General features: G+C 71.7%; 50 protein-coding genes and 5 tRNA genes (1 of these 55 running past the window's edge). 17 read left to right on the top strand and 38 right to left on the bottom strand.

Annotated features, from left to right (window positions below; all coding sequences use genetic code 11):
• Positions 1–401 carry the 3' portion of a CAP domain-containing protein gene (locus ABZ990_RS03775; RefSeq protein ID WP_361224725.1) on the top strand. The gene continues 595 nt to the left of window position 1, outside the view, so only the last 401 of its 996 coding nucleotides appear in the window; its start codon lies off the left edge, out of view; it ends in the stop codon at positions 399–401.
• Between the two features lie 95 nt (positions 402–496).
• On the opposite strand, the gene mutM is transcribed toward ABZ990_RS03775, so the two are convergent.
• From mutM to ABZ990_RS03820, 9 genes are all read right to left on the bottom strand, one after another.
• On the bottom strand, positions 497–1,366 hold the full coding sequence (mutM, locus tag ABZ990_RS03780; protein ID WP_361224728.1) for a bifunctional DNA-formamidopyrimidine glycosylase/DNA-(apurinic or apyrimidinic site) lyase: 870 nt from the start codon (positions 1,364–1,366) through the stop codon (positions 497–499).
• Positions 1,367–1,716: 350 nt separating this feature from the next.
• On the bottom strand, positions 1,717–2,529 hold the full coding sequence (rnc, locus tag ABZ990_RS03785) for a ribonuclease III (protein ID WP_361224731.1): 813 nt from the start codon (positions 2,527–2,529) through the stop codon (positions 1,717–1,719).
• A gap of 19 nt (positions 2,530–2,548) precedes the next feature.
• Entirely contained in the window at positions 2,549–2,722 is a 174-nt protein-coding gene (gene rpmF / locus ABZ990_RS03790) for a 50S ribosomal protein L32 (protein ID WP_030195083.1), read from the bottom strand.
• Positions 2,723–2,724: 2 nt separating this feature from the next.
• On the bottom strand, positions 2,725–3,330 hold the full coding sequence (locus ABZ990_RS03795) for a DUF177 domain-containing protein (RefSeq protein WP_361224734.1): 606 nt from the start codon (positions 3,328–3,330) through the stop codon (positions 2,725–2,727).
• Positions 3,331–3,501: 171 nt separating this feature from the next.
• Complete coding sequence (locus ABZ990_RS03800) at positions 3,502–4,653, bottom strand: ATP synthase F0 subunit B (RefSeq protein ID WP_361224737.1); 1,152 nt, start codon at positions 4,651–4,653, stop codon at positions 3,502–3,504.
• A gap of 108 nt (positions 4,654–4,761) precedes the next feature.
• A complete protein-coding gene (coaD, locus tag ABZ990_RS03805) occupies positions 4,762–5,241 on the bottom strand; it encodes a pantetheine-phosphate adenylyltransferase (RefSeq protein WP_361225086.1) in 480 nt (159 codons plus the stop codon).
• Positions 5,242–5,267: 26 nt separating this feature from the next.
• Positions 5,268–5,849, bottom strand: a complete 582-nt coding sequence (gene rsmD, locus ABZ990_RS03810) for a 16S rRNA (guanine(966)-N(2))-methyltransferase RsmD (RefSeq protein WP_361224740.1) — start codon at positions 5,847–5,849, stop codon at positions 5,268–5,270.
• Positions 5,850–6,016: 167 nt separating this feature from the next.
• Positions 6,017–8,278, bottom strand: coding sequence for an ATP-dependent DNA helicase RecG (gene recG / locus ABZ990_RS03815; RefSeq protein WP_361224742.1), 2,262 nt, complete (start codon positions 8,276–8,278; stop codon positions 6,017–6,019).
• 52 nt (positions 8,279–8,330) lie between these two features.
• Positions 8,331–9,968 (bottom strand): DAK2 domain-containing protein, encoded by a 1,638-nt coding sequence (locus tag ABZ990_RS03820; protein ID WP_361224745.1) that lies wholly within the window; start codon positions 9,966–9,968, stop codon positions 8,331–8,333.
• Between the two features lie 237 nt (positions 9,969–10,205).
• Between ABZ990_RS03820 and rpmB the strand changes: the two genes are divergently transcribed.
• Positions 10,206–10,391, top strand: coding sequence for a 50S ribosomal protein L28 (gene rpmB / locus ABZ990_RS03825; protein WP_003957616.1), 186 nt, complete (start codon positions 10,206–10,208; stop codon positions 10,389–10,391).
• A 217-nt stretch (positions 10,392–10,608) separates the two neighbouring features.
• Here the strand turns inward: rpmB and thiD are convergent, their stop codons facing one another.
• Entirely contained in the window at positions 10,609–11,415 is an 807-nt protein-coding gene (gene thiD, locus ABZ990_RS03830; protein ID WP_361224748.1) for a bifunctional hydroxymethylpyrimidine kinase/phosphomethylpyrimidine kinase, read from the bottom strand.
• 83 nt (positions 11,416–11,498) lie between these two features.
• Entirely contained in the window at positions 11,499–12,461 is a 963-nt protein-coding gene (locus ABZ990_RS03835; RefSeq protein ID WP_361224751.1) for a thiamine-phosphate kinase, read from the bottom strand.
• Between the two features lie 233 nt (positions 12,462–12,694).
• Between ABZ990_RS03835 and ABZ990_RS03840 the strand changes: the two genes are divergently transcribed.
• Together ABZ990_RS03840 and ABZ990_RS03845 are read left to right on the top strand one after the other, a co-directional pair.
• Positions 12,695–12,928, top strand: coding sequence for an Lrp/AsnC ligand binding domain-containing protein (locus ABZ990_RS03840; protein ID WP_361224754.1), 234 nt, complete (start codon positions 12,695–12,697; stop codon positions 12,926–12,928).
• Positions 12,929–12,951: 23 nt separating this feature from the next.
• Positions 12,952–13,440 (top strand): DUF3515 domain-containing protein, encoded by a 489-nt coding sequence (locus ABZ990_RS03845; protein ID WP_361225088.1) that lies wholly within the window; start codon positions 12,952–12,954, stop codon positions 13,438–13,440.
• A 140-nt stretch (positions 13,441–13,580) separates the two neighbouring features.
• Here the strand turns inward: ABZ990_RS03845 and ABZ990_RS03850 are convergent, their stop codons facing one another.
• From ABZ990_RS03850 to ABZ990_RS03860, 3 genes are all read right to left on the bottom strand, one after another.
• Positions 13,581–14,720: a D-alanine--D-alanine ligase family protein gene (locus ABZ990_RS03850; protein ID WP_361224757.1), complete on the bottom strand. Its 1,140-nt coding sequence runs from the start codon at positions 14,718–14,720 to the stop codon at positions 13,581–13,583.
• Between the two features lie 228 nt (positions 14,721–14,948).
• On the bottom strand, positions 14,949–15,950 hold the full coding sequence (locus ABZ990_RS03855; RefSeq protein ID WP_361224760.1) for an NAD(P)H-dependent glycerol-3-phosphate dehydrogenase: 1,002 nt from the start codon (positions 15,948–15,950) through the stop codon (positions 14,949–14,951).
• Positions 15,947–16,699, bottom strand: coding sequence for a lysophospholipid acyltransferase family protein (locus ABZ990_RS03860; RefSeq protein WP_361224762.1), 753 nt, complete (start codon positions 16,697–16,699; stop codon positions 15,947–15,949). Before ABZ990_RS03860 ends, ABZ990_RS03855 begins: the two co-directional genes overlap by 4 nt.
• A gap of 398 nt (positions 16,700–17,097) precedes the next feature.
• Between ABZ990_RS03860 and cofC the strand changes: the two genes are divergently transcribed.
• Both cofC and ABZ990_RS03870 read left to right on the top strand, forming a co-directional pair.
• Entirely contained in the window at positions 17,098–17,715 is a 618-nt protein-coding gene (cofC, locus tag ABZ990_RS03865) for a 2-phospho-L-lactate guanylyltransferase (protein ID WP_361225090.1), read from the top strand.
• A 10-nt stretch (positions 17,716–17,725) separates the two neighbouring features.
• Positions 17,726–17,929 carry a hypothetical protein gene (locus ABZ990_RS03870; protein ID WP_361224765.1) on the top strand — a complete coding sequence of 68 codons (204 nt, stop codon included), beginning with the start codon at positions 17,726–17,728 and terminating at the stop codon, positions 17,927–17,929.
• A gap of 244 nt (positions 17,930–18,173) precedes the next feature.
• On the opposite strand, the gene ABZ990_RS03875 is transcribed toward ABZ990_RS03870, so the two are convergent.
• From ABZ990_RS03875 to leuC, 4 genes are all read right to left on the bottom strand, one after another.
• Positions 18,174–18,860, bottom strand: coding sequence for an HU family DNA-binding protein (locus ABZ990_RS03875; RefSeq protein ID WP_361224768.1), 687 nt, complete (start codon positions 18,858–18,860; stop codon positions 18,174–18,176).
• A 143-nt stretch (positions 18,861–19,003) separates the two neighbouring features.
• Positions 19,004–19,231, bottom strand: coding sequence for a hypothetical protein (locus tag ABZ990_RS03880; protein WP_361224771.1), 228 nt, complete (start codon positions 19,229–19,231; stop codon positions 19,004–19,006).
• A 104-nt stretch (positions 19,232–19,335) separates the two neighbouring features.
• Positions 19,336–19,929 carry a 3-isopropylmalate dehydratase small subunit gene (gene leuD / locus ABZ990_RS03885; RefSeq protein WP_361224774.1) on the bottom strand — a complete coding sequence of 198 codons (594 nt, stop codon included), beginning with the start codon at positions 19,927–19,929 and terminating at the stop codon, positions 19,336–19,338.
• A gap of 6 nt (positions 19,930–19,935) precedes the next feature.
• Entirely contained in the window at positions 19,936–21,360 is a 1,425-nt protein-coding gene (gene leuC, locus ABZ990_RS03890) for a 3-isopropylmalate dehydratase large subunit (protein WP_361224777.1), read from the bottom strand.
• A 140-nt stretch (positions 21,361–21,500) separates the two neighbouring features.
• Between leuC and ndgR the strand changes: the two genes are divergently transcribed.
• Positions 21,501–22,217, top strand: a complete 717-nt coding sequence (ndgR, locus tag ABZ990_RS03895) for an IclR family transcriptional regulator NdgR (RefSeq protein ID WP_128977462.1) — start codon at positions 21,501–21,503, stop codon at positions 22,215–22,217.
• A gap of 544 nt (positions 22,218–22,761) precedes the next feature.
• Here the strand turns inward: ndgR and ABZ990_RS03900 are convergent.
• From ABZ990_RS03900 to ABZ990_RS03940, 9 genes are all read right to left on the bottom strand, one after another.
• Positions 22,762–22,834, bottom strand: a tRNA-Glu gene (locus ABZ990_RS03900).
• Between the two features lie 44 nt (positions 22,835–22,878).
• A tRNA-Gln gene (locus ABZ990_RS03905) sits at positions 22,879–22,950 on the bottom strand.
• A gap of 19 nt (positions 22,951–22,969) precedes the next feature.
• Positions 22,970–23,045 (bottom strand) — tRNA-Glu (locus ABZ990_RS03910).
• Positions 23,046–23,106: 61 nt separating this feature from the next.
• Positions 23,107–23,179: transfer RNA gene (locus ABZ990_RS03915), tRNA-Glu, on the bottom strand.
• A 41-nt stretch (positions 23,180–23,220) separates the two neighbouring features.
• Positions 23,221–23,292, bottom strand: a tRNA-Gln gene (locus ABZ990_RS03920).
• A gap of 93 nt (positions 23,293–23,385) precedes the next feature.
• Complete coding sequence (locus tag ABZ990_RS03925; RefSeq protein ID WP_361224780.1) at positions 23,386–24,108, bottom strand: HAD family hydrolase; 723 nt, start codon at positions 24,106–24,108, stop codon at positions 23,386–23,388.
• 146 nt (positions 24,109–24,254) lie between these two features.
• Positions 24,255–25,730, bottom strand: a complete 1,476-nt coding sequence (gene gltX, locus ABZ990_RS03930) for a glutamate--tRNA ligase (protein WP_361224783.1) — start codon at positions 25,728–25,730, stop codon at positions 24,255–24,257.
• A complete protein-coding gene (locus ABZ990_RS03935) occupies positions 25,723–26,508 on the bottom strand; it encodes a fumarylacetoacetate hydrolase family protein (protein ID WP_361224786.1) in 786 nt (261 codons plus the stop codon). The genes gltX and ABZ990_RS03935 overlap by 8 nt, the downstream gene beginning before the upstream one ends.
• Before the next feature lie 137 nt (positions 26,509–26,645).
• Positions 26,646–26,849, bottom strand: coding sequence for a hypothetical protein (locus ABZ990_RS03940; protein ID WP_361224788.1), 204 nt, complete (start codon positions 26,847–26,849; stop codon positions 26,646–26,648).
• A 586-nt stretch (positions 26,850–27,435) separates the two neighbouring features.
• Between ABZ990_RS03940 and ABZ990_RS03945 the strand changes: the two genes are divergently transcribed.
• From ABZ990_RS03945 to ABZ990_RS03980, 8 genes are all read left to right on the top strand, one after another.
• Positions 27,436–31,692 carry a nitrate- and nitrite sensing domain-containing protein gene (locus tag ABZ990_RS03945; RefSeq protein ID WP_361224791.1) on the top strand — a complete coding sequence of 1,419 codons (4,257 nt, stop codon included), beginning with the start codon at positions 27,436–27,438 and terminating at the stop codon, positions 31,690–31,692.
• A gap of 9 nt (positions 31,693–31,701) precedes the next feature.
• A complete protein-coding gene (locus ABZ990_RS03950) occupies positions 31,702–32,115 on the top strand; it encodes a roadblock/LC7 domain-containing protein (RefSeq protein WP_030496942.1) in 414 nt (137 codons plus the stop codon).
• A gap of 144 nt (positions 32,116–32,259) precedes the next feature.
• Positions 32,260–32,667 (top strand): DUF742 domain-containing protein, encoded by a 408-nt coding sequence (locus tag ABZ990_RS03955; protein ID WP_361224793.1) that lies wholly within the window; start codon positions 32,260–32,262, stop codon positions 32,665–32,667.
• The gene (locus tag ABZ990_RS03960; protein WP_361224796.1) at positions 32,648–33,241 is read left to right on the top strand and encodes an ATP/GTP-binding protein; all 594 of its coding nucleotides are present in this window, start codon (positions 32,648–32,650) and stop codon (positions 33,239–33,241) included. Before ABZ990_RS03955 ends, ABZ990_RS03960 begins: the two co-directional genes overlap by 20 nt.
• Positions 33,242–33,589: 348 nt before the next feature.
• Positions 33,590–36,904 (top strand): nitrate- and nitrite sensing domain-containing protein, encoded by a 3,315-nt coding sequence (locus tag ABZ990_RS03965; protein ID WP_361224799.1) that lies wholly within the window; start codon positions 33,590–33,592, stop codon positions 36,902–36,904.
• A 10-nt stretch (positions 36,905–36,914) separates the two neighbouring features.
• Entirely contained in the window at positions 36,915–37,328 is a 414-nt protein-coding gene (locus ABZ990_RS03970) for a roadblock/LC7 domain-containing protein (protein ID WP_359880845.1), read from the top strand.
• 93 nt (positions 37,329–37,421) lie between these two features.
• Complete coding sequence (locus ABZ990_RS03975; RefSeq protein ID WP_361224802.1) at positions 37,422–38,006, top strand: DUF742 domain-containing protein; 585 nt, start codon at positions 37,422–37,424, stop codon at positions 38,004–38,006.
• A complete protein-coding gene (locus ABZ990_RS03980; RefSeq protein ID WP_069978110.1) occupies positions 37,987–38,568 on the top strand; it encodes an ATP/GTP-binding protein in 582 nt (193 codons plus the stop codon). Before ABZ990_RS03975 ends, ABZ990_RS03980 begins: the two co-directional genes overlap by 20 nt.
• Before the next feature lie 270 nt (positions 38,569–38,838).
• On the opposite strand, the gene ABZ990_RS03985 is transcribed toward ABZ990_RS03980, so the two are convergent.
• The 4 genes from ABZ990_RS03985 to ABZ990_RS04000 form a co-directional block, all read right to left on the bottom strand.
• Positions 38,839–39,045, bottom strand: a complete 207-nt coding sequence (locus tag ABZ990_RS03985; protein WP_361224805.1) for an acyl-CoA carboxylase epsilon subunit — start codon at positions 39,043–39,045, stop codon at positions 38,839–38,841.
• Positions 39,046–39,061: 16 nt separating this feature from the next.
• A complete protein-coding gene (locus ABZ990_RS03990) occupies positions 39,062–40,645 on the bottom strand; it encodes an acyl-CoA carboxylase subunit beta (protein WP_361224808.1) in 1,584 nt (527 codons plus the stop codon).
• Between the two features lie 143 nt (positions 40,646–40,788).
• On the bottom strand, positions 40,789–43,278 hold the full coding sequence (locus ABZ990_RS03995; protein ID WP_361224811.1) for a polysaccharide lyase 8 family protein: 2,490 nt from the start codon (positions 43,276–43,278) through the stop codon (positions 40,789–40,791).
• A gap of 224 nt (positions 43,279–43,502) precedes the next feature.
• Positions 43,503–44,012, bottom strand: a complete 510-nt coding sequence (locus ABZ990_RS04000; RefSeq protein WP_361224813.1) for a hypothetical protein — start codon at positions 44,010–44,012, stop codon at positions 43,503–43,505.
• Positions 44,013–44,252: 240 nt separating this feature from the next.
• Here ABZ990_RS04000 and ABZ990_RS04005 point away from each other — a divergent pair, with 240 nt between their 5' ends.
• Positions 44,253–44,867 carry a YceI family protein gene (locus tag ABZ990_RS04005; RefSeq protein WP_361224816.1) on the top strand — a complete coding sequence of 205 codons (615 nt, stop codon included), beginning with the start codon at positions 44,253–44,255 and terminating at the stop codon, positions 44,865–44,867.
• Positions 44,868–45,136: 269 nt separating this feature from the next.
• Here the strand turns inward: ABZ990_RS04005 and ABZ990_RS04010 are convergent, their stop codons facing one another.
• The 3 genes from ABZ990_RS04010 to ABZ990_RS04020 all read right to left on the bottom strand — a co-directional run bounded on the left by ABZ990_RS04010 (position 45,137) and on the right by ABZ990_RS04020 (position 48,498).
• Positions 45,137–46,411, bottom strand: a complete 1,275-nt coding sequence (locus ABZ990_RS04010) for an MFS transporter (RefSeq protein WP_361224819.1) — start codon at positions 46,409–46,411, stop codon at positions 45,137–45,139.
• Between the two features lie 135 nt (positions 46,412–46,546).
• Complete coding sequence (locus ABZ990_RS04015) at positions 46,547–47,026, bottom strand: Rrf2 family transcriptional regulator (protein WP_361224822.1); 480 nt, start codon at positions 47,024–47,026, stop codon at positions 46,547–46,549.
• A gap of 317 nt (positions 47,027–47,343) precedes the next feature.
• The gene (locus ABZ990_RS04020; RefSeq protein ID WP_361224825.1) at positions 47,344–48,498 is read right to left on the bottom strand and encodes a serine hydrolase domain-containing protein; all 1,155 of its coding nucleotides are present in this window, start codon (positions 48,496–48,498) and stop codon (positions 47,344–47,346) included.
• A 194-nt stretch (positions 48,499–48,692) separates the two neighbouring features.
• Here ABZ990_RS04020 and ABZ990_RS04025 point away from each other — a divergent pair, with 194 nt between their 5' ends.
• Positions 48,693–49,916, top strand: a complete 1,224-nt coding sequence (locus tag ABZ990_RS04025) for a DNA polymerase III subunit beta (RefSeq protein WP_361224828.1) — start codon at positions 48,693–48,695, stop codon at positions 49,914–49,916.
• 1,199 nt (positions 49,917–51,115) lie between these two features.
• On the opposite strand, the gene ABZ990_RS04030 is transcribed toward ABZ990_RS04025, so the two are convergent.
• The 4 genes from ABZ990_RS04030 to ABZ990_RS04045 all read right to left on the bottom strand — a co-directional run bounded on the left by ABZ990_RS04030 (position 51,116) and on the right by ABZ990_RS04045 (position 56,643).
• Positions 51,116–52,489 (bottom strand): hypothetical protein, encoded by a 1,374-nt coding sequence (locus ABZ990_RS04030; RefSeq protein ID WP_361224831.1) that lies wholly within the window; start codon positions 52,487–52,489, stop codon positions 51,116–51,118.
• A gap of 249 nt (positions 52,490–52,738) precedes the next feature.
• Positions 52,739–54,373, bottom strand: coding sequence for a citramalate synthase (gene cimA / locus ABZ990_RS04035; protein ID WP_361224834.1), 1,635 nt, complete (start codon positions 54,371–54,373; stop codon positions 52,739–52,741).
• 287 nt (positions 54,374–54,660) lie between these two features.
• Positions 54,661–56,019: an MFS transporter gene (locus ABZ990_RS04040; RefSeq protein ID WP_361224836.1), complete on the bottom strand. Its 1,359-nt coding sequence runs from the start codon at positions 56,017–56,019 to the stop codon at positions 54,661–54,663.
• Positions 56,020–56,100: 81 nt separating this feature from the next.
• Positions 56,101–56,643 (bottom strand): TetR/AcrR family transcriptional regulator, encoded by a 543-nt coding sequence (locus ABZ990_RS04045; protein ID WP_361225093.1) that lies wholly within the window; start codon positions 56,641–56,643, stop codon positions 56,101–56,103.
• Positions 56,644–56,799 lie beyond the last annotated feature (156 nt).

Genomic DNA, 56,799 nt, shown 5'->3' on the forward strand with positions numbered 1-56,799 from the left:
CCGCGCGTCCGCTCGCCGCCCGCGAGGCGGCCGCCGAGGCCGAGGTGATCCGGCTGGTGAACCTCGAACGGGCCAAGGTGGGCTGCTCCGCCGTCCGCGCGGACGCGGACCTCGCCTCGCTGGCCGGTGCGCTCAGCGCCGACATGGCGGCCCGTAACTTCTTCGACCACACCGACCCCGACGGCGCCACCCCGTGGGCCCGCGCCGCGAAGGCCGGTGTCACGGGCCTCGGCGCCGAGAACATCGCCCGCGGCCAGGTGGACGCCGCCGCCGTGATGGCGTCCTGGATGGCCAGCGACGGTCACCGCGCGAACATCCTGAACTGTATGTACACCTCGCTGGGCGTCGGCGTGCACTTCGGTTCGGCCGGCCCCTGGTGGACCCAGGACTTCGGAGTCTGAGGACTTCACGACGTCACGCGTGACGTACGCGAAGGACCCCGCCACCCACCCGGGTGACGGGGTCCTTCGCGTACGTCAGGGGCCGGCAGCCCCCGTCAGGCTCCGGTGCGCGGCGGGCGCTGGCAGCGCGGGCAGTAGTAGCTGGACCGGTTCATCCACGGGCGGCGGCGCATCGGCGTACCGCAGCGGTGGCAGGGCTCGCCCTCCCGCCCGTACGCGTCGAGCGAGCGGTCGAAGTAGCCGGACTCCCCGTTCACATTGACGTACAGGGCGTCGAAGCTGGTGCCGCCGGCGGCGAGCGCCGCGTTCATGACGTCCCGGACGTGGCCGAGGAGTTCCGCCGAGCGCGGGCGGGTCATCGTCGCGGTCGCCCGGTCGTAGTGGAGCTTGCTGCGCCACAGCGCCTCGTCGGCGTAGATGTTGCCGACGCCGCTGATCAGGGACTGGTCGAGCAGGGCCCGCTTGACCGTCGTACGGCGCAGGCGCAGGGCGCGCTGGAAGGCCTCGTCGTCGAACTCCGGGTCGAGCGGGTCGCGCGCGATGTGGGCGATGACGTCGGGGAGGCCGTCCTCGCTGTCCGGGGCGGTGTCGTGGAGCGAGAGTCCGCCGAAGGTGCGCTGGTCGACGAAGCGCAGCTCGGTGCCGGCGGAGTCGTCGAACCGTACGCGTATCCGCAGGTGCTTCTCGTCCGCCGCGTCCTCGGGCTGGACCAGGAGCTGACCGCTCATGCCCAGGTGTCCGAGCACGGAGGCGTCGCCGGAGGCGAGCGGCAGCCACAGGTACTTGCCGCGCCGGTGGGCCACGCCGAAGCGCTCTCCCCGGAGCCGGGCCGCGAAGTCGGTCCCGCCCGCGAGGTGGCGCCGGACGGCCCTCGGGTGCAGGACCTCCACGTCGGCGACGGTACGGCCGGCGACCCAGCGTTCCAGTCCGCGCCGGACGACCTCGACCTCGGGCAGCTCGGGCAACGGGACTCCTCTGGCTCGTCTGGATGCGTCTGCGGTACGTGGGAGGGGGTGGCGCGCAGGGCACTCGCGTCTGCGGCCCGCGCCCCCGGCGCCCCGGCGTCGCCGTACGCCACGCCGCAGGCGATGCGCACCGCGCGCTTCACGCACGCGTACGTACTGCTCGCACGTACTGCTCGCAGCCTACCGCCGCCCCCGGACACCCCGGCCGGATCCCGAAGAACCCGAGAACTGGGCACCGGACCCCCACACCCCCCGCACCCCCGCACCCCCACACACGACGATGCCCCCGCCCCGGCCGGAGCCAGGAGCGGGGGCATCGCCTCATACGGGGTGAGGAAGGAAACGACGGGTCAGGCGGAGGCCCGGCCCTTCGGGGAAGAGGTGTCGGCGGCCTCTCCCGCGTCGCTCGTGCCGGTCGCGGTCGACTCGGCGGCGGTCTTGGCCGCCGCCTCGCGCTCGTCCGCGGCCGCGCGAATCGCGCGCCAGGCGGATTCCGCCGCCTGCTGCTCCGCTTCCTTCTTGCTGCGGCCGGTGCCGGTGCCGTACGAGACACCACCGACGCGGGCGGCAGCCGTGAAGATCTTCTCGTGGTCCGGACCCTCCTCGGTGACGAGGTACTCCGGAACCCCCAGACCCTCGGCCGCGGTGAGTTCCTGGAGACTGGTCTTCCAGTCCAGGCCGGCACCGAGGTTCGAGGACTTCTCGATCAGCGGGTCGAAGAGCCGGTGCACCAGCTCGGACGCCGCGTCGAGACCCTGGTCGAGATAGACCGCGCCGATCACCGCTTCGAGCGTGTCGGCGAGAATGGACGCCTTGTCCCGGCCGCCCGTGCCCTCTTCGCCCCGGCCGAGCCGGATGAAGGAGCCGAGGTCGAGGCCGCGGCTCACCTCCGCCAGTGCCCGCGAGTTGACCACCGCGGCCCGGAGCTTGGCCAGCTGGCCTTCCGGGAGATCGGGGTGGCCCCGGTACAGCGTGTCCGTGACCACCAGGCCGAGCACGGAGTCCCCGAGGAACTCCAGACGCTCGTTGGTGGGCAGACCGCCGTTCTCGTAGGCGTACGAGCGGTGGGTGAGCGCACGCACCAGAAGGGCGGACTCGAGCTGATACCCGAGCCGCCCTTCCAGAAGCGTGTGGGACGAGGCTGAGTTGACGTGGTCAGACATCGTGCCTCTCACCAGCCTCTCAGACCGAGAGGACCTGGCGCTTGTTGTAGGTGCCGCAGCTCGGGCACGCGATGTGCTGCTGCTTCGGCTCCTGGCAACGCTCGCACGAAACCAGGGGGGTGACCGCAGCCTTCCACTGCGACCGGCGGTGGCGCGTGTTGCTGCGCGACATCTTCCGCTTCGGAACAGCCACGGCTACTTCTCCTGCTTCTCGTCGACACCGGATGCGGCGTCGCTCATGTTGTCCTTCTCATCGGTTCCCAGCGAACCGGCGAGTCCCTGCAGCGCCGCCCAGCGAATGTCGGCGACGTCGTGGTGGTGGCCCGGGTTCTCGTTCAGGTCGGCTCCACATTCGGAGCACAGACCCGCACAGTCCTCCTGGCACACCGGCTGCATCGGCAGTGCGAGCACCGCCGCATCGCGCAGCACGGGTTCGAGGTCGAACAGGCCGTCCTCGAGGGGGATCATGTCCTCGTCTTCCTCGGCTTCGTCGTCCGCGGCCGCCTTGGAGCGGCCCCGGTCGTCGGAGTCGGGGTACGAGAACATTTCCTGGAAGTCCGCGTCGAGGTCGAACTCGACGGGCTCCAGACACCTTACGCACTCCCCCTCGGCGGTCGCACGGGCGGTGCCTGTGACAAGCACCCCTTCCATGACCGACTCGAGACGGAGCTCGATTTCCACCGGCGCGCCCTCGGGCACTCCGATGACCCCTTCGACACCCAGATCACTGGGGGCTTCGATCGTGCGGGACACCCGCAGCATGGCGCCAGGACGCCGCCCCAGCTCGTGTGTGTCGAACACGAGGGGATTGCGGTGGTCGAGGCGCGTGCTCAGGGTCTTCCTGCTTTCGGATCATTCACAAACGTGAAGGGGACTGCCAGACGCGCTGCCAGACGTGGGCAGCACGGATCGCGGAATACGCGCGACCGAACAGCCAGAATACTGGACGCTTCGCTCAGGGCCCAATCCGGGTCAGCGACCCTGGTCGTGACCTTGGTCGTAACCCTGCTCGTAACGGCGCAGCTGCTCCAAGTCGATCATGCTCGTGTCGAAGAAGCTGGTCTCGTCGAGCGAGCCCCCGGCCGGCTGCCCCTGCTGTCCGTGCTGTCCGTGCCCGGCCCCCTCGCCCTGACCCTGGCCCTGGCCCTGGCCCTGGCCCTGGCCCTGGCCCTGGCCCTGGCCGTGCGCGCCCTGCGGGTCGGTGGCCTGCGGCTGGTACCCGTACGGGTCGGCGGTCTGCTGGTACGCGTACGGGTCGCCCTGCTGCGGCTGGTACCCGTAGGGATCCTGCTGGTACCCGTACGGGTCCTGCGCGGGCATCTCCGGCGGGTACCCGTACGGGTCGGGCCGGTTCTGCGGGACGGCCTGCTGCGCCGGGATCCGGGCGGGCTCGGGGGTGGCCAGCTCCGCGAGACCGGCCAGGTAGTCGGCGTCGCTGGTGTGCAGCGGGTTACCGGCCGCGTCCTGGGCGGCCATGTGCTCGCCGAGGTCGTCGCTGGCGATCCGGCCCTGGAGCTTCTGGCGGCCCCGGCCGACGGCCGCCAGGGTGGTGGACAGCACGGCCTCGAAGGCGCCCAGCTTGGCGTCCACGTAGCCGTCGGCGCGCTGGATCAAGGTCTGCGGGTCGGCGCTGTACTCGGGGGCGTCCGCGTCGGCGTAACCGTCCGCGTCGAGCCCGGGTCCGCGGCCGAGCAGCTTCTCGCGGCCCCGGTCGACGGCGGCGATGGTCTTGTTGAGGACGACCTCGAAGTTGGCCAGCTTGGAGTCGACGTAGTCGTCGGCCTCGGCGCGGACCTCCTCGGCCTCGCGGCGGGCGTCGTCGAGGATCCGGTCGGCCTCGTCCTGGGACTGCCGGGCGACCTGGGAGTCGGAGACGATCGAACCGCGCTCGGCGTGGGCGGCCTCGATGATCCGCTCGGCCTCGCGGCGGGCGTCCTCGACCACCTGCTCGCGCCCGCCGAGCACTTCCCGCGCCTGGGCGAGGGAGCCCGGCAGGGCCTCGCGGACCTCTTCGAGCAGCGCCAGCAGATCGCCCCGGTTGACCACGCACGATGCCGACATGGGCATGGAGCGGGCGTTTCGGACCGTCGCGACGATGTCGTCGAGCTTCTTCTGCACGTCCACCGGGACTCGCCATTCTCTACAGCTGATTGGAGACGGACGGTCCGACTGTAAGCCCCGCCGGAAGGTGCCCCGCACCGGGTGCGGGAGCGGGGGCCCGGTGGTCTTCGGTCAGCGCTCCCGCAGGCGCTCGGCGAGCCGGCCGAGGACCGCCGGGGGCACCAGGTGGGAGACGTCGCCGCCCCAGGCCGCGACCTCCTTGACCAGGGAGGACGACAGGAAGCTGTAGGTGGGGTTGGTGGGCACGAACAGGGTCTCGACGCCGGAGAGCCCGTTGTTCATCTGCGCCATCTGGAGCTCGTAGTCGAAGTCGCTGACGGCCCGCAGCCCCTTCACGATGGCGGGGATGTCGCGCTGCTTGCAGAAGTCGACGAGCAGGCCGTGGAAGGACTCCACGACGACGTTGCCGAGGTCCGCGGTGACCTCACGGATCAGTTCGATCCGCTCGTCGACCGTGAACAGGCCCTGCTTCGACTGGTTGATCATCACCGCGACGTGCACCACGTCGTACAGCTTGGAGGCGCGGGCGATGATGTCGAGGTGTCCGTTGGTGATGGGGTCGAAGGACCCCGGACATACGGCGCGGCGCAACGTGGATTCCTCGCTCTTCAATCCGGTCATCGTGCGTCTTCGCACGGGGAGGCGGCGCGACCGTACCAAAACGTTCCCTCGCCGTAACGACGGGCCCGCAGTGCTACGAAGCCGTCCGGCCAGCCGAACTCCCCGCCCCGGGTGCTGCGCTCCACGGTGACGAGCGCGTCTTCCGCGATCCAGCCCCCGGAACGGAGTGTGACCAGGATCTCGCGCAGCGCTTCGTCCGTGACCGCGTACGGCGGGTCGAGGAAGACCAGGTCGTACGGCTCGGCCGGGGCCGGTCCGGTGACGATCTGCTCGGCCTTGCCGGTGCGCAGTTCGGCGCCGGGCAGGCCGAGGGAGCGGATGTTCTCGGCTACGGTGCGGGCGGCGCGCGGGTCGGCCTCGACGAGCAGGGCGTGGGACGCGCCCCGGGAGAGGGCCTCCAGTCCGACGGCGCCGGAGCCCGCGTACAGGTCGGCGACGCGGGCGCCGTCGAGGCCGTGGAAGGACTCCCAGGTGGAGAAGAGGCCCTCGCGCGCGCGGTCGGAGGTGGGCCGGGTGCCGGTGCCGGGCGGCACGGCGAGCCGTCGTCCGCCGGCGCTGCCGGCGATCACGCGGGTCATCTGAGGTCCTCGTTCTTCGGGGTCTGTCTGCCATCGGGCTGTGCGCCTCGCGCGCGGTCCGCGCGCCGTCCGCACCGCCCGAAACCTCGGGCGGTGCGTTACAGGTTATGACCTCGCGGGCCGCCGCGGTCCGGTCGTACGCCGACCGTACGCCGGTCCTACGCCGGTCAGCCCTTCTCCAGGTACTCCTCCCGGTCCTTGTCGAGGAGCGCGTCGAGGGCGGTGCGCAGTTCGGGGTGGGCGGTGAGGTCGGGGTCGGCGAGGACGAGGGCGGTGGCCTCCTCGCGGGCGGCGGTGATGACCTGCTCGTCGTCGATGACGGCGAGCATCCGCAGCGAGGAGCGGACGCCGGACTGGGCCTGGCCGAGGACGTCGCCCTCGCGGCGCTGTTCGAGGTCGATACGGGAGAGCTCGAAGCCGTCGAGGGTGGCGGCGACGGCGCCGAGGCGCTGCCGGGCGGGGCTCGCCTCGGGCATCTCGGTGACGAGCAGACAGAGGCCGGGGGCGGAGCCTCGGCCGACGCGGCCGCGGAGCTGGTGGAGCTGGGAGACGCCGAAGCGGTCGGCGTCCATGATCACCATGGCGGTGGCGTTCGGGACGTTGACGCCGACCTCGATGACGGTGGTGGCGACCAGGACGTCCACGTCGCCGGCGGCGAAGCGGCGCATGACCTCGTCCTTGTCGTCGGGGTGCATCCGGCCGTGCAGCACCTCGACGCGGAGTCCGGCGAGCGGGCCCGCGCGCAGCTGTTCGGCGACGTCGAGGACGGCGAGCGGCGGGCGCTTCTCGGCCTCGTCCTCGGGGCTCGCCTTCTTCTTGGCCCCGTCCTTGGACCCGCCCTTGGCGCCGCCCTTGGCCTTGCCGCTGCCGTTGCCGTCCTCCTCGTCGCCGATCCTCGGGCAGACCACGTACGCCTGATGCCCTGCCTCGGTCTCCTCGCGGACCCGTTCCCAGGCGCGGGCGAGGAAGTGCGGCTTGTCGGCGGCGGGGACGACATGGCTGGCGATGGGCGAGCGGCCGGCGGGCAGCTGGTCGAGGACGGAGGTCTCCAGGTCGCCGAAGACGGTCATGGCGACGGTCCGGGGGATGGGGGTGGCGGTCATGACGAGCAGGTGCGGGGGCTGCTTGCCCTTGCCGCGCAGCGCGTCGCGCTGTTCCACGCCGAAGCGGTGCTGTTCGTCGACGACGACCAGGCCGAGGTCGTGGAACTGGACCTTGTCCTCGATCAGGGCGTGGGTGCCGATGACGAGGCCGGCCTCGCCGGTGACCAGGTCGAGCAGGGCCTGGCGGCGGGCGGCGGTGCCCATGGAGCCGGTGAGCAGCACGACCTTGGTGCCGTGGTCGGCGCCGCCGAGCATGCCGCCCTCGGCGAGTTCGCCCATCATCTCGGTGATCGAGCGGTGGTGCTGCTGGGCGAGGACTTCGGTGGGGGCGAGCATCGCGGCCTGTCCCCCGGCGTCGACGACGGCGAGCATGGCGCGCAGTGCGACCAGGGTCTTGCCGGAGCCGACCTCGCCCTGGAGGAGGCGGTGCATGGGGTGGTCGGTGGCGAGGTCGTCGAAGATCTCCGCCGAGACCTTGCGCTGGCCGTCGGTGAGGGTGAAGGGCAGCTTGGCGTCGAAGGCGGTGAGCAGGCCGTCGGCGGCGGGGCGGCGGGCGACGGCCGGGAGCTGGGTGTCGGCGTGCCGGCGGCGGGCGAGGGCGACCTGGAGGACGAACGCCTCGTCCCACTTGAGGCGGTCGCGGGCGTCGGCGATGTCGGCCTTGGTGCGCGGGCGGTGGATCTTGACGAGGGCGTCGGGCAGGTCGGTGAGCCCTCGGCCGTCGCGCAGGGTGGGTGGCAGCGGGTCGGTGAGGCCCTCCCAGCCGGTGGCCGCCATGGAGTCGAGGGCGATGCCGACGGACTGCTCGATGGTCCAGGACTCCAGCTGTTTGCAGGCCGGGTAGAGCGGCAGCAGTTCGTTCGCGAACGACCGGACGGTGTCGGTGCCGCTGTCGGCGTCGAGGAGTTTGTACTCGGGGTGGGCGAGCTGGAGGCGGCGGTTGAAGACGCCGACCTTGCCGGCGAACATCGCGCGGCGGCCGGGCAGGAGTTCCTTCTGGTGGAAGTGGACGGTGCGGCCGAAGAACACCAGCTGCATCCGGCCGCTGCCGTCGGTGATGGTGACTTCCAGCCGCTGGGCCTTGCCGCCCCCGCCCCGGTTGAAGGTGTGCACGCGCGCGTCCGCGACCTGGGCGACCACGGTGACGTGTTCGTCCAGGGGCAGATCGGCGAGCGTGGTGAGCTCGCCGCGCTCCGCGTACCGCCGCGGGTAGTGGTGCAGCAGGTCGCCGACCGTGTGCAGGTCCAGATGCTCGGCCATCGCCTTCGCGGTGGCGGCGCCGAGCAGCTTCTTCAGGGATTCGTCGAGGGCGGGCACGTACTCCATTGCACACCACGGCGGTGACAGTCGTCAGGCGGCGCCCGGGCCGGGGCGGCGGCTATTCCACTCCGATGAGCAGCGGCGGCGCGCCCTCGCCCGCCTGGTAGACGACGGTGTCGACGGCCAAGTAGGCGGTACGGACGTGCTGTTCGAGGCCGGCGGCGAGGGCGGCGGGGGTGTCGGCGCCGACGACCAGGGTGACGAGTTCGCCGCCGGCCGACAGCATGCGGTCCAGGACGGTGCGGGCGGTGTCGGTGAGGTCGTGGCCGATGACGGCGACGTCGCCCTCGATGAGGCCGAGGATGTCGCCGGCCTGGCAGACGCCGGCCGAGGTGAAGGACTGGCGTTCGGCGACGGCGAGTTCGGCGTAGCGGGTGGCGCCGGCTGCGGCGGTCATGGCGACGACGTCCTCTTCGAAGTCGCGGTCCGGTTCGTGGACGGCGAGGGCGGCGATGCCCTGGACGGCGGCGCGGGTGGGGATGAGGGCGACCCGGATGCCTTCCGCGCGGGCCCGGACGGCGGCGCGGGCGGCGGCTTCGCGCAGTTCGGTGTCGTTGGGCAGCAGGACGACCTCGTGGGCGTGCGCCCGGCGGATCGCCTCGGCGAGGGCGTCGTCGGCGGGCGGCTCGCCGGGGCGGGCGAGCAGGGTCGTCGCGCCGGCCTCGGCGCACAGGCCGGCGAGGCCCTCGCCGGGGACGACGGCGACGATCGCGCGGCCGGCCGGTTCGGCGGCGGGGAGTGGGGCGACGGGGGACGGTGCGGTGGCGGTCGCGGTCGCGGGCCGGGTGCCGAAGTGGGTGATCCGGATGCGGTGCGGGCGGCCCGCCTCCACGCCCGCCTCGACGGCCGCGCCGGCGTCGTCGACATGGACGTGCACGTTCCACAGCCCGTCGCCGCCGACGACGACCAGGGACTCCCCGAGCGCGTCGAGGCGCGCCTTGAGCCGCTCCACGGCGCTGTCGCCGGCGTCGAGGAGGTAGATGACCTCGAAGGCGGGTCCGTCGCCGGCGGCGCAGCCCTCGGCGACCGGGATCGTGACCGGGGCCGGGACCGGCGGGTGGGCGGGGGTCTCGGGGCGGCTCGGGGCCTGCCCGGTGAGGGTCTCGACGAGCGCTCCGAGGACCGTGACCAGACCGCGTCCGCCGGCGTCCACGACCCCGGCGTCGCGCAGTGCGGCCAGTTGTCCGGGGGTGGCGTCCAGGGCCGCGCGTGCCCCCTCGTAGGCGCGGGTGGCCACCTCCGCGAGGTGCCCTCCCCCGTCGCAGGCGTCGGCAGCGGCGCGGGCGACGGTGAGGACGGTGCCCTCGACGGGGTGGGCGACGGCCGCGTGGGCGGCGTCGGAGGCGGCGGCCAGGGCGCGGGCGAGGTGGTCGCCGTCGCCGCCGTCGGCGAGTACGGCGGCCATGCCGCGTACCAGCTGGGAGAGGATCGTGCCGGAGTTGCCCCGGGCGCCGAGGAGCGCGCCGTGCGCCATGGCCCGTATGACCTCGGCCACATCACCACCGGCCGGGACGGCGTCCACGGCGCGGGCCGCGGACTCGACCGTCAGGTACAGATTGGTGCCGGTGTCGCCGTCCGCCACGGGGTACACGTTGATGGCGTCGATGTCCGCGCGCTCCCGGCCGAGCGCCGCCAGGGCCCCCGCACACCAGGATCGGACCGCGTCGGCGTCGAGGGTCTGCGGGACTCCGGGCAACGCGTGGTCCTCCTGTGTTCTGCGGTGGGGGTTCACCGCAGAGTAGTCCGGTGCTCACCCGGGGCCGGGGGCGGGGGCCGGGCCGGACATGGTAGTTTCGTTCCACGGAAGCAGTCGTTGTATGCTGCTTCGGTTGCCCGGCATCGTCCGGGCCATTCCCCGGCAAGCCACTTCAGATCACTGATCCGATTCCGGTGCGCCGGTTTCACTGTAAATCTGAAGTCTTTGGAGTGACCCGTGGCTGCCAACTGCGACGTCTGCGGCAAGGGGCCGGGCTTCGGCAACAACATTTCGCACTCGCACCGCCGTACGTCTCGTCGCTGGAACCCGAACATCCAGCGTGTGCGTGCCGTGGTCGGTCGGACGCCGAAGCGGCTCAACGTCTGCACCTCGTGCATCAAGGCCGGCAAGGTCTCGCGCTAACCGCGACGTTCGTGTCGTAGCGCAGCCCCTGCGGTTGCCTTGAAAGGCCGGTTCACCTTGGTGAACCGGCCTTTTGCCTTGCCCGGAAACGGTCCGGGCCTCTTCTCTTGACTTCTGCGGCTGCTCTACTGCCGCTTCTACTGCCGCTTCTACTGCCGCTTCTACTGCCGCTTCTACTGCTGCTGCTTCTACTGCTTCTCCTGCTTGCGCTTCTTCGCTACGTCCCCTGGGGGCGCAGCCGCCAGCCGTGGTCGACCGGGCCGATGCCCGCCCCCAGCGGGAAGCCGGCGGCGATGGCGCCCGTCACATACCGCTTCGCCGCCCGTGCCGCGTCCGGCACCGTGAGCCCCTGGGCGAGGCCGCAGGCGAGCGCCGAGGCGAGGGTGCAGCCGGTGCCGTGGGTGTGCCGGTTGCCGTGCCTGGGGGCACGCAGCCAGTGTTCCTCGGTGCCGTCGGTGAGCAGATCGGCGGCCTGGCCGCCGTGGGCGGCGAGATGGCCGCCCTTGATCAGGGCCCAGCGCGGCCCGTACGCGAGGATCGCGCCGGCCGCGCGCCGCATGCCGTCCTCGTTTTCCACGTTCACACCCGTGAGCTGCGCCACTTCGTCCAGGTTGGGGGTGACGACGGTGGCGGCCGGCAGCAGGTGGGCGCGGACGGCGTCGAGGGCGGTGGCGGCCAGCAGCGGGTCGCCGTGCTTGGAGACGCCGACGGGGTCGACCACGGACGGGGCGGCGGTGGTCGTGAGCAGGCCGGCGACGGTCTCGACCAGTCGCGCGCTCGCCAGCATGCCGGTCTTGACCGCCTGGACGCCGATGTCGTCGGCGACGGCGCGGAACTGGGCCCGTACCGCCGCTTCGGGCAGTTCCCAGGCGCCCTGGACGCCGGTGGAGTTCTGCGCGGTGACGGCCGTGACGACGCTCATGCCGTGGACGCCGAGCGCGAGCATGGTCTTCAGGTCGGCCTGGATGCCCGCGCCGCCGCCGGAGTCGGATCCGGCGACGGTGAGCACGCGCGGCGGAGCCACGACACCGGAGCCCGAACCGTGATCGCCGCCGGACCCTGCCCCTGACCCGGGTCCGGGGCCGTCTCCGGAGCCGAGGCCCCGGGTCACTCCGTACCGCCGAAGTGGTCCCAGCCCCCCGTGCTGTGCCAGGGCGCGCCGTCGACGGTGACATGCGGCAGGGCGGAGGGCCCCAGGACCTCGCCGATGACCTTCCAGCGCGCGGGCAGTTTCACGTCGGGCGGGAAGGTGGCGACGATCGCGTGGTCCTCTCCCCCGGTGAGCACCCACTGGAGCGGGTCGACGCCGACGGCCTGGCCGATGTCGTGCATCTGGGTCGGGATGTCGATCCGGCCGGAGCGCAGATCGATCCGGACCTTGCTGGCCTCGGCGATGTGCCCGAGGTCGGCGATCAGGCCGTCGCTGACGTCGCACATGGCGGTGGCGCCGAGCCCGGCGGCGGCGGGGCCCGCGTGGTACGGCGGTTCGGGGCGGCGGTGGGCCTCCACGAAGGCGCGCGGCGAGCGGAAGCCCCGGGACAGGACCGCGTATCCGGCGGCGGACCAGCCGAGCCAGCCGGTGTAGGCGACGACGTCGCCGGGCCGGGCGCCGCCGCGGGTGACCGGGTCGTGGTCGCGCAGATCGCCGAGGGCGGTGATGGAGACGGTGATCGTGTCACCGCGCACGACGTCGCCGCCGACCACGGCGGCGCCCGCGACCTGACATTCGTCGCGCAGTCCGTCCATGAGTTCGGCGGGCCAGGTGACGGGGAGTTCGGGGGGTACGACCAGGCCGAGCAGCAGCGCGGTGGGCACGGCGCCCATGGCGGCGATGTCGGCGAGGTTCTGCGCCGCGGCCTTGCGGCCCACGTCGTACGCCGTCGACCAGTCGCGGCGGAAGTGGCGCCCTTCGAGCAGGATGTCCGTGCTGGCGACCACTCTCCGGTCGGGGGCGGCGACCACGGCGGCGTCGTCGCCGGGTCCGATCCGCACCGCGGGGGTGGTGGTGAGCCGGGAGGTGAGTTCCCTGATGAGTCCGAACTCGCCCAGCTCTCCGACTGTGCCCTTCACCGCGATTCACCTCGTGTCGTCGTGCCGGCCGCCGGGTCGCCGTGGCGCGTATCGCCATGCGGGTCGCGGGCCGTCACCGTGTTGGATACCTTCAAGTAGACCGTCAACTTGTCATGTGTGTACGCCACACCGAGGACGCCTCCGGAACCGGAGGTCTCCCCGCTCTCCGCGACGACGCGGTACCGTGGCGTCTCTTTCTCCCACAAGATCCTCAAGGCCGCCGTGGAGGTTCCGTGGTACAGGCGTACATCCTTATTCAGACCGAAGTGGGCAAGGCTCAGTCGGTCGCCGAGGTCATCGGGAAGATGTCGGGGGTGATGCAGGCGGAGGACGTGACCGGACCGTACGACGTGATCGTCCGCGCGCAGGCCGACACCGTCGACGAACTGGGTCGCATGGTGGTCGCCAAGGTCCAGCAAGTGGACGGCATCACGCGCACCCTCACCTGCCCCGTCGTGCATATCTAGCCCCCGTCTACCCTTGGCCGGTGATGTCTTCTCACCGGCCTTTCGGCCTGCCCGGCCGCGCCGCCGCTTCCCTGGCGGGCGCCACCGTCCTGCTGCTCGCGGTCGCGGGCTGTTCCGCGCCTGAGCCGTCGGTCCCGGTTCCCGGGCCGTCGGCGGCCGAGGCCGCCGTCTGCCGCGCCCTGGCGAAGGAGCTGCCCGCCACCGTGGCGGGCCTGGGCCGGACCGGGACCGATCCGAAGTCCGAGCTGACCGCCGCGTGGGGGGACGGGGCGATCGTACTGCGCTGCGGAGTCGTCCGGCCCGAAAAGATGGACGATCCGCAGGCGCGGGCCGTCGACGCGGACGGCGTGAACTGGATGTACGAGGCGCGCGAGGGCGACGGTCCCCGGTTCACCACGACGTATCGCAAGGCGTACGTGGAAATGTCGCTGGACAAGCGGTACGCGAACGACGTGGGGCCGCTCACGGATCTCGCCGCCCCGGTGCGGAAGGCCGTGCCGCCCAGTCTGTGAGACGACCGGACGGCCTCGGCCTTCGGAGCGAGCCTTCGGAACCTTCGAACTCTCCGGACTCTTCGGATCCCTCGGGACTTCCGGGGACTTCCGGGGACTTCCGGGGACTTCCGGGGACTTCCGGGATCGCCGAAAGGGTTCTAGCGCAGACCGGTGGAACGGTTCAGCGCGGCCTCGACCAGACGGCTGACGAGCTCCGGGTAGCTGACGCCGCTCTCCTGCCACATGCGCGGGTACATGGAGATGGGCGTGAAGCCGGGCATGGTGTTGATCTCGTTGATGACGAAGTCGCCCTCCTCCGTGAGGAAGAAGTCGGCGCGCACCAGGCCCTCGCAGGAGACGGCCTCGTAGGCCTCGACGGCGAGCCGCTGGACCTCGGCGATGGCCTTGTCGCCGATCGGCGCGGGCACGATGCCGGAGGCCGAGTCGATGTACTTGGCCTCGAAGTCGTAGAACTCGTGGTCGGTGACCGGCGGGATCTCGGCGGGCAGGCTCGCGCGCGGGCCGTCCTCGAACTCCAGGACGCCGCACTCGATCTCGCGGCCCCGGACCAGCGCCTCGACGATGATCTTCGGGTCGTGGCGGCGGGCCTCCTCGATCGCCTCGTCGAGGCCGGAGAGGTCGTCGACCTTGGTGATGCCGACGGACGAACCGCCGCGGGCCGGCTTCACGAAGAGCGGCCAGCCGTGGTCGGCGGCGAACTCCACGATCTTCTTGCGGGCGGCGTTCGGGTTCTGGTCCCACTCGCGCGGGCGGACCACGGTGTACGGGCCGACGCGCAGGCCGAAGGAGGTGAAGACGCGCTTCATGTACTCCTTGTCCTGGCCGACGGCGGAGGCGAGGACGCCCGCGCCGACGTACGGGATGCCGGACAGTTCGAGGAGGCCCTGGAGGGTGCCGTCCTCGCCGTAGGGGCCGTGCAGCACGGGGAAGACGACGTCGACCTCGCCGAGGGCCTTCGGCAGGGAGCCGGGCTCGTGCAGGACGGCCTCGCGGCTGGCCGGGTCGACGGGCAGGACCACGCCGCCGGTCGCGGACTCGGCGAGCGCGTCGACGTCCGGCAGGGTGCGGCCCTCGATGGCCATCCGCTCGGGAGCGTCGGCGGTCAGCGCCCAGCGCCCCTCCTGCGTGATGCCGATGGGCAGCACGTCGTAGGTGTCCCGGTCGATGGCGCGCAGGACGGCGCCGGCGGTGAGGACGGAGATGGCGTGCTCGGAGCTGCGTCCGCCGAAGACGACGGCGACGCGCGGCTTGCGGGGGCTCTGGGTGTTCTCGCTCATATCGCGTTGAGCGTACCTTGCGGTTTCCGAACTCCTGAGCGCCCCGCTGGCCGTCGCGCGCGGATGGCGGAGCGGGCCGGGCCCGGCGGGTGCGCCCGGTCGGGCCCGGTGGGCGTACCTGGTCGGGCCGGGTAGGCGCACCTGATCGGGCCCGGTTCGCCGGACAGCCGCCGGCCCCTGACCCTGGCGGCGTTCGACCTAGCGTCGTTCGACCTAGCGTCGTTCGGCCTAGCGTCGTTCGGGCTTGGCGCTGCGCGACATCAGTTCCTGGAGCGCCACGGCCGGCGGCTTGCCCTCGTGGACGATCGACACGACCGTCTCGGTGATGGGCATGTCGACGCCGTGCCGGCGGCCCAGATCGAGCACGGACTCGCAGGACTTGACGCCCTCCGCGGTCTGCTTGGTGGCCGCGATGGTCTCCTTCAGGCTCATCCCCCGGCCGAGGTTGGTGCCGAAGGTGTTGTTCCGGGAGAGCGGCGAGGAGCAGGTGGCCACGAGGTCGCCGAGGCCCGCGAGTCCGGAGAAGGTGAGCGGGTCGGCGCCCATGGCGAGGCCGAGGCGGGTGGTCTCGGCGAGGCCGCGGGTGATCAGGGTGGCCTTGGAGTTGTCGCCGAGGCCCATGCCGTTGGCGATGCCGACGGCGAGCCCGATGACGTTCTTGACCGCGCCGCCGAGTTCGCAGCCGACGACGTCGGTGTTGGTGTACGGGCGGAAGTACGGGGTCATGCAGGCGGCCTGGAGCCGCTGGGCGACCGATTCGTCGGCGCAGGCGGCGACGGCCGCGGCGGGCTGCCGGGCGGCGACCTCCAGGGCCAGGTTGGGTCCGGTGAGGACGGCGACGCGCTCCTCCGGGACACCGGCGACCTCCCGGATGACCTCGCTCATCCGCTTCGCGGTGCCGAGTTCGATGCCCTTCATCAGGGAGACGAGGACCGTGTCGGGGGCGAGCAGCGGCTTCCAGGCGGCGAGGTTCTCGCGCAGTGTCTGGGAGGGCACGACGAGGACGGTGAAGTCCGCGTCGCGGGCGGCCTCGGCCGCGTCGGCGGTGGCCGTGATGCCCTGGGGGAGGGTGATCCCGGGCAGGTAGTCGGGGTTGGTCCCGGTGGTGTTGATGGCCTCGGCGAGCGCGGGGCGGCGGCCCCACAGGCCGACCTCGCAGCCCGCGTCGGCGAGCACCATCGCGAACGCGGTGCCCCAGGATCCGTTGCCGAAGACTGCTGCCTTGGTCACTTCTTGCCTTCCTCCGCGGCCTTGCGGCGCTGTTCCTGCCGGGCCTTCTTGTGGTCGTACGGCTCGGCCGGGGCCTGCTCGCCGCGGACTTCCTCCAGGATCCGGGTGATCGCCGCCATGATCTCCTCGGTGACCTGGCGCAGTACCTCGGGGGTCGGCTCCATGTCGTGGAAGCGCGACAGGTCGACCGGCGGACCGGCCTGCACGATCAGGGTCTTGCGGGGGAACAGCTTGAGCTTGTTCTCCTTGGCGTACGGCGGCATCGCGAGGTTGGCGCCCCACTGGGCGACCGGGATGACGGGCGCCTTGGTGAGCAGCGCGACCCGGGCGGCGCCGGTCTTGCCGGCCATGGGCCACATCTCGGGGTCGCGGGTCAGGGTGCCCTCGGGGTAGAACGCGACGCATTCGCCGCGCTCGATGGCGTCCACGGCGGAGCGGAACGCGTCCATGGCGTCGGTGGTCTCGCGGTAGACCGGGATCTGCCCGGTGCCGCGCAGGATGGCGCCGACGAACGAGCCCTTGAAGAGGCCGGCCTTGGCCAGGAAGCGGGGCACACGGCCGGTGTTGTACTGGTAGTGCGCGTAGGAGAGCGGATCCAGGTACGAGTTGTGGTTCACCGCGGTGATGAAGCCGCCGTCGGCCGGGATGTGCTCCGTTCCCCGCCAGTCCCGCTTGAAGAACACCACCAGGGGGGGTTTGGCGATGACCGCCGCCAGGCGGTACCAGAAGCCGATTCTGCGGCGGGACACTCGGACACCTTTCTCCGGACGGATGCGCAAGGGGGCGAAGGGCCCTCCCCCGTGCTGGCCTAGGACACCGTACGCCTCGGGGCCTTGGCGTTTCGCGAGCGGGACAGAATACATAAGGGGTTGTGATGAAGACCTACGCGGACCGGGCGAACGGGCACGTGGACGGGCCCGGCGGCGGGTCCGGCGGCGGGCCCAACAGCGAGTCCGGTGGCGAGTCCGGCAGCGACCTCGCCGGCTGCGACGACGATCACACCGGACGTACGGCCGGCCCCCGAAACGACCGCCCCGGCGCCTTTCCCGGCGGCTCCCCTGGCAGTTCCCCCGGCGGTTTCCCCGGTGCCGGCACGGAGGTACGGGCGGACACGGACACGGAGACGGAGACGGACGCCGAATGGTCCCTGGTCGTCCCGCTGAAGCCGCTGGTACGGGCCAAGAGCCGGTTGGCCGCAGCCGTGGGGGGCGCGCTGCGCGGGCGGTTGGCGCTGGCCTTCGCCGAGGACACGGTGGCGGCGGTGCTGGCCTGTGCCGGGGTACGAGATGTGGTGGTCGTCACGGACGATCCGGACGCTTCGGCGGCTTTGGCGGCGCTGGGCGCGCGGATCGTGCCCGATCCGCCGGGCGGCGGGCTCAACGCGGCGCTGGCGCACGGGGCCCGTGCGGTGCGGGCGCGGCGGCCTGCGGCGCGGGTGGCGGCTCTGAACGCGGACCTTCCGGCGCTGCGCCCGGCCGAGCTGGCCCGGGTGCTCACAGTCGCGCGGCAATTTCCGCGGGCATTTCTCGCGGACGCCGCCGAAATCGGGACGACTTTCCTCTCGGCGAGTCCGGGTACGGAATTGGAACCGGCTTTCGGGGGTGCTTCACGGGAGCGGCATTTTTCGTCGGGGGCGGTGGAAATCCGGCTCGCGGGGGTGGATTCCGTACGCCGGGACGTGGACACCGGCGAAGACCTGGCGGCGGCCCTGGCGCTGGGGGTGGGGCCGCGGACGGCGGCCCGGTGGCCGCGGGCGGCCGGATAGGCTGCCCGGCATGCAGGCGACCGCGTACACATACGACCCCGAGACCCGCAGCGGCAGTGTGCTGCTCGACGACGGCACCCCGGTGGAGTTCGGGGCGGAGGCGTTCGCGGCGGGCGGACTGCGGTTGCTGCGTCCGGGGCAGCGGGTGCGGATCGAGACGGCGGGCGAGGGCCCGGCGGCGCGGATCACGCTGGTGACGCTTCAGACGTTCTAGATGTTCCAGACGTCCCGGAGGGTGACACGGGGCGGCCCGGGGTGGCCCGGGGGCCTCGTACCCGTACGAGGGCCGCGCCCTGCCGGTCGTACGGGCCCACGGGGCCATAGAAGCCTCGTACGGGCCTCGTACAGGCGTCCTACGCCCTACGCGCCCTGGGCTCGTCCCCTGGGCCCGGACACACCGCGGGCCGGGCTCCCTGTACAAGGAGCCCGGCCCGGCGTGTGAGCGCTCGCCGTCGCGCTTACTTCTTCGCGGCGGTCTTCTTCGCGGTGGTCTTGCGCGCCGTCGTCTTCTTGGCGGGCGCCTTCTTCGCGGTGGCCTTCTTCGCCGGCGCCGTCTTCTTGGCCGTGGTGGCCTTCTTGGCGGCGGGCGTGGCCTTCTTGGCCGTGGTGGCCTTCTTGGTGGCCGTGGTGGCCTTCTTCGCCGCGGCGGTGGTGGTCTTCTTCGCCGCCGTGGTCGTCGCCTTCTTGGCGGCGGCCGTGGTCTTCTTGACCGCGGTCGTCTTCTTGGCGGCCGTGGTCTTCTTCGCGGCGGCCTTCTTGGCCGTGGTGGCCTTCTTCGCGGCGGCCTTCTTGACGGTGGCGGAGGCGCCACCGGTCAGGCTGCCCTTCGGGGCCTTCTTGACGGAGACCTCGCCGCCCTTGGGGAGCTTCTTCGAGCCGGCGACCAGGTCCTTGAAGCCCTGACCCGCGCGGAAGCGCGGCACGGAGGTCTTCTTGACCCGGACGCGCTCACCCGTCTGCGGGTTGCGGGCGTAGCGGGCGGGACGGTCGACCTTCTCGAACGACCCGAACCCGGTGACCGACACACGGTCCCCGGCGACCACGGCGCGCACGATGGCGTCGAGCACGTGGTCGACGGCTTCGGCGGCCTGCTGGCGACCGCCCAACTTGTCGGCAATCGCTTCTACGAGCTGCGCCTTGTTCACGTCTTCCCCTTCGGAGACTTTGCCCGAACGAAAGTGTTCAAGCTTTTTCGCACGTTAGGCATGTATATACCGCAAATCAAACACGAAACGGTCTAATCACCCTAGTGCCGCAACGCGGAAGTTCCGTTGCGGAGTTCCGGGTGTCAGTCGCCTTCAGGGAATCGGCCCTCGTCGAGGTCCTTCATCAACCGGTCCAGACGCGTTGCCGCGTCCGCGAGATCGTGCTTCGCCGCGGCCGTGACGACCAGCAGCTTCCGGGACAGCGCCATCCTTACGCCCTCCGGGACTTGCAGTGCGCGCACTCTTGTGTGCGCAACCTTCAATCGGGCGGCGACTGCCTCGTAGAGCTCGAGTTGGCTGTCGCGTTCCATGCACCGATTGTGCCATCTGGGGCGAGTTGTCGCCCTACTGGGGCCCAACAAGCGACTGCGCCCCCCACCGGGCGGTGGAGGGCGCAGTACCGGAAAAGCGCTGCTCAGACCGTAATTGTACGGGGTTTGAAGGCCGGCCTCGCAGCCTCGTAGGCGGCGATGTCCGCTTCGTTCTGAAGGGTGAGGCCGATGTCGTCCAGACCGTTCAGGAGCCGCCAGCGGGCGTTCTCGTCGAGCTCGAAGTCGGCGTCGACCCCGGCGGCGAGGACCTTGCGGGCCTGGAGGTCGACGGTGATCTCGGCGGTCGGGTCGGCCTCCGTCAACTCCCACAGGGCGTCGACGACGTCCTGCGGCAGGACGACGGTCAGCAGGCCGTTCTTCAGCGAGTTGCCGCGGAAGATGTCGGCGAACCGGGAGGAGATCACGGTCTTGAAGCCGTAGTTCTGCAGCGCCCAGACCGCGTGCTCACGGGAGGAGCCGGTGCCGAAGTCGGGTCCGGCCACCAGGACGGTGGCGCCCTGCCGCTCCGGGCGGTTCATGACGAACTCCGGGTCCTTGCGCCAGGCCTCGAACAGGCCGTCCTCGAAGCCGTCGCGGGTGACCTTCTTCAGCCAGTGCGCCGGGATGATCTGGTCGGTGTCGACGTTGCCGCGGCGCAGCGGGACGGCGCGGCCGGTGTGCGTGGTGAAAGCTTCCATGACTCCTCAGACCCCCGCGGGAGTGGCGACGTCGGACAGATCGGCCGGGGAGGCCAGCCGGCCGAGGACGGCGGTGGCGGCGGCGACCTGGGGGGAGACCAGGTGGGTACGGCCGCCCTTGCCCTGCCGGCCCTCGAAGTTGCGGTTGGAGGTGGACGCGGAACGCTCACCGGGGGCCAGTTGGTCGGGGTTCATGCCGAGGCACATCGAGCAGCCCGCGTGCCGCCATTCGGCGCCGGCCTCCTTGAAGACCTTGTCCAGGCCCTCTTCGACGGCCTGCAGGGCGACCCGGACCGAGCCGGGAACGACCAGCATGCGGACACTCTCGGCGACCTTCCGGCCCCGCAGCAGGTCGGCGACGGCCCGCAGGTCCTCGATGCGGCCGTTGGTGCAGGAGCCTACGAAGACGGTGTCGACGGCGATCGAGCGCAGCGGCTGTCCGGCGGTCAACCCCATGTATTCCAGGGCCTTTTCGGCGGCGAGGCGCTCCGATGCGTCTTCGTACGAAGCCGGGTCGGGGACCTGTGCGGAAAGCGGTGCGCCCTGGCCGGGGTTGGTGCCCCAGGTGACGAACGGCGCCAGTTGCGCGGCGTCGATGACGACCTCGGCGTCGAAGACGGCGTCCTCGTCGGTGCGCAGCGTCTTCCAGTACGCGACGGCGGCGTCCCAGTCCTCGCCCTCGGGGGCGTGGGCACGGCCCTTGAGATAGGCGAAGGTGGTCTCGTCGGGGGCGATCATGCCCGCGCGGGCGCCGGCCTCGATGGACATGTTGCAGATGGTCATCCGGGCTTCCATCGAGAGCTTCTCGATGGCGCTGCCGCGGTACTCCAGGATGTAGCCCTGGCCGCCGCCGGTGCCGATCTTCGCGATGATCGCCAGGATCAGGTCCTTGGCCGTGACGTCCGCGGGCAGTTCGCCGTCGATCGTGATGGCCATGGTCTTCGGGCGGGCCAGCGGCAGCGTCTGGGTGGCGAGGACGTGCTCGACCTGGCTGGTGCCGATACCGAACGCCAGCGCGCCGAAGGCGCCGTGGGTCGAGGTGTGCGAGTCGCCGCAGACCACCGTGGTGCCGGGCTGGGTCAGCCCCAGCTGCGGTCCCACCACATGGACGACGCCCTGCTCGACATCGCCGAGCGGGTGCAGCCGGACGCCGAACTCGGCGCAGTTCTTGCGCAGGGTCTCCAACTGGACGCGGGAGACCGGGTCGGCGATCGGCTTGTCGATGTCGAGGGTGGGGGTGTTGTGGTCCTCGGTGGCCAGGGTCAGGTCGAGCCTGCGCACCCGCCTGCCGCTGAGCCGCAGCCCGTCGAACGCCTGGGGGCTGGTCACCTCGTGCAGCAGGTGAAGATCGATGAAGAGGAGATCGGGCTCGCCTTCGGCGCGCCGGACGACATGGTCGTCCCAGACCTTCTCCGCGAGTGTCCTGCCCATCGCTTTCCCTCCGGCCGGCGGTCACGCCGGCAGCACTAGAGACCTGTTGCGCGGTCCGTCGTGCGGCCGCTTCACCAGAGTGACGCGTTCGCGGGAAAATTGAACTTGCGTTTCACAGAGTGAGACGAGAGTATCGTTTCATGGACAACTCTAGCGGCGTAGGCGTTCTCGACAAGGCAGCCCTTGTCCTGAGCGCTCTGGAGTCCGGTCCGGCCACCCTCGCAGGTCTGGTCGCGGCGACGGGACTCGCACGACCCACGGCACACCGACTGGCCGTGGCACTCGAACACCACCGGATGGTGGCCCGCGACATGCAGGGCCGGTTCATCCTCGGCCCGCGGCTCGCGGAACTGGCCGCGGCGGCCGGCGAGGACCGGCTGCTCGCGACCGCCGGACCGGTACTGACGCATCTGCGCGACGTCACCGGCGAAAGCGCCCAGCTCTACCGGCGCCAAGGCGACATGCGGATCTGTGTGGCGGCCGCCGAGCGGCTGTCCGGCCTGCGGGACACCGTCCCCGTCGGCTCCACACTGACGATGAAGGCCGGCTCGTCCGCGCAGATCCTGATGGCCTGGGAAGAGCCCGAGCGGCTGCACCGCGGCCTCCAGGGAGCCCGCTTCACGGCGACGGCCCTGTCGGGCGTACGGCGCCGCGGCTGGGCCCAGTCGATCGGCGAGCGCGAACCGGGCGTCGCGTCCGTCTCCGCGCCCGTACGCGGCCCCTCGAACCGCGTGGTGGCCGCCGTATCGGTCTCCGGCCCGATCGAACGCCTCACCCGCCACCCCGGCCGCATGCACGCCCAGGCGGTCATCGACGCCGCCGCACGCCTGACGGAGGCACTGCGCCGCAACGGCTGAAGTTCGGTCGCGCGTCTGCCCCTCTGTTCCTTCGCTCCCCTGCTTCTTCGAACCTCGTACGTACCGGCTCACCGCTCCAACGCCGCAGCGGTGGGCCGGACTTGTTTTTTTGGGGGGCTCGCGAGGGGGTGAGGTTTGTACGTGAGCGCGGGGGCTGGGGGTGGGCCCGCACGGGCGCGAGACGTGCGGGGGCGGGGCTTGTACGTGAAGCGCGGCGGCTGGTGTGCGGCCCGCATGTGCGCGAGGCGGCTACAGGCGAGCGCATGTGTGATTGAGCAACGTTGGCCTTTTTTGTGCCTCGGTTCGCCTCCGGGGTGCTGGAGTCGGACTCACAGCACCGATCGTGCTCGGCCCACTCGTTCCTCGCGGGCCTGTGCGCGTTCGGCACTGTTCCCCCGACGCACCCCTTCGGCTCACTCGGCCGTACACAGCAACCCGCACAAAGACGTAACGGCAGGGAAGCGGCCCGCAGTTGGCGGTGGTCAAGGGGCTCCCACGACAACGAAGAAGCCCTCCCCCGAAGGGAAGGGCTTCTTCTTTCTTGTACCCCCGACCGGATTCGAACCGGCGCTACCGCCTTGAGAGGGCGGCGTGCTAGGCCGCTACACAACGGGGGCAAGATATATCATCACGCGAGAAACTCTTGTGATGTTGTACTGCGCTGGCCTACCTGGACTCGAACCAAGACTAACTGAACCAGAATCAGTCGTGCTGCCAATTACACCATAGGCCACTGGTTGTTAAGGACCAGTTGGTACCCCCGACCGGATTCGAACCGGCGCTACCGCCTTGAGAGGGCGGCGTGCTAGGCCGCTACACAACGGGGGCCCTAGCGATCCTGCATCAGTATCACCGGGAGCTACCCAAGTGACCCTGCGGGAAGGATCTGTACCCCCGACCGGATTCGAACCGGCGCTACCGCCTTGAGAGGGCGGCGTGCTAGGCCGCTACACAACGGGGGCGTGTGGATGATTATTCCACAGTTGCAGATGAGCTCTGCGAGCTGGCCTACCTGGACTCGAACCAAGACTAACTGAACCAGAATCAGTCGTGCTGCCAATTACACCATAGGCCACCGGAACTTGATCCCTTCGAGAAGGTCTCTTGCTCGGCTTGCGCTTCGGGCTTCCGGCCTTTCGGCCTGTCCCCCTCGGCGACAAGAAGAACATTACCCGATGGTTCCCGGTGCTCCAAAACGGGTATGCCCCCGCAGCACCCCGGGGAGCTGGTCGAGGCCGGTGATCCGGTGCAGCTCGGGGCGTCCGCCGCCGTCGGCGCGATCCAGCCAGATGCCGAGCAGCCCCGCCTCGGCCGCGCCCCGGGCGTCGATGTCGGGCTGGTCCCCGACGTACGCCACCTCCCCCGGCGCGAACCCCAGAGCCGTGCACGCGGCGTGGAAGGCCTCGGCGGCCGGCTTGGCCACCCCGAGCTCGGCCGCGCACAGGACGGCCTCGAAGCGGTCCCGTACGCCCAGCGCGCGCAGCTTGTGGTCCTGGTTGAGGATGCTGGAGTTCGACAGGACCCCGTGCCGGTAGTCGCGGGCCAGCAGGTCGAGGACGGGCACGGCGTCCGGGAACAGCTCCCGGGCGGCCTCGTAGTGGGCCACGTACCGCTGGTACCAGCCGTCGGCCGCCTCCGGGGCCATCCCGGGCTCCCCCAGGAAGTCGCGCACCCGCTCGCGGCGCTGGTCCAGGAAGTCCACCCCGCCGGCCTCGAAGCGCCGCCAGTGCAGCACGGTGAGCTCCTTCCACCGCCCGAGGGCCTGCTCGACCGACGCGTACCCGCCGGAGAGGCCCTCGGTGGCGAGATGGGCCCGCATCCCGGCGTGGTCGGCGCGCGCGTAGTCGAAGAGCGTGTCGTCGATGTCCCAGAGGACCGCGCGGATGGCCATGGATCGACGGTACCGCCGCCACGGCGGCCCGGCCGGGGAAATCCGGCACCCCGAGCGGGAGAGCGGTGGCCAGGGCCGGGAAACGCCTCGGGGGCGGCACCCGGGAGATTTCCGGGTGCCGCCCCCGAGGGCGGAGAGCGAAACGCTTACGCGGCGAGCTTCGCCAGGGCCGCGTCGATGCGGGCCAGGGCCTTGTCCTGGCCCAGGATCTGGAGCGACTCGAAGAGCGGCAGGCCGACCGTACGGCCGGTGACGGCCACACGGACCGGGGCCTGGGCCTTGCCGAGCTTGAGGCCGTGGACCTCACCGGCGGCGAGGACGGCGTTCTTCAGCGCCTCGGGGTCGTTCCAGTCGGCCGCCGCCAGCTTCTCGCGGGCGGTGGTGAGGAGCGCGGCGGGCTCGCCCTTCATCGCCTTGTCCCACGAAGCCTGGTCGAAGACCGGCTCCGCGAGGAACAGGAAGTCGACGTTGGCCGTGATCTCGGACAGGACGGTGAGCCGGGTCTGGGCGTACGGCGCGATGGCCTCCCAGGCGGCCTGGTCGAAGTCCTCCGGCGCCCAGGGGGCGTGCGGGGCCTGGAGCCAGGGCTCGCAGGCCGCGGCGAAGGCCTTCACGTCCAGCATGCGGATGTGGTCCGCGTTGATGGACTCGGCCTTCTTCAGGTCGAAGCGGGCCGGGTTGGCGTTGACGTCCGCGATGTCGAACTTCTCCACCATCTCGGGGAGGGTAAACAGGTCGCGGTCGGCGGAGAAGGACCAGCCGAGCAGCGACAGGTAGTTCAGCAGGCCCTCGGGGAGGAAGCCGCGCTCCCGGTAGAGGTTGAGGGCGGACTGCGGGTCGCGCTTGGAGAGCTTCTTGTTGCCCTCGCCCATGACGTACGGGAGGTGGCCGAAGGCCGGGATCTCCTTGGCGACGCCCAGCTCCATGAGCGCCTTGTAGAGGGCGATCTGGCGCGGGGTGGAGGAGAGCAGGTCCTCGCCGCGCAGGACGTGGGTGATCTCCATCAGGGCGTCGTCGACCGGGTTGACCAGGGTGTACAGCGGGGCGCCGTTGGCGCGCACGATGCCGTAGTCCGGGACGTTCTCCGGGGTGAAGGTGAGCTCGCCGCGGACGAGGTCGGTGAAGGTGATCGTCTCGTCCGGCATCCGGAAGCGGACGATGGCCTCGCGGCCCTCGGCCTTGTACTGCTCGACCTGCTCGGCGGACAGCTCGCGGCAGTGGCCGTCGTAGCCGGAGGGGCGGCCGGCGGCGCGGGCGGCCTCGCGGCGCTCGTCCAGCTCGGTCGCGGTGCAGTAGCAGTGGTACGCGTAGCCGCCGGCGAGCAGCTTGTCGGCCACGTCCTTGTAGATGTCCATCCGCTGGGACTGCCGGTACGGCGGGTGCGGACCGCCGACCTCGGGGCCCTCGTCCCAGTCCAGGCCGAGCCAGCGCAGCGAGTCGAGCAGCTGGTTGTACGACTCCTCGGAGTCGCGGGCAGCGTCGGTGTCCTCGATGCGGAAGACCATGGTGCCCTGGTTGTGCCGGGCGAAGGCCCAGTTGAACAGGGCGGTGCGGACCAGGCCGACATGGGGGTTGCCGGTCGGGGAGGGACAGAAACGGACGCGGATGTGGGCGTTAGCCACGCTTGATCACCCTATTGGTGAGAGTGCCGATGCCTTCGATGGTGACGGCGACCTCGTCGCCGACGTTGAGGGGGCCGACCCCGGCGGGGGTGCCGGTGAGGATGACGTCGCCGGGGAGCAGCGTCATGGCCTCGGTGATGTGGACGACCAGGTCCTCGATGGAGCGGATCATGTCGCTCGTACGACCGAGCTGGCGCTGTTCGCCGTTGACCGTGGCCTGGATGGTCAGGTCGCTCGGGTCGAGGTCGGTCTCCACCCAGGGCCCCAGCGGGCAGGAGGTGTCGAAGCCCTTCGCGCGGGACCACTGGGCCTCGCGCTTCTGGACGTCGCGGGCGGTGACGTCGTTGGCACAGGTGTAGCCGAAGACGACGTCCTTGACGCGCTCGCGGGGCACTTCACGGCACATGCGGCCGATGACCACGGCCAGTTCGGCCTCGTGGTGCAGCTCGTTGGAGAAGGAGGGGTACTCGATGGCGTCGCCGGGGCCGATGACGGAGGTGGTGGGCTTGAAGAAGGCCACCGGGACCTCGGGGACCTCGTTGCCCAGTTCCTTGGCGTGCTCCGCGTAGTTGCGGCCGATGGCCACGACCTTGTTGGGGAGTACGGGCGGCAGGAGCCGGACCTTGCTCAGCGGGACCTTGGTGCCGCTGAGCTCGAAGTCCGTGTACGGGATGCCCTTGATGATGTCGAGGACGAGGCCGCCGGACTCGACGGTTCCCTCGCCCTCGACCGCGCCGAAGGCGACATTGCCGTCGATGGAGAATCTGGCGATGCGCACGAGTGCTGTCGCCCCTCACTTGATGCTGGCTGGAGTCTGACGCTCCAGGCTAACGCGCGGCGAGGGGCGGACCGGCGGATTTGTCCGCCGGACGGCTGCGGGGCGACCAGGGACGGCTCCGGACCGCTACCGGGTGACTACTCGGCGGACAGGTACGCGGGGACGAACGGCGCGGGGGCCGTCATGAGGACGGTGCGGCGCGGGTTGGCCGTGACGGTCGGCAGGGTCGCGGCGTACTCGGGCTGGGCACCCCGGCCGAGTTCGGCCGCGTCCTCGAGGTGGGCGAGGGTCGAGCGGCGGGGGTTGGCCGTAACGGCGGGAAGTGCGGAGGGCGTCGTCATCGCGGTGTCGGACCTTTGTCTGCGGCGGGACGCGCCCCGATGGGCGCGTAGGACGTGCTGCCCATTCTGTAAAGCGTCAGGCTAAACATGCAATTCCCTTCGAATGCATGGTTGATCCAACAAACTGTGTGTGATTTTGCTCACCCTAGAGCGAACAAACCGGGCATTACGCACCGCAATCCCTGGTCACCGAAACAGACATTCCCGTACCGAATGATCCATTCCGCTCCCGATCGCCGCGACTGGGACACCCCTGGGGCCTCTTGTTTTCGTCAGGGTATGACCGTTTCCTCCGTGATCATCTTCTACACGCGGTGACTCCCCGCACACATGTCGTCATCCCCGCCCCGGCCTGCCGTGCGGCCCTTGTTGGAGATCCGCCACTGTGCTGGAATTCCGGCACCGCCGCGGGTTTCCAAGACTGGCGCGCAGAGGGCGCATCGCAGCGCCGGCCGAGTGGCGGGGACAGGGGGATCTGCGCCGGTCACCGACGACCACCCCGGGGGGCTGACCGGCTCCCCACGACGCCGACACCGTCCTCTCCGTTCATCCGGAGGGGACGCCTGGTCCAGAGGTTGCGACGCTAGTGCAGGGACGTTTCAAGAGGGATGGCACGGGCTCTTCCCAGGCCCGCAAGGGACGAGGGGAAGCTCCGGCGGAGCAGGAACCGCGTGCCGGGACCCAGCACGGTTCCCCTGCGCCACACCCGCAGAACCCGGATCCCCAGGACGGGAACGGACCCGGCCGCAAGGGCAAGGACGGCCCCGGCCGCAAGGCCAAGGGCAGGAGCAAGGGCAAGGGCGGTGACGGCCCCGGCCGCCCCGCCGCACCTATCGGCCCCGCCGGGCCCGCCGGGCCGGAGAAGAGCGCCGGCGGTACCGCCGAGGACGCCGTCTCCGAGCACGCGCCGCTCCCCGACCTTCAGTCCGAGGCCCAGGTCGGGCCGCGAATAGCCCTGCGCAACTGGCGCATCTCCACCCGCCTGGTGGCCCTGCTGACCCTCCCCGTGGTCGCGGCCACCAGCCTCGGCGGCATCCGTATCAGCGAGTCGCTGCAGGACATGGACCAGCTGGAGCAGATGCAGCTGCTCACCAAGCTGACCAAGGAAGCCACCAACTTCGCCGAGGCGCTCCAGGAGGAGCGCGGTCTGTCGGCCGGTCCGCTCGCCAACGGCAAGAGCGCCGGCGACTACCAGGTCGCCAACCCGCGCAAGAAGACCGACCGTGCCTACAAGGCGTTTCTCGACGCCACCAAGGGCATCTCGGACACCAGCAGCGACGAGTCGCTGCGCAGCATCCGGTCGAACGTCAACCAGATCGCCTCGCAGGTCAGCGCGCTGGGCTCGATCCGCTCCACCGCGTACGAGGAAGGCATCGCCAAGTCGGTGACGGTCGAGGCGTACAGCCGCCTCATCCGCTCCCTGCTCAGCCTGTCCCAGGACATGGCCCAGGCGACCAGCAACCCGGAGATGATCAAGCGGACCCGCGCGCTCGCCGCGTTCTCGTCCGCCAAGGAGTACGCCTCCATCCAGGAAGCGATCATCGCCTCCTCGCTGCCGCCGAACGACAGCCGCCCGGCCAACCTCCAGCTCAGCGACCGGCTTTACGGTGAAGCCGCGCAGAACTCCGAGGACGTCGAGCTCAAGTCCTTCAAGTACATCTACGAGTCGACCGGCGGCAACTCCGAGGACCTGACGGCCTCGCTGTTCAACGGCGACCCGTCGATCGAGGCGGCCGACAACTACGCCCGGCGTCTGCTGAAGTCGACCCGCGGCCTGCCGGACGTGAAGCGCGGTCACCTGAACTTCACCGACGAGTACGGCACCAAGATGACCGCGATGAAGCGCATCGAGGCCGACCTCCTCGGAAAGATGGAGACCGAGGCCCGTGAGCTGAAGCAGGCGTCGAAGCGCGAAGCCATCATCAACGGTGCGCTGATCCTCCTCGTCCTCGGCGTCTCCCTCGTCGGCGCGTTCGTCGTGGCCCGGTCCATGATCCGGTCGCTGCGCCGGCTCCAGGACACCGCGACCAAGGTCGCCCAGGACCGCCTGCCCGAGCTGGTCAAGCAGCTCTCCGAGGCCGACCCGCAGGACGTCGACACCTCCGTCGAGTCCGTCGGTGTGCACTCCCGCGACGAGATCGGCCAGGTGGCCGCGGCCTTCGACGAGGTGCACCGCGAGGCGGTCCGGCTCGCCGCCGAGCAGGCCCTCCTCCGGGGCAACGTCAACGCGATGTTCACCAACCTCTCGCGCCGTTCGCAGGGCCTCATCCAGCGTCAGCTCTCGCTCATCTCCGAACTGGAGTCCCGCGAGGCCGACCCGGACCAGCTGTCGTCGCTGTTCAAGCTCGACCACCTCGCGACCCGTATGCGCCGTAACGGCGAAAACCTCCTCGTCCTCGCCGGTGAGGAGCCGGGCCGCCGCTGGACCCGGCCGGTCCCGCTGGTCGACGTCCTGCGTGCCGCCGCCTCCGAGGTGGAGCAGTACGAGCGCATCGAGCTGGCCTCGGTCCCCGCGACCGATGTCGCCGGCCGCGTCGTCAACGACCTCGTGCACCTCCTCGCCGAGCTGCTCGAGAACGCCACCTCGTTCTCCTCCCCGCAGACCAAGGTCCGCGTGACCGGTCACGCGCTGCCCGACGGCCGGGTGCTCGTCGAGATCCACGACACCGGTATCGGTCTGTCCCCCGAGGACCTGGCCGCGATCAACGAGCGGCTCGCCTCGCCGCCCACCGTGGACGTCTCGGTCTCCCGCCGCATGGGTCTGTTCGTGGTCGGCCGGCTGTCCCTGCGACACGGCATCCGGATCCAGCTGCGCCCGTCCGACTCGGGCGGCACCACCGCGCTCGTCATGCTCCCCGTCGACGTCGCCCACGGCGGCAAGAAGCCCGCGCCCAAGGCCGGTCAGCCCGGCGGCCAGAACGGTGCCCCGCAGGGCCAGGCCCCCCAGGGCGGCCGGCTCGCCGCCGGTCCCGGCGCGGCCGCGGCGCTCGGCGGCGGACGTCCGGGCGGCCAGGGTGCCCCCGGCGGCCGGCTCGGTGCCGGCCCGGCGCGCGGTGCGCTGCCCAGCCGGGACGCGCAGCGCCCGAACTCCCCGCAGCCGCAGGGCCCGAACCTCTTCGAGGAGCGTTCGCAGGCGCCCGCGCCCGTCCAGGCGCAGGCCCAGGGACCGGGTCAGATGCAGGGCCAGGGCCAGGGTCAGGGCCGGCCGCAGGACCGGCAGCAGGACCTCTACCAGGACCGCGGCGCCTCGGGCCCGGAGACCGCGCAGATGCCGCCGGTTCCGGCCGAGCCGCAGGGTCCGGGGGCCGGTGCCGGGGTGCCCGGCGGGTTCGGCGGCGGCGCGCAGAGCGCGATCCCGTCCCGTACGGACATCTGGGGCGGCCAGGACACCCGGCCGGGCCAGCAGGCCCAGGCCCCGCAGGCCGCGCAGATGCCGCAGGCTCCCCAGGCCCCGCAGCCGCAGCAGGGGGCCCGGCCTCCGCTGGAGCCGCGCCCGGCGGCGGCGAACGGCTTCCCGCGCGCCGAGCTGCCCGGCGGTGCCCCCGACCGGCAGGCCCAGCAGCCGCAGCAGGCGCCGCGTCCGCAGGCCACCAGCTGGGGCAACGACCAGATGCAGCCGGTCCGCCGGCCGCAGCAGGACATGAGTCCGCTGGACGCGCCGCGCGGTCACGACGACCCGGAGAGCACGGGCGGCTACGCGCTGCCCGGCGTCCCCGACGGCCCCGGTTCCACCGGCCAGTTCGCCCGTCCCGACTTCGGCGCTCCGGCTCCGCAGGCCCAGGCCCAGGCCCAGGCCCAGGCCCCGCAGGGCTACCAGGCCGACGGCCAGGACCCGGCGTCCACGGCGGGCTTCCCGCGCCCGGAGTTCGGTGCCCCGCAGCAGGCTCCGCAGCAGCAGGCGTACGGTCACCAGCCGTTCGTCCCGCAGGCCCAGGTGCCGCAGCAGGCCCAGGCCCCGTACGGCCAGCCCCAGGCCCAGCAGGCCCCGGCCCCGTACGGCCAGCCCCAGGCCCAGCAGGCCCCGTCTCCGTACGGTCAGCCGCAGGCGCAGGCCCCGGTCCCGTACGCCCAGGAGCAGGCCCAGGCCCCCGCGCCGCGTCAGCGGACCGCGAACGAGCCGGCCCCGCAGCAGCAGTCCCAGCAGCCGCAGCTCCAGCAGCCGCGCCGCCCCGAGGCGCTGCCTCCGGCGCCCTCGCAGGGTGGCGGCGAGATGCGGACCCCGCTGTTCGACACGCTGGAGACCGACTGGCACCGCCAGGAGCAGGGCCAGCAGGCACAGGCTCCCCAGCAGCCGCAGGCACAGCAGGGCCGGCCGCAGCACCAGGGCCAGCAGGCACAGCAGGCGCAGCAGGGTTACGGCCAGGGCTTCCAGGCCCCGCAGCCCGTCGCCCCGGCTCCGGCCCAGCCCCAGGCTCCGGCTCCGGCTCCGGCCGCGCCGTCGCTGCCGGACGTCGAGCAGACCATGCAGAACCCGGTCTTCCCGTCGGCCGAGCAGACCGCCCCGGCGGCCCCGCAGCAGGCCGAGGCTCCGCAGCAGGGCGGTTCGGCCGCCTGGCGGACCTCGCCGAACGACGAACTGGTGCGCCAGGCCGAGCGGGTGCGCAAGCCCGCGGCCGGCGGTGTCACCACCTCCGGGCTCCCGCGGCGCGTGCCGCGGGCCAACCTCGTGCCCGGGACCGCCCAGGAGCAGGCCCCCACGGCCGGCCCCCAGGTGTCCCGCGCACCCGACGACGTCCGCGGCCGGCTGACCAATCTGCGCCGCGGTATCCAGCAGGGCCGCCAGGCGGGTAACCCGAACACGGGTTCCTTCGACCTCGGCCCGAACCAGCAGCAGGAGCGTTAGTTGAGCGCGATGAGCCAGGCGGCGCAGAATCTGAACTGGTTGATCACCAATTTCGTGGACAACACCCCCGGGGTGTCCCACACGGTGGTGGTCTCCGCCGACGGACTGCTCCTTGCCATGTCCGAAGGGTTCCCCCGCGACCGTGCCGATCAGCTCGCGGCGGTCGCGTCCGGACTGACCTCGCTGACCGCGGGGGCGTCCCGGATCTTCGAGGGCGGACCGGTCGCCCAGACCGTGGTGGAGATGGAGCGCGGCTTCCTCTTCCTGATGTCGGTCTCGGACGGCTCCTCGCTGGCCGTACTGGCGCACCCCGAGTGCGACATCGGCCTCGTGGGCTACGAGATGGCGCTCCTCGTGGACCGGGCGGGCTCCGTGCTCACCCCGGATCTGCGGGCCGAGCTCCAGGGCAGCTTGCTCCACTAGCGATCACACCCGTCCGTACCGATACGACCGCGGCGGTGCGCCCCTCCGCACCGCACCGGACCGTTCACCGTCCGGCCGCCCCCACCCGGCCCCCCACCGGCCCCATCAGACGGCAGTGCGTCTGCCGTCACGCCCGGAGGATTCATGACCCCGCCCCCCGCCTCTCACGATCCGTACGGCACGTCGCTCGACGATCCGTACGGCGCTGAGGGCGACCAGCCGCTGGTTCGTCCGTACGCGATGACCGGCGGCCGGACCCGGCCGCGCTACCAGCTCGCCATCGAGGCCCTGGTCAGCACCACGGCCGACCCGGCACACATGGCCACCCTGCTCCCCGAGCACCAGCGGATATGCCACCTGTGCCGCGAGGTGAAGTCGGTGGCCGAGGTCTCGGCCCTGCTGTCGATGCCGCTCGGCGTGGCCCGCATCCTCGTGGCCGACCTGGCCGAGGCGGGTCTGGTGGCCATCCACCAGCCGGGTAACGGAGAGGCCGGCGGCACGCCGGACGTGACGCTGCTGGAAAGGGTGCTCAGTGGACTTCGCAAGCTCTAGTGGCGGTGCCGCCGCTCCGGCGGGCCGTTCCACCACCAGTGCGAAGATCGTGGTGGCGGGTGGCTTCGGCGTGGGCAAGACCACGTTCGTGGGCGCCGTCTCCGAGATCAACCCGCTGCGGACCGAGGCCGTCATGACGTCCGCCTCGGCGGGCATCGACGACCTGACGCACACGGGGTCGAAGTCCACCACGACGGTGGCGATGGACTTCGGCCGCATCACGCTGGACCAGGACCTGATCCTGTATCTGTTCGGTACGCCGGGTCAGGACCGTTTCTGGTTCATGTGGGACGACCTGGTGCGCGGCGCGATCGGCGCCGTGGTGCTGGTGGACACCCGCCGGCTGGCGGATTGTTTCCCGGCCGTGGACTACTTCGAGAACTCGGGTCTGCCGTTCGTCATCGCGCTCAACGGCTTCGACGGGCAGCAGCCGTACGCTCCCGAAGAGGTCCGCGAGGCGCTCCAGATCGGGCCCGACACCCCGATCATCACCACCGACGCCCGCCACCGCGCGGACGCCAAGAGCGCCCTGATCACCCTGGTCGAACACGCTCTGATGGCCCGTCTGAAATAGCGGAAGCCAAGTGGAAGCCGCCATACGGAAGTTGCCGTGGAGGCGGGGAAGAGGGGCTGTGTCCTTCGACACGGCCACCCTCTCGTTCATAACGTTTCGACAGAGAATTGGGGCGCTGCGGACACCCGACGCATACGTTCGGTGCCGCTGCGCTCACACGAGCCCCGCCTTTTGGCGGGGCTCGTTCTTTATGCCCGTTTTATCTCTGGCGGGACGCACGAAAACCGGTTGCTCCGCACTGTTTGGATACGGCCCCCTTCACGTGCTGGAATTCATGAACTCCCGAGTAGTACGGCCCTGAACGAAAGACCCGGCACAACGTAGGTGCCGACGCCGAGAGGTTGTCGAGTGAGGCGAAGCAAGGAAAGCTCCGCGGAGCAACAGACGCGGGGCAACTTCACACCGCCGTCGCGTACGGCCGTGTCGCCACCGGACGAACCCGCTCCCCCGGCCCCGCGCCGTACGGGCAGCACCAGCAAGCTGTCGCCGCGCAACTGGCGCGTGCCCACCCGGCTGAACGCCATCCTCCTCATCCCCGTGCTCGTCGGACTGGTCATGGGCGGCTTCCAGGTGAAGTCCTCCATGGACACCTGGCAGGAAGCGCGGGACGCCGAGAAGACCGCGCGCATCGTGGGCGCCGCCGCGGAGTACGGACAGGCCCTCCTCGACGAGCGTGACCTCACCGCCGAACCGCTGCTGAAGGCGAACAGCCCCGAGGACCGGTCCGCCCCCGCCATCACCAAGGCGTACGCGGCAACCGACGCCGCCAAGCAGAAGTTCGACCGGACGGTCACGGACATGCCGGGCGGCGAGCGCATGCAGCGCCGTCTCAACCTCTTCCGCAAGGCGGAGCCCAAGCTCCAGGAACTGCGCAAGATCGCGTACACCCGGGCCCTCGACCCCGTCGACACCCAGGTGGGCTACACCGAGGTCCAGCACTACCTGCTGGAGTTCGCCAACGAACTCGGGCTGGGCACCGGAAACATCACCAGCTACGGCCGTACCGTCTACGCCCTCCAGCTCGCCAAGGGCGCCGAGTCGCTCCAGCGCTCGATCGGCACCCAGCTGCTCGTCCGTCCCAGTAAGAAGGAGGACGTGTTCGCGCAGCAGTCGGTTGCCTTCAACTCGTACAACTATCTGGAGCAGATCGCCCTCGGCGAGTACACCTCCGGCGGCACCCAGGCCGACATGGACCGGCTCATGGAGGTCATGGCCGGCAAGTCCGCCGAAGGCGCCAAGAAGATGGCCGCGCGCGGCATCGATCTGCCCAAGGGTTCCGGCAAGGACACCTCCGTCTTCGCGGGCATGGCCGAGGCGATCGGCTCCGCCAAGGACGCCGACGGCATCGACGAGCTGAAGCAGCGGGGCATCACCGCCGAGACCTGGATGGCCGTCGCCACCTCGAAGTTCGACGGTTACACCGAGGTCGAGAAGGAACTCGTCGACCGGGCCGTCACCGAGGCCGGGGACATCTCCTCCAGCGCCCGCACCGACGCCTTCGTCAACGGCGCCATCGTGCTGATCGCGCTGCTCGCCGCCTTCGTCATCGCCGGTCTGATGGCCCGCCAGATGAGCCGCTCGATGCGCGAGCTGCGCACCGCCGCCTTCGGCATCGCCGAGCAGCGGCTGCCGATGCTGGTCGACCAGCTGTCCCGGACCGAGCCGGGCCGGGTCGACACCCGGGTCCAGCCGATCCCGGTCGACACCCACGACGAGATCGGCGAGATCGCCCGCGCCTTCGACCAGGTGCACCGCGAGGCCGTCCGGCTCGCCGCCGAGCAGGCCATGCTCCGGGGCAACGTCAACGCGATCTTCACCAACCTCTCGCGCCGCAACCAGTCGCTGATCGAGGGCCAGCTGAGCCTCATCACCGACCTGGAGAACAACGAGGCCGACCCGGACCAGCTGTCGTCGCTGTTCAAGCTCGACCACCTGGCCACCCGTATGCGCCGCAACGGCGAGAACCTCCTGGTCCTCGCCGGCGAGGAGCCGGGCCGCCGCTGGGACCAGCCGGTCCCGCTGGTCGACGTGATGCGCGCCGCCGCCTCCGAGGTGGAGCAGTACGAGCGCGTCGACCTCGAAGGCGTACCGGAGGCCGAGATCCACGGCCAGGCCGTGACCGACCTCGTGCACCTGCTCGCCGAGCTGCTGGAGAACGCCACCACGTTCTCCTCCCCGCAGACCAAGGTCCGGGTGACCGCGACCCGGCTGCCCGACGGCCGGGTGATGGTCGAGATCCACGACAAGGGCATCGGCCTGACCGCCGAGGACTTCGCGGACATCAACCACAAGCTGGCCAACCCGCCGACCGTGGACGCCGCCGTCTCGCAGCGCATGGGTCTGTTCGTGGTCGGCCGGCTCGCCGACCGGCACGGCATCCGGGTCCAGCTGCGCCCCTCGGGCGAGCAGGCCGGCACCACCTCGCTGGTCATGCTGCCGGACGCGATCACCCACGGTGGCGGTGGCGAGGGACAGTCCCCGCACGACGACTTCACCGTCTCGCAGATGATCCCGGAGCAGCCGCAGCCCGCGTTCGACCCGCAGTCGCAGCCGATGCGCACCGCGGCCGAGCTGGGCTTCGACGACTCGCGGTACGAGGAGCCGGGCGAGGGCCGGCGGATGGACCCGGTGGGCCGTTCGCTGATGCGCGAGGAGCGCCGGGCCGCGCTGGAAGCCCAGATGCACCCGGCCGACGGCCGCCCGCTGTTCCGCGACGAGCTCGACCCCTCGGCCGCCCCGCAGGGGTACGTACCGCAGGAGCACGAGCAGGCCTACGCCTCGGAGTACCCCTCGGGCTATCCGCAGGCGCAGGAAGGTTACGCCTACCCGCAGCAGACCCCGCCGGCCCCGCAGATCCAGCAGATACCGCAGGATCAGCAGATCCAGCAGATGCCGCAGGGTCAGCCGGTGCCGCAGGAATACGCGGGTCACGAGGGTCACCAGGGCTACGAGGGTTACGAGCAGCCCGCCGAGGTCTACGGGACCCCGCAGATCCAGCCGAACCAGCCGTATGCGGAAGCCTCGTACGACGGCGGCACGACCGGGCACACGGGATACGACAACACCTTCGAATCCCAGGCCCACCAGGGTGAGTGGCAGCAGCAGCCCGGCTACGGCGAGGGTTACGCACAGGAGTTCGGGACGGAATCGGAATCCGGCCGTCTCGCTCCCGAACCGGACGCCGAGCGCGTAGGCTTCGACCGTCCGGGTACCGCGCCGAGTCCCGCCCCGGACGCCGGCCACGCACTGACCGACGCCGGTCTGCCGCGCCGCGGCGGTGCCGCCCCCCAGGCGGCGCAGACCCCGCAGGCGGCCCAGCCCGCGCGTCCGGCCGGTGAGGCCGGCGGCGACAACGAAGCCGAAGGTTCCGACGACTGGCGCTCGGCGAACGACGAGCGCTGGCAGCGGGCCGAGAAGCTCCGCGACCCGAAGGCGGGGGGAGTCACCTCCTCCGGTCTTCCGCGACGGGTCCCCAAGGCCAACCTGGTCGAGGGCACCGCGGAGCACACCCCGCAGGGCGGCCCCCAGGTCTCCCGCGCACCCGAGGACGTGCGGGGCAGGTTGAGCAACCTGCGCCGCGGTGTCCAGCAGGGACGCACCGCGGGGACGGACACGAACGGATCGGGCCTCGGCCCGGGTAGTACCTACAACCAGGAGCGTTAGTGTGAGCCCGATGAGCCAGGCGGCGCAGAATCTGAACTGGTTGATCACCAATTTCGTGGACAACACCCCTGGGGTGTCCCACACCGTGGTGGTCTCCGCCGACGGACTGCTCCTCGCCATGTCCGAAGGGTTCCCCCGCGACCGTGCCGACCAGCTCGCGGCCGTCGCCTCCGGACTGACCTCGCTGACCGCGGGCGCGTCCCGGATCTTCGAAGGCGGTGCGGTCAACCAGACCGTGGTGGAGATGGAGCGCGGCTTCCTCTTCATCATGTCCATCTCGGACGGCTCCTCGCTGGCCGTGCTCTCCCACCCCGAGTCCGACATCGGTCTCGTGGGCTACGAGATGGCGCTGCTCGTGGACCGCGCGGGCGGCGTGCTGACCCCCGACCTGCGGGCGGAACTCCAGGGAAGTCTGCTCAACTGACAGACGAACAGTGCGTTTCTGGCCACCGCACCGTAGGGTGCGGTGGCGCGGTACCACGGGACATGGCACCGCGAAGCAGTAGGAGGAGGAGACGTGGGCACACCCCCGGGCGCAAGCCCCTACAACGGATATGACGCGCAACAGGCGCCATTCGGCGACAACGCGCGGAACCCGTACGGCTTTTCTTCCACGCCGCACAGAGACGCCACTGCCCCGCCGCCGCCCTACCGGCAGCCGCACCACGCCCAGGGGGGCCCTTCGGGGCCGTCCGCGCAGGGCGGTCGCGGCGGGCAGGGCGGTGACGGAGGTCAGGGCGGCACGAGCGTGACGGGCGGGCACAACCCGCTGGTCCGCCCGTACGCGATGACCGGCGGCCGGACCCGGCCGCGTTACCAGCTCGCCATCGAGGCGCTGGTCAGTACGACGGCCGATCCGGCCCGGTTGCAGGGGCAGTTGCCCGAGCACCAGCGGATCTGCCGGCTGTGCTTCGAGATCAAGTCGGTGGCGGAGATCTCGGCCCTGCTCTCGATTCCCCTCGGCGTCGCCCGGATCCTCGTCGCCGACCTGGCGGAGGCCGGACTTGTCGCCATCCACCAGCCCGGCGGCGACGAGACCGCCGGTGGACAGCCAGACGTGACACTGCTCGAAAGGGTGCTCAGTGGACTTCGCAAGCTCTAGCGGCGGCGCGGCCCGTTCTACCACCAGCGCGAAGATCGTGGTGGCGGGTGGCTTCGGCGTGGGCAAGACCACGTTCGTGGGCGCCGTCTCCGAGATCAATCCGCTGCGTACCGAGGCCGTCATGACGTCCGCGTCGGCGGGCATCGACGACCTGACGCACACGGGCGACAAGACGACGACCACCGTCGCCATGGACTTCGGCCGCATCACCCTGGACCAGGACCTGATCCTGTACCTCTTCGGTACGCCGGGGCAGGACCGTTTCTGGTTCATGTGGGACGACCTGGTGCGCGGCGCGATCGGCGCCGTGGTGCTCGTCGACACCCGGCGGCTCGCCGACTGCTTCCCCGCGGTCGACTACTTCGAGAACTCGGGCCTGCCGTTCGTCATCGCGCTCAACGGCTTCGACGGCCACCAGCCGTACACCCCGGACGAGGTCCGCGAGGCGCTCCAGATCGGGCCCGACACCCCGATCATCACCACCGACGCCCGCCACCGCGCGGACGCCAAGAGCGCCCTCATCACGCTCGTCGAGCACGCGCTGATGGCGCGCCTGCGGTAGGCGGACGGCGCCACGAGCCCCACAAGGTCTCCCAGGGCCCCGTACACGGTCGTTTCGGCCGTTGTACGGGGCCCTTCGCCGTGGCCGCCGTCGGCGCTGTCCGTGCCGTCTCCGCCCGCTCGGCAGGGTTTCCGGCTCGGCCGGTTTCCGGCTTGCCCGTACGCCCGCGCTTGCCGTACGACAGCGAGGGCCCCCTCCTCCCGGGTGGGAGAAGGGGGCCCTCGGTGCGTGCTGGGTGCGTGCGGCGCGTCGTGGCCGCGTCCGCGGGGGTCAGCGCCAGCTGTGCGGGGCGCGGAAGCCGCCCTCGCGCTCCAGGCGGCGCCAGCCGACCGGGGTGCGGCCGGCGGCGGCGTAGGCCGGCTCGGCGGGGCGGGCGGTGGCGCGGGCGAGCAGGATCGCGGTCAGGGCGGCCAGCTCCTCGGGCTCGGCGTGGCCCTTCTCGACGCGGAAAAGGTTGGCTGTGGCGGGCGTGGTCACTTTCGGTGCGCTCCTCTTACTGAGGCGGGTTGCCGTGCTTGCGGGACGGCAGGTCGGCGTGCTTGGTGCGGAGCATCGCGAGGGACTTGATCAGCACCTCGCGGGTCTCGGCCGGGTCGATGACGTCGTCGACGAGACCGCGCTCCGCGGCGTAGTACGGGTGCATCAGCTCGGCCTTGTACTCCTTGACCATGCGAGTGCGCATGGCCTCGGAGTCCTCGGCCTCGGCGATCTGGCGCCGGAAGATGACGTTGGCGGCGCCTTCGGCACCCATCACCGCGATCTCGTTGGTGGGCCAGGCGTAGGTCAGGTCGGCACCGATGGACTGGGAGTCCATGACGATGTACGCGCCGCCGTAGGCCTTGCGCAGGATCAGCGAGATCCGGGGCACGGTCGCGTTGCAGTAGGCGTAGAGCAGCTTCGCGCCGTGCCGGATGATTCCACCGTGCTCCTGGTCGACACCGGGCAGGAAGCCGGGTACGTCCAAAAGAGTGATGATCGGAATGTTGAAGGCATCGCACATCTGAACGAAGCGGGCGGCCTTCTCCGACGCCTCGATGTCGAGCACACCGGCCAGCGTCTGCGGCTGGTTGGCGACGATGCCGACGACCTGGCCGTCGAACCGGGCCAGGGCGCAGACGATGTTGCGGGCCCAGCGCTCGTGGATCTCCAGGTAGTCGCCGTCGTCGACGAGCTCCTCGATCACCTTGTGCATGTCGTACGGGCGGTTGCCGTCGGCGGGCACCAGGTCGAGCAGCACGTCGGAGCGGCGGTCGGCCGGGTCCTCGGAGGCGACCGGCGGCGGGTTCTCGCGGTTGTTCTGCGGGAGCATCGACAGGAGGTAGCGCACCTCGGCGATGCAGGTCTCCTCGTCGTCGTACGCGAAGTGCGCCACGCCGGAGGTCTCGGCGTGCACGTCCGCGCCGCCCAGACCGTTCTGGGTGATCTCCTCGCCGGTGACCGCCTTGACGACGTCCGGACCGGTGATGAACATCTGCGAGGTCTCGCGGACCATGAAGACGAAGTCGGTCAGCGCCGGGCTGTAGGCGGCGCCGCCGGCGCACGGGCCGAGCATCACGCTGATCTGCGGGATGACACCGGACGCCTTGGTGTTGCGCTGGAAGATGCCGCCGTAACCGGCGAGGGCGGAGACGCCCTCCTGGATCCGGGCGCCCGCGCCGTCGTTCAGGGAGACCAGCGGGGCACCGGCCGCGATGGCCATGTCCATGATCTTGTGGATCTTGGTGGCGTGGGCCTCGCCCAGCGCACCGCCGAAGATCCGGAAGTCGTGCGCGTAGACGAAGACCGTCCGGCCCTCGACGGTGCCCCAGCCGGTGATGACACCGTCGGTGTACGGCTTCTTCGCCTCCAGGCCGAAGCCGACCGCCCGGTGCCGGCGCAGCTGCTCCACCTCGTTGAACGAGCCGGGGTCCAGCAGCAGCTCCACCCGCTCGCGGGCCGTCAGCTTGCCCTTCGCGTGCTGGGCCTCGGTGGCGCGGTCGCTCGGGCCGCGCCGGGCCTGCTCGCGCAGCTCGTGCAGCTCCGCCACACGGCCACGGGCGTCGGCGGGCTCGCTCGGGGTCTGGTCCACAACGGTCATGTACCGACCCTACGAAGCGGGGCCAGAAAACCTCACCGTCGAATCCGTACAGGTTCGTGTGTCGAATCCTGGTGAGGCTTGACAGAACCTGCGCCCCACCAGACCGATTCGACAGCACAGGCCCCTGTCCGGTTGTGGGGTTCTCACAAGAGGAGCGTGCAGTGGTGGCCGGCGCCCGTGCTCCCCGGAGTGATCCGGAGCCGTAGCCCGGACGGCCCGGCGGCCAGCACCTCCACCGTGTCGTCGTGCGCCCGGACCGCCCGTACCGGACGGTCCCAGGCGAGTTCGAAGGGGCGGCCGGTCCGCTCCGGCTCGCTCGCCGAGAGGGTCGCCGTGCCGCCCGTACGCCGCAGCAGGACGGCCGAGGGGGCGGTGACGGCCAGCCGTTCCACCGTACCGGCCCGCCAGAAGACGGCGGCGGTCAGCCCGAGGGACGGGACGGCGACGGCCTGCCGGCCGGAGTCGTTGGCGAGGATGTCCGGCCAGTGCCGGTCGGCGGCCCGGGCGGCGAGGGTGCGCGGCGAGGCGCCGGGCATGAGCAGATAGGCGTACGAGGCGTCCACCGGGTCTGTGCCGTGATCGAACCACAGGGTCCGGTAGCGGCGGGTGCGGCGCTCGGTGGAGCCGCCGGTGTTGATGTCGCTCCAGGCGCCGGTGCGGTCCTCGCTCAGGGTGTGCGGGCGGGGCGCGCGGCCGGAGCCGGTCGCGGGGCCCGTCGCGGGGCCGGAGCCGGTCGCGGAGCCCGGGCCGGTCGCGGGGCTCGTCGCGGGGCCAGTCACTGGGCCGGGGAAGACCCAGCCGCCGTGGCCGTCGAGGTGGGCCCATCCCTCCCCCGTCGTGAAGGCGGCGGTGCCCGCCTCGCCGAGGCAGCGGTTGTCGACGATCGTCTCGACCGGCACCCCGTCGGTGGCGGTGATCCCGGCGCCGAGGCAGATGACGGCGTCGGCGGCGCAGAACCAGGACTTGCGGGCCTGGAGGGTGGAGCCGAGGCCCTTGAGGTGCTGGCCGATCGCGGCGAACTCGCCGTCGGTGACCCCGCCGACCGCACGCGCGTCGGGCCGGGGCTCGCCCCATTCGCCGCCCGCGCGGTCGGCGAGGCGACGGGTGGAGACGGTGGTGCCGGGCAGCCGGTAGGGGTCGACGGTGGGCCAGAACCAGTCGGTGTACTGGTCGCCCCGGCCGGCGGTCCACCAGTACAGCATCCCGGCGCCGGTGTGCCAGCCGCGCGGATTCTCGCCGTTGCCGCACTCGTAGTGGGCGATGTGGTCGGAGGCCATGGAGAGGTTCGCCGCCCAGCCGGGGCGGCGGTGCACGGCGCGGGCCATGGCGGGGAAGAGCCGGTGGCCGGTCGGTTCGGGGGCGGCGGGGACCTCGGAGGCGGCGACGGCGTGCAGCCGGGCGAGGTCGGCGACGTCGAACTGGGGGGCGGCGAGGATCGGGGTGACGGTGTCGCGGGCGATCCAGCCCTTCACGCGCGCGTGCCAGCGGCTTCGCTCGGCGGGGCTCGCGCCGCCCGCGAGGAGGGCGATGGCGGCGATGAGGCCCTGGCCGTGGAAGTGGTCGGACCGCATGATCCGCCGCTCGTCGCTCTTCAGGTAGCCGCGGCTGACGGCCCGGCCGTTGACGCTGTCCATCATCAGACCGTCGTAGATCAGCGGGGCATATGCCTGCTCGACGCTGTCGAGGATGATCTGCCGCTGCGGATCGGTCACTTCCCAGCGGGAGCCGGCCAGGAGCGTGAAGAGCCGGCCGAGGCCGTCGAGCATCACCTGGCCGTACGTCCCGGAGTAGGCGACCCAGGTGTGCTGGACGAAGGAGCCGTCGGCGTACAGGCCGTCGCCCTGGTCCACGTACGGGAAAACGGGCGAGAGCGCGTCACGGGCGAGGGCGATCTTGGCGGGCGCGGCACCGACGACCCCGCGGACCGCCACCGAGCGGCATAGGTCGACCCGGTTGGTGCCGGTGGAGGTGCCCGTGTACGCGCCGAGCGCGCTGTCGGGGACGAAGTGGTCGACGGCGGCGCAGGCGGCGGCGATCCGGTCGGCGCCGAGCAGCGGGTGGAGGGCGGCGACGAGGTCCATGAGCAGGCGCGGGGAGCCGATCTGCCACTCCCACCAGTTGCCGTACGGGGTGGTGGCGGGGTGGTAGACCCGTTCGGCGAGATGGTCGAGGCCGCGCAGGATGGCGGCGAGCAGGACGGGGTCGCCGGTGAGGCCGGTGCCGTCCTGGAGATACGCCCGGGTCATCGTCCACAGCCGGCCGTAGCCCTGGGTGATGCCGGACGGCGGGTCGAAGGGGCAGTCGGGCCACAGGGAGCCGGCGGCGGGGGCCATGGTGGCGCGGAACGCGCGGGCGAGGGTGCCGGTCTCGGCGAGCCGGGAGGCGTAGGGCTCGGCGTGCGGGTCGTAGCCGGAGCCGAGCTGGAGGTCCGCCCAGCGCAGGCGCAGCGTCTCGAACTCGTCCGCTGCGGCGACGGCGGTGGCCTGGGGGTGGGGGTGCGCTTGGGGCCCGGGCCGGGGGTTCGCCCGGGCGTGCGGGGCGAGGGCGAGGGTGGCCGCGGTGGCGGTGGTGGCGGCGGCGGTGGTCAGGAAGGTGCGGCGGGACCAGCCGTACGGGGTCGCGGGGACGGGCACGGGGACCTCCCGGAGGGGGCGGGGGCGAGGACCGGTCGGAACCCGGTTCTACAGCGGCCCTCCGGCTCGTTCAATGAGCGCGGCGGCACGGGTGTGCCGCCGCACCGCCGTACCGCCGCGCTCGTCGCTGTGCCGCCCTGCCACCCTGCCGCCTGCCGCCTGCCGCCGTGCTCGTCGCCGAGGGGCACGGGACGGGGGCGGGGGCGGGGGCCCAGGGTGGGGGCTCAGCAGCCGCCGCAGTTGTAGAAGGTCACGTCCCAGTGGTTGCCCTCGTCGGCGTAGAGGTTGCCGGCGCCGGACTGCCACTGCGGGTAGCCGTCGCCGCGCAGACCTATGTAGGTGAAGGTGTTCTTCACGTAGTTGGTGAGGCAGGTGGCCTTGGCGAAGTCGAGCTTGTAGCCGTTCCAGTGCGAGTAGGTGCCGCTCGCGTGCCCGGTCTCGGTGCCGCCGGTGATGTTGAGGGCGCAGCCGCTGGACCGCTTGAGAGTCTGGGCGCCCTGGGCGGTGGTGAGGTTGAGCTGGTCGAAGGACGTACAGCTGGAGTTGTTGCGGTCCGAGCAGCCACCGGACGAGGACCAGGTGATGCCGGAGGAGTTGAACATCGAGACCGCGGTGGCCTGGGTGATCTTCGTGGCGGCCTGGGCGTCGGTGGCGGTGGCCATCACGCCGAAGCCGGGGGCGAAGAGGGCGCCGCCGACGAGGGCGGTGGCGGTGAGGGCGGAGCGGAGTTTCACGGGGCCTCCTGATGGGGACCGGACCGGGGGGCGGGCACGGGGTTGTCGGACGCACGGGACGCGTGGGTTGTCATGTGCACGACGATGGTGCCGTAGATCCACGCGCGTCCGCCAGAGGCTGGGCACGCCAAAAAACTCAGATGTTGAAAGTTGAACGGAATGCGTCTACAGTCATTCTCGTTGAAGGTTCAACAAAGCGCGGACCTCCCCCCCGCGCACCGTCCCCACAAGGAGCACGCCATGGGTCTCTTCGGCCGCAAGAACACCGAGTCCGCCGCCACCGCCACCGCCACCCTCCCGGTCGACCCCGCGCTCGCCGCGCTGACCGGCTCGTACACGATCGACGCGGCCCACAGCAGCATCGGCTTCACGGTCCGCCACGCGATGGTCACCAACGTCCGCGGCACCTTCGCCGACCACGAGGGCACGCTGAACCTGCACGGCACGACCCCGGCCGAGTCCAGCGCCTCCATCGACGTGCGGATCGCCTCCATCGACACGGGCATCGCCGACCGTGACAACCACCTGCGCAGCGCGGACTTCTTCGACGCCGAGCAGTTCCCGCTGATGACCTTCCGGTCCACCGAGGCCGCGCACCTGGGCGGCGACACCTACCGCATCACGGGCGACCTCACCATCAAGGACGTCACCCGTCCGCTCTCCATCGACCTGGAGTTCAACGGCTCGGCCACCGACGTCTACGGCAACGAGCGCGTCGGCTTCGAGGGCTCGGCCACGATCCTGCGCTCCGACTGGGGCCTGACCTGGAACGCCGCCCTGGAGACCGGTGGCGTCATGGTCAGCGACAAGGTCAAGCTGAACTTCGACATCTCCGCCATCAAGAAGGCCGCCTGAGGCCACGCCCCGGGGGATCCGTCCCACGGCACAGCACGACCGAGCGCGCCCGTCTCTCCACCTCGCGGTGGAAGGCGGGCGCTCGGCGTGGGGCGGCACCCGTGGACGCCGGGCGGTGCGGGGCGGTGTCGGTCGGTGTCGGTCGGTGCGGGGCGGGTCCCCGGGGGCGGGTGCCGTGGTGGGCGGGTGGCGTGGTGGGTGGCGGACGTCTGGACGGCCTCCGCCCCGCTCCTTCGGGGAGCGGGGCGGAGGCGGGTGGTCCGGTCGGGTCACTTGGCCGCGACGGCGGCGCCTGAGGTGCCTGCGGCACCCGCGGGGCTGTCGGACGTGACCGGCGGGCCGGCCGGCCGGGTGCGGACATGGGAGACGCCCAGCAGGACCACGGCCACGGCGACACACCCGGCCGCGACCAGGGCCAGGGCCGCCGGCCCGCCGCCGAGGGCGAGACCGCCGAGGATGCCGGCGACCGCCTGACCTGCGAAGATGGCCGAGGAGTTGAGGGACAGGGCGATCGGGCCGCGCGGCCCCGCCGCGGCGAGCAGCCGCTGCTGCTGGGCGGGGTTGAAGAGCCAGCCGATCAGGGACCAGACGGCCAGCCCCGCGGACAGGGTGATGGCCGCCCCGATTCCCGGCGCGAACAGCCCGGCCATCAGCGCCATGCCCAGGGACGCGACGGTCAGTCCGCCCATGGAGATGGCCGCGACGCGCGTGGGCGGCATGTGGTCGATCATCCAGCCCGCGGCGAGGTTGGACACCACCGCGGTGATGCCGGAGATCAGATAGATCAGGGTCAGCATGCCGCCGTGGACCCCGGCCGCACGGTCGAAGAACCAGGCGAGGTAGCTGTAGAGGACGAACACCCCGCACATGGCGAGCGCCGTGGCCAGCAGGGTGGACGGGACACCGCGGACCTTGGCGACGGCGACGCGCTGCCGAAGGGAGGCGACACCCGGCGAGGGGATGTCGTCGAGGGTGCGCAGGATGCCCGCGAGGGCGATCACTCCGATCACGGTGACCAGGGCGAAGGTGCCGCGCCAGCCCGCCGACTGTCCGACGAGGGTGCCGAGCGGTACGCCGAGCGCGTTGGCCACGGTGAGTCCGCCGAGCACCGCGGACAGGGCGCGGCCGCGTTCCTCGGGCGCGGAGACCGCCGCGGCGGCGGCCGTCGCGGTCGGCATGTAGACGGAGGCCGAGAGCGCGGCGATCACCCGGGCGGCCATCATCAGCGGGTAGCCGACGGCGACCGCCGCCAGCAGGTTGGCCAGGACGAAGACGGTGAGCGAGCCGATGAGCACCTTCCGGCGGCTCACCCGTCCCGTCGCGACCGCGAGCACGGGGGCGCCGACGGCGTAGACCGCCGAGAAGACGGTGATCAGCAGGCCCGCCGTGCCCAGGGAGACACCGAGGTCGTCGCCCAGTTCGGGTAAGACGCCGCTGATGACGAAGGAGTCGGTACCGAGCGCGAAGGATCCCAGCGCCAGCAGAAGGACGGGTTTGCGGGCACTCCCGCCCGGCAGCAGGGCTCCCAGCGACAGTTTCGCCATGGTGCTCTCTCCTTGAGACCGTGAAATCTGGATATTTTTTGTCTTGGTTTTGGACAGCGGAAGACCCTGGGGTCGGGGCTGTCCGTTCGGAAGCTCACCCGGGTGTCCGGGGGCGGGCGGTGCCAGGTCGCCTGATCAGGCGTCGGCGAACCAGCGGCGGGTACGGGCCGCCACGTCCGCGGCGTGCTGCTGGGCCTCCTCGGCGAGGTCGGCCAGCGTGGTGCCGGCCAGCTCCCGGCGCCACGTCAGTTCGGCACGGCGCATGGAGTGGGAGATCACGCAAGCCCGGCGGCCGGATCCGCCCATCACCGCGTCACCCGGCCCCTGGTTGCGGATGTTCAGACAGCGGAAGGCCGGATCGGGGCCCTCGACCGCCGTGACGACGTCCAGCAGCGAGATCTTGTCCGGGCGCCGGGCGAGACGGAACCCGCCGCGCTTGCCCGGCGTGGAGCCGAGGATCCCCGCACGGGCCAGCGCCTGGAGATGCTTGTTGAGGTACGCGGGAGCCAGGTCGTGGAACTCGGCCAGCCGGGCGGTCGGCACCGGGCGGTCCTCCTCGGCCAGCCAGACCAGGTCGAGGCAGCAGTGCAGCGCCCATTCCACTCCGTGACTCATCCTCATATCCGGATGTTAGATGTCCAGGATCGACGGCGGCAAGTGACCCTGGTGGGGCGGGAGTTCTCGCGTGCGGCGAGACGAGCGAGACGGGCGAGACGGACCGCGCGCGGGAACTCGGCGCTCCTGCCCGCCTCGGGTTCCGACCGGCGGGAAGCCAGGGCGGGGCATCGGGGCGAGGGATCAGGGGTGTCGGGTCAGGGGTGGGGGATCAGGGGTGGCGGACCGACCATGGCATCCGGTGCGCGAGCCCCGGGGTCCCGCCGGGCACATCGCCGGGTGTACCGACCCGGCCCCGGGCCGGCGCCCGGCCGGCCTCACTCTGCGGCCTCGTCGGCGGCGCGCGTCACCGCGCGGATCAGCCGGTTGTTCTCCAGGGCGCCGGGGCCGCCGAGGAAGGCGAAACGGCGGCGGGCGTAGCTGTAGGAGAGCGCGCGGGACGGGTCGGCGAAGGACTGGCTGCCGGGCACACCGCTGTGGCCGATGGCGGTCGGGCCCAGCTCGGGATGGCGGGTGGTGAGCGGGACGAAGCCCAGGCCGAACGCGTTGCGCTCGCCGGTGACCAGGTCCTTGCCCGAGGAGTGGACGCGGGAGACCTCGGCGAGCGTGCCGGGGGTGAGCAGCGGTGGGCGGCCGTCGAGTTCGCCCGCGACCGCCGCGTACACCCGGGCGAGCCCCCGCGCGCTGCCGACGCCACCGGCGGAGAGCGGGGAGGCGGCCCGGATGGCCCGCGTGTTGCCGTACGCGACCGCGTCGAAGGGCGGGTCGGCGTGCTGCCCGAAGGCGATGTCGAGGAGGCTGTCCGGCCGGCCCTTGCCCATCCTCAGGAAGGCCGCCTGGGCGGGGGACGGAACCAGCGGCAGCGCCGTACGGAAGCGCGGTTCCAACTCCTCGGGCAGGCCCAGGTGGTAGTCGATGCCGTACGGGGCGCGGATCCGCTCCTCGTAATGCTCGTGGACCGTCCGGCCGGTGGCCCGCACGACCACCTCGCCGGCCAGCGCGCCGAAGGTGAGCGCGTGATAGCCGTGGCCGGAGCCGGGCTCCCAGTACGGGCGGTGGGCGGCGAGCCGGGCGGCCGCAGCGCGGTCGTCGGTGAGCTCGGCGGGGGTGAAGCCGCCTTCGACGCCGATGGCCCCGGAGCGGTGCGCGAGCAGTTCGCGCAGGGTCAGGCGTTCCTTGCCCTCGGCGGCGAACTCGGGCCACCAAGAGGCCACTTCATGGTCCGGGTCGAGTGCGCCGTCCTGGACGAGAAGGGCGACGACGAGGGCCGTCACGCCCTTGGAGGAGGAGTAGAGGGCGAGCAGGGAGTCCCCGTCGACGCCGTCGCCACCCCAGAGGTCGACGACCTGACGGCCCCGGTGGTAGACGGCGAGCTGCGCGCCGCCGTCGCGGGCCTCGGCCGCCGCGACGGTCGCGAACGCCTCCCGTACGGACTCGAATCCGGCCGCCACCGTCCCGTGCACCTCGGTCATGTCCCCGCTCCCCTTGATCCGTTCCCGGTCTCGAACAGCGGAACGATCAAAGGCGTTGCCGGATTCCCGGTGCTCGGGACCAGCGCTCAGGAAGGACGAAGGGGGCGCCCACGCCCCGATCTCGCCTTGACTCGGCCGGAGTTGCGGGCCGGCGTGCAGCGTGATTGTCAGTGGCGGTCGTTAGCGTCGGCGGAATGGAATTCCGCATCGACAGCGCCGTTCTGACCGAGACCGTGGCCTGGGCCGCCCGCGTACTGCCCGCCCGCTCCCCCGTACCCGTCCTGGGCGGGCTGCTTCTGGAGGCGGCGGACGGACGGCTTCGCGTCTCCGGGCTCGACTACGAGGCGTCCGCTCGGATCGAGGCCGACGCCGAGGTCGCCCTGGACGGCCGGGCCCTGGTGCTCGGCCGTCGGCTTCTCGACATCTGCAAGGTGCTGCCGCACGGGCCGGTGGAGTGCGCGGTCGAGGGCGCCCGGCTCTCGGTGACGAGCGGCGAGGCCCGCTTCGGTCTCTCCCTGCTGCCCCTGGAGGACTACCCGGCCCCGCCCCAACTGCCCGCCTGGCGCGGCGCGGTGGAAGCGGACGCCTTCGCGGCGGCCGTCGGCCAGGTGGCGGTGGCGGCCGGCCGGGACGACTCGCTGCCGGTACTCACCGGCATCCGGCTCGCCCTGGACGGCACGACGATGACACTGGCCGCCACCGACCGCTACCGGTACGCGGTGCGCACCCTCGACTGGAAGCCGGAGACGCCCGGGGCTGGGGAAGGGGCGGAGTCCGGGTCCGGTACCGGGGCGGAGTCCGGGTCCGGGGAAGGGGCGCGACCCGGGGAGGGAGCCGGGCCCGGTGACGGGGCCGGAGCGGGCAACATCGCCGATGTGGTGGTGCCGGCCCGCCGACTGGTCGAGATCGCCCGGTCGCTCGCGGGCGCGGGGACGGTCCGGCTGGCCCTGGACGCGGGCTCGCTCGGTTTCGAGAGCGGCGGCCTGCGCACCACCACCCGCCTGCTCGACGGACGGCTGCCCCGGCACGACAAGCTCTTCGCGCTGGGCGAGCACGCGGTCGCGGTCACCGAGCGGGCGCCCCTGGTGGAGGCCGTGAAGCGGGTCGCGGTGGTGGCGGAGGGCGACAGTCCCGTACAGCTCGCCTTCGACGGCACGACCGTGCACCTCCAGGCCGGATACGAGGACGACGTGGCCTCGCAGCGGCTGCCGGCCGTACTGACCGGCGCCGAGACGATGACGGTCGCCTTCAACCCGGGCTATCTGCTCGACGCACTCGCCTCCTTCGAGGCCCCGCGCCTGGGCCTGCGCCTCCTCGGACCCGGCCAGCGGGCCCTGCTCACCGACGCCACCGGCCCCGCCGACGGCGGGGCCGGATCCCACCGCCACCTGCTGATGTCGGTCAAGCCCTTGGTCTGAGCGGTCGGAGGCTGCTGGGACCGAAGGGCCGAAGGGGCCGGCGGCACCGTCAGCACTATTGGGACCAGCAGAACTGGCGGGACCGGCGGCATCACCGGGGCTCCCGGACGATGGTCCGCCGGGCTGCGGGAGCCGCCGGGGTCACCGGGATCACCGGGATCACCGGACGACTGAGGCCGCCGGGACCGCCAGACGCCCCAGACCACCGAGGCCGCCGAGTTCCCCGGGGCCGCCGGACGGACCGCCGGGCCGCAGGGGCCGCCGGAATCACCTGCCGATTGAGGTCACCGGTACCGCCATGGACCAAGGGCCATAAAAGCTGCGGGGACCTCTGGGATCGCCGGATGGGCCGCCGGAGCAGGGATCGCAGGCGTCACCGGACGGCTCAGGCCGCCGGGACAGCAAGACCCCCAGGACCGCCGAACCGACCGACAGGCGGCGGGGGCCGCCGAAGTCACCTGACGACTGAGGTCACCGGGCCCCCAGACCAAGGACCCCGGAGGCCGCCGGGACCTCTACGGCCGCCGGATGGGACCGGGGCAGGGACCGCAGGCGTCACCGGACGACTCAGGCCGCCGGGACCCCCAGACCCCCAGCACCACCGAAGCCGCCAAGACTCCCGGGACCGCCGGACCGGCCGACAGGCTCCCGGGGTGCCACCCAGGTCACCTGACGACTGAGGCCACCAGGGCCGCCACAGACCAAGGACTACGGAGGCCGCCGAACCGGGCGCCGGGCCACGAGGGCTGCCGGACCGCCGAGGTCACCGGGACCACCACAGGCCAAGAACCGCAGAAGCCGCCGGGGTCCCCGACACCGCCAGACCAACCGACAGGCTCCCGGGGTGCCACCCAGGTCACCTGACGACTGAGGCCACCAGGGCCGCCACAGACCAAGGACTACGGAGGCCGCCGGACTGGACACCGGGCCACGAGGGCTGCCGGACCACCGAGGTCACCGGGACCGCCACGGGCCAAGGACCACCGAAGCCGCCAGGGTCCCCGACACCGCCGGACAGGCCGTCAGAGAGTCACCGGGGCCGAGAAGGCCACCGGACGGCCAGGGTCACCAGAGCCGCCAAGGCCCAGGACCGACCGAGCCCGCCCAGGTCCCCTGCGGCCGTCGGACAGGCCGCCAGAGTCACCGGCCCGCCGGAGCCCCGGAGCACCGGACCCGCTGAGCCCGCCAGGGCCCCCGCGTCAGAAGCCGCCGCCGAAGTCGCCTCCCCCGCCGAAGTCCCCGCCGCCGCCCCCGAAGTCGCCGCCTCCGCCGAAGTCGCCCGATCCGAAGTCACCGGGGGCGAAGTCGGCGCCCGAGACGTCGCCGCCCTGGAAATCCTGGAAGCCCTGGAAGTCCCCGCCGCCGTACTCGGAGGCGTAGGCCGGGGTGGCGAGCATCGAGCCGAGCATGGTGCCGACCAGGAGGCCGGGCAGCATGCCGCCGCCGAAGTAGCCGCCGGCCCAGGGGCCGTAGGCCGGGCCCGCCTCCCAGTAGGGGCGGCGGCCGGCGTCGGTCTCGACCGTGCGGGCCTGCGGGTCGAGGCCGTCGTCGAGTCGGGCCGCGTCGGCGGCGCAGACCGGGACCTCGCGGGAGGCGCCGCCGGCCGGGGTCCAGGTGCGGTCCGCGACGGACGGGCCGTGGCGCGGGTCGAAGAAGCAGGGGGCGCGCCGCTCGGGCAGCGGCCGGCCCTCGCGCCGGGCGGCCAGCACGGCGAGCGCGAAGCGGCCGTCCTCCAGGGTCTCGGTGACCGGGCGCACCTCGCCCGGCCGGGTGGCGGCGGCCATCAGGGACTTCGACCGGTCGTAGGAGTCCAGGGCCCGCTCGTAGTCGGCGCGCATGGCATCGGTGGCGCCCGGCTCGCCGGGCTGGAAGTCGAGCCGGTCCAGTTCCTCGCCGAAGGCGGTGATGTCCTCGTCGACGACGACCCGCAGCCGGTCGAGCGCGGCCCGCTCCTCGGCCTCCTTGCGCTGCCGGTTGCGGCGCGCGACCGCGTACACCCCGGCGCCGCCGGCCACGACCACCGCGCCCAGGCCTATCAGGGCGCCCGTCGGCACCCCGGAGTCGGTGCCGGACGCGCCCCAGGACGCGGGTGCGTGGCCGCGCAGGGTGGGCAGGGCCTGGTCGACGAAGTCGTTCAGCTCGGTCTTCGTGTCCACGCCGGGCTGGCGTACAGCGGTGACGAGGTTGTGCACGGCGGCCTTCGAGATCACCGTGTGGTCGGCCTTGGCGTCGAAGCCGTCGCCCAGGCGTATCGCGTAGAGACCGGTGATCCCGGTCCGGGTGCGCAGATTCGAGAAGAGGTCCTTCGGCGGGTACTGCTCGTTCGCGGGCAGCACGGCCACGAACAGCGGCTTGTCCGCGTCCTTGATCTTCTTCGCGAGCGCGTCCGCGTCGGCCTTGGACAGCTGCCCGGCCGCCGCCGGATCCACGTACACCGGTCCCTGGCGCAGGGCGGCGGCCACGTCGGTGACCCCGGCGGACCTGGCGTCCGCGGCGGGCGCCAGGAGCAGAAGCAGCAGAAACGGCAGGAGCAGCAGGCCGGCGAGCGCGGTCGCCGTCTGCCGGGTGGACATGGCCCTGATCCTCATGCCTCGACGCTACCCGAACGCAATCGAACGGGACATAGGGGATTTCCCTGAAAGGCGCCCCTGATTTCCCCGGAGACCCGCGGGCCCCCGGGCTCCGGTCCCCGCTCCCGGCGTCCGGTGATCACGGGTCCCGGCGGCCGGCGACCAGCCACCGGCGACCGCAGATCCCTGGTGTCCGGCGGCCGGCGGCCGACGCCCCCGGGCTTCCTCGCCCCGAGGCGCCGGCCCCTTTGCTCACTCCGACGGTTCGACGCCCGCCCGCAGCAGCCCGTAGGTGTAAGCGTCCTCCAGGGCCTGCCAGGAGGCGGCGACGACGTTCGTGCCGACGCCGACCGTCCGCCACTCCCCGTTGCCGTCGGTGGAGGTGACGAGCACCCGGGTCGTCGACTCGGTGCTGTGGCGGCCCTCCAGGATGCGGACCTTGTAGTCGGTCAGCTCGACCTGCGCGAGCTGCGGGTGGATCCGCTCCAGGGCGACCCGCATCGCCCGGTCGAGGGCGTTGACGGGACCGTTGCCCTCGGCGGTGGCGACGATGCGCTCGCCCTTGGCCCACAGCTTCACCGTGGCCTCGTTGGCGTGGGTGCCGTCCGGGCGGTCCTCGATGATGGCGCGCCAGGACTCCGTGCGGTAATAACGGCGCTGCCGGCCCTCGACCTCCTCGCGCAGCAGCAGTTCGAAGGAGGCGTCGGCGGCCTCGTACGTGTAGCCCTGGAGCTCGCGCTCCTTGACCCGGGCGACGACGCGGGCGACCAGTTCGCGGTCGCCGCCGAGGTCGACGCCCAGCTCCTTGCCCTTGAGCTCGATGGAGGCGCGGCCCGCCATGTCGGAGACCAGCATCCGCATGGTGTTGCCGACCCGCTCGGGGTCGATGTGCTGGTAGAGGTCGGGGTCGACCTTGATCGCGGAGGCGTGCAGCCCGGCCTTGTGGGCGAAGGCGGAGACGCCGACGTACGGCTGGTGGGTGGAGGGGGTGAGGTTCACGACCTCGGCGATGGCGTGCGAGATCCGGGTCATCTCGGCGAGCGCGCCGTCGGGCAGCACCTTCTTGCCGTACTTGAGTTCGAGCGCCGCGACCACGGGGAAGAGGTTGGCGTTGCCGACCCGCTCGCCGTAGCCGTTGGCGGTGCACTGCACGTGCGTGGCACCGGCGTCGACGGCGGCGAGGGTGTTGGCGACGGCGCAGCCGGTGTCGTCCTGGGCGTGGATGCCGAGCCGGGCGCCGGTGTCGGCGAGGACGGTGGCGACGACGGCCTGGACCTGGGCGGGCAGCATGCCGCCGTTGGTGTCGCAGAGGATGACGACGTCGGCGCCGGCCTCGTGCGCGGTGCGGACGACGTCCTTGGCGTAGTTGGGGTTGGCCTTGTAGCCGTCGAAGAAGTGCTCGCAGTCGACGAACACCCGGCGGCCCTGGGCGCGCAGGTGGGAGACGGTGTCGCGGACCATCTCCAGGTTCTCTTCCAGGGTGGTGCGCAGGGCCAGTTCGACATGCCGGTCGTGCGACTTGGCGACCAGCGTGATCACCGGGGCGCCGGAGTCGAGCAGCGCCTTGACCTGCGGGTCCTCGGCGGCGGTGGAGCCGGCCCGGCGGGTGGCGCCGAAGGCGACGAGCTGGGCGTTCTTGAACGTGATCTCGCGCCGGGCGCGCGCGAAGAACTCGGTGTCGCGCGGGTTGGCGCCCGGCCAGCCGCCCTCGATGAAGCCGACGCCGAAGTCGTCGAGATACCGCGCGATGGTCAGCTTGTCGGCGACGGTGAGGTTGATCCCCTCGCGCTGCGCGCCGTCGCGCAGCGTCGTGTCGAAGACGTGGAAGCTGTCGTCGCGGTCGTCGCGGACGGCGCTCTGGCCGTTCTCGCCGTTCTCCGTGGTCATGACGTGATGGCTCCTGTCGGATGTGGCTCCGGAAGGTCTGGATCCACTTGCCCCCATTCTCACGCGCGGTCCGTTTCGGCCTGTGATGGGGCTCTGAAAACGAAAAAACCCCTCGCGGGTGCGAGAGGTCTGCGCGCGGGTCTGGGGCACGATGGCCGCCGGCCGTGGGGATATACGGTCCCACGGCTCAGCGGTCACTGCGGACCGGCGCGCTGCTGCCGATAATCATCGTGGTAGCGAGCACGCCGGCAGTCTGCCACAGGCTCCGAGCGCTGTGGACGCCGATCTCACGATGCGGAATCGGCGGACGGAACCGGCTTCCCGGCCGGCCCCGCCGAGGCTCCCTCGATCCCGGCCCCGGCTCCGGCCCCGGCCACCCGCCCCAGGTCGATGTCCCGGGTCTCGCGCATCGTCACGTACACGATCAGCGAGACGGCCGCGCAGCCCGCGACGTACCAGTAGTAGCCGGACTCCACGCCCGCGTCCTTGAACCACAGCGCCACGTACTCGGCAGTCCCGCCGAACAGCGCGTTGGCGATGGCGTACGGCAGGGCCACCCCGAGCGCACGGATGCCGGTCGGGAACAGTTCGGCCTTCACGCACGCGTTGATGGAGGTGTAGCCGGTGACGACGACGAGCGCGAGCAGCGACAGACCGAGGGCCGGCCAGAAGGAACCCGCGTGCTTCAGCATCGTCATGATCGGCACGGTGAGGAGGGTCGAGCCGACGGCGAAGGTGATGAGCAGCGGTCGCCGGCCGATCCGGTCGGAGAGCCGGCCGGCCAGCGGCTGCAGACAGGCGAAGACGATCAGCGCGCAGAAGGAGACCAAGGTGGCGGTCTGCTTGGACAGTCCGGCGGAGTTGGACAGGTACTTGGTGAGGTAGGTGGTGTACGTGTAGTAGGCCACCGTGCCGCCCATGGTGAGCGCGATCACGAGCAGTGCCTCGCGCTTGTGCGCCCACAGCGCCTTGATCGTGCCCTTCTCGCCACTGGCCACGCCGTCGTCCGCGGTCTCCTCGTACACCTCGGTCTCCAGCATGGTGCGCCGCAGGTAGAACACCACGGCCGCGCCGAGGGCGCCGACGATGAAGGGGATGCGCCAGCCCCAGCTGTGCAGGGTGTCGTCGGACATGGTGCGCTGGAGGATGATCTGGAGGCCGAGGCCGAGGATCTGGCCGGCGGTCATCGACACGTACTGGAAGCTGGAGGCGAAGCCCCGGTGCTCGGGCGCGGACGCCTCGGTGAGGTACGTGGCGCTGGCGGCGTACTCGCCGCCCACCGACAAGCCCTGGAGGAGCCGGGCGATCAGGAGCACGGCGGCGCCGCCGTAACCGGCCACGCCGTACGTCGGGGCGACGGCGATGAGGACCGCCGAGGCGGACATCAGGGTGACGGTGAGGGTGAGGGCCGCCTTGCGGCCCTTTCGGTCACCGACCCGGCCGAGCAGCCAGCCGCCGACCGGCCGCATGAAGAAGCCGACGGCGAAGATGCCGGCGGTGTTCATGAGTTTGGCGGTGTCGTTGCCCTCGGGGAAGAACGCCCCCGCGAAGTACGTCGCGAAACTCGCGTACACGAACCAGTCGAACCACTCGACCATGTTGCCGGCGGAGCCGACCCAGATCTTCTTCCAGTGCTCTCGTCCCATGGCCCGACACCGTGCCGGAAGACCGCTGCCCCCAACAAGGGAACATGGCACAACGATCGGGATTACTTGCGTGCCTAAAGATCACGGAAGCAGGGTTTCGGAGATGAACTCCCGCACATGGTCGAGTACTTGTTCGCGCCCCGTGCCGGGGACGCCGACCGCGACGTGCACGCTGAATCCGTCGAGCAGGGCTCGCGTCCGGTGCGCCGCCCGGTCCGCGTCCAGGTCCTTCCGGAACTCTCCGCGCGACACGCCCTCGGCGAGGAGCGCGACGAGGTCGCGGTGCCAGGCCCGTTCGATGGCGGCCTGGCGGGCGCGGGCGTCGTCGTCGGCGCCGCGCGAGCGGTTCCAGACCTCCAGCCAGAGCGTCCAGTGCGGGTCGCGCGGGCCGACCGGCACGTACACGTCCACATAGCCGTCGAGCCGTTCGCGCGCGGTGCCGGGCCCGGACAGCACGGCTGCGCGGGCCGCGCCGAGCCGGCTCTCGCTCCACTCCAGGGTGCGCAGCAGGAGTTCGTCCCGGCTGCGGAAGTAGTAGAGGAGATGCCCGCTGCTCATCCCCACCTGCCTGCCGAGTCCGGCCATGGTCAGCCCGTCGAGACCGCGCTCGGCGATGGTGTCCATCGCGGCGGCGAGCACGTCCTCGCGGGGCGGCGCGGGCTGGTTCCTGCGGCGCGGACGGGGGTCGGCGGGGGCGGGCGGGTCGCTGTGCTGGCTCACCGGTCCGTTCTACAGGATCGGGCGGCACGGGCCGTCCGCGTCCGGGGGCCTCCGCCCGGC

Source organism: Streptomyces sp. NPDC046203, assembly GCF_040646255.1.
Classification (GTDB): domain Bacteria; phylum Actinomycetota; class Actinomycetes; order Streptomycetales; family Streptomycetaceae; genus Streptomyces.

Excerpts from the sequence above, each read along its gene's own strand:
- ABZ990_RS04045 (WP_361225093.1), bottom strand. The coding sequence starts at position 56,643 with ATGGACACCATCGCCGAGCGCGGTCTCGACGGGCTGACCATGGCCGGA.
- ABZ990_RS03870 (WP_361224765.1), top strand. The coding sequence starts at position 17,726 with ATGCAGGCGACCGCGTACACATACGACCCCGAGACCCGCAGCGGCAGT.
- ABZ990_RS04010 (WP_361224819.1), bottom strand. The coding sequence starts at position 46,411 with ATGGCGAAACTGTCGCTGGGAGCCCTGCTGCCGGGCGGGAGTGCCCGC.
- ABZ990_RS04040 (WP_361224836.1), bottom strand. The coding sequence starts at position 56,019 with ATGGGACGAGAGCACTGGAAGAAGATCTGGGTCGGCTCCGCCGGCAAC.
- ABZ990_RS03940 (WP_361224788.1), bottom strand. The coding sequence starts at position 26,849 with ATGACGACGCCCTCCGCACTTCCCGCCGTTACGGCCAACCCCCGCCGC.
- ABZ990_RS04030 (WP_361224831.1), bottom strand. The coding sequence starts at position 52,489 with ATGTCCACCCGGCAGACGGCGACCGCGCTCGCCGGCCTGCTGCTCCTG.
- ndgR (WP_128977462.1), top strand. The coding sequence starts at position 21,501 with ATGGACAACTCTAGCGGCGTAGGCGTTCTCGACAAGGCAGCCCTTGTC.
- recG (WP_361224742.1), bottom strand. The coding sequence starts at position 8,278 with ATGGAGTACGTGCCCGCCCTCGACGAATCCCTGAAGAAGCTGCTCGGC.
- ABZ990_RS03950 (WP_030496942.1), top strand. The coding sequence starts at position 31,702 with ATGAGCCAGGCGGCGCAGAATCTGAACTGGTTGATCACCAATTTCGTG.
- leuC (WP_361224777.1), bottom strand. The coding sequence starts at position 21,360 with ATGGGCAGGACACTCGCGGAGAAGGTCTGGGACGACCATGTCGTCCGG.
- ABZ990_RS03990 (WP_361224808.1), bottom strand. The coding sequence starts at position 40,645 with ATGACCGTTGTGGACCAGACCCCGAGCGAGCCCGCCGACGCCCGTGGC.
- ABZ990_RS04020 (WP_361224825.1), bottom strand. The coding sequence starts at position 48,498 with ATGACCGAGGTGCACGGGACGGTGGCGGCCGGATTCGAGTCCGTACGG.
- ABZ990_RS03970 (WP_359880845.1), top strand. The coding sequence starts at position 36,915 with ATGAGCCAGGCGGCGCAGAATCTGAACTGGTTGATCACCAATTTCGTG.
- ABZ990_RS03880 (WP_361224771.1), bottom strand. The coding sequence starts at position 19,231 with ATGGAACGCGACAGCCAACTCGAGCTCTACGAGGCAGTCGCCGCCCGA.
- rsmD (WP_361224740.1), bottom strand. The coding sequence starts at position 5,849 with ATGACCCGCGTGATCGCCGGCAGCGCCGGCGGACGACGGCTCGCCGTG.
- ABZ990_RS04005 (WP_361224816.1), top strand. The coding sequence starts at position 44,253 with ATGGGTCTCTTCGGCCGCAAGAACACCGAGTCCGCCGCCACCGCCACC.
- ABZ990_RS04025 (WP_361224828.1), top strand. The coding sequence starts at position 48,693 with ATGGAATTCCGCATCGACAGCGCCGTTCTGACCGAGACCGTGGCCTGG.
- ABZ990_RS03850 (WP_361224757.1), bottom strand. The coding sequence starts at position 14,720 with ATGAGCGAGAACACCCAGAGCCCCCGCAAGCCGCGCGTCGCCGTCGTC.
- ABZ990_RS03955 (WP_361224793.1), top strand. The coding sequence starts at position 32,260 with ATGACCCCGCCCCCCGCCTCTCACGATCCGTACGGCACGTCGCTCGAC.
- cimA (WP_361224834.1), bottom strand. The coding sequence starts at position 54,373 with ATGACCACGGAGAACGGCGAGAACGGCCAGAGCGCCGTCCGCGACGAC.
- rnc (WP_361224731.1), bottom strand. The coding sequence starts at position 2,529 with ATGTCTGACCACGTCAACTCAGCCTCGTCCCACACGCTTCTGGAAGGG.
- leuD (WP_361224774.1), bottom strand. The coding sequence starts at position 19,929 with ATGGAAGCTTTCACCACGCACACCGGCCGCGCCGTCCCGCTGCGCCGC.
- ABZ990_RS03845 (WP_361225088.1), top strand. The coding sequence starts at position 12,952 with ATGTCTTCTCACCGGCCTTTCGGCCTGCCCGGCCGCGCCGCCGCTTCC.
- ABZ990_RS03925 (WP_361224780.1), bottom strand. The coding sequence starts at position 24,108 with ATGGCCATCCGCGCGGTCCTCTGGGACATCGACGACACGCTCTTCGAC.
- ABZ990_RS04015 (WP_361224822.1), bottom strand. The coding sequence starts at position 47,026 with ATGAGTCACGGAGTGGAATGGGCGCTGCACTGCTGCCTCGACCTGGTC.